Below are 57,671 nucleotides of genomic sequence, written 5' to 3'. Positions count from 1 at the left end.
GAACTGCTGATGCTGCTCGCCGGAGAGCATCCGCACTATCAACTGGTACCAAAGCTGAAAAAGTAAGGCGTTCATCCTCTGTTTTCTCTTAAGTAAAGTCATGTCGGGCCGATATAGAGAGCTAAGCGAGGCGCATTACCGCCTGTCTGATCTGCTCTGGCCAGATAATCCTGGGCGGTCCGCCGCACTCTCTCTGGCAGGCATAACGTGTTAACTGATGCCTCGCTGTCTGCGGTGTCAGCTTTATTGGACTCAGCGCGGCAACCTGTTGCTGCCGGGTTTACTGACGGGCCTTTCTTCCGGCAACGGATCGGCAGCGAACTCTGCGCGTTCTGTCTGATTGAACGTGTCCTCTTTATGCTGTGTCAGGCCAGCCACAGCAGATAACACCAGAGGAGAGTTACGCTGAAACGTCCAGTTTATCATGATGCCGAGGCGGCTCGCCTCGACGCACTTAAGCAGTATCATCTGATGGATTCACCGCCGACCGATGCGCTGGATCGCCTCACTACGCTTGCCGCGCGGCTGTTTCGGGTGCCGGTCGCTTTTGTCTCGCTTATCGACGAAAAGCGGCAGTTCTTCGCCTCCCGGTACGGTTTAAATATTTCAGGTACGGCACGCAACGTCGCCTTCTGCCACCATACGCTGGCGCAGGGCGATATCCTCTGCGTGCCCGATACGCTGAAAGATCCGCGCTTCCGCGACAGTCCGCTGGTTCACGGCTACCCCTTTATCCGCTTTTACGCGGGGATCCCGCTTTCGACCCCGGATGGGCATCATATTGGCACGGTCTGCCTGACCGACAGCCATCCGCGTGAGCCGTTAACTGCAGAGGATCGAAAGCATCTGAACGATATTGCTGCACTGGTGATGGATCGCATGGAGATGCATCGTCTGGAGTTATTGCGCTACACCAGCCAGCAGCGACTCGAGGCGATCTCATCTACTTCGCCTGACGCCATTGTCTGCACTGACCTTCGGCGTGGCATAACCTTCTGGAACCCGGCCGCCACCGTGCTGTTTGGCTACAGCGCAGAGGAGATGCGCGGCCAGTATATCAGCGAGCTGATCCCTGCTCGCTGCCAGGCTGACTACCGTAATGAACTGGTCCGGATTACCTCTGACGAAGCGGCTATCTCGCACCCTCGCTCTTTGCAGATATGGGGTGTCACGCGTGAAGGTCGTGAATTTCCGGCAGAGGTCTCTTTTTCGGGCTGGCGTGAAGAGGGCGAACGGCTGGTGGGCATGATCATCCGCGATGTCACGGCCCGCTATGAGAGTGAGGCGCGGCTCTGTGAGCTGGCCTCACTGGATATGCTGACACGTCTCGCCAGCCGCAGCGCGTTTATGGATCAGGTCGGCCAGCTGACCAGGGCGGGCGTCCCCTATACGTTACTGATGACCGATCTCGATGGTTTTAAAGAGGTTAACGATACGCTGGGGCATGCTGCAGGCGATGCGTTGTTGTGCCACGTTGCCGAACAGATTCGTGCGGTCTGCGCCAGTGCTGTGACGGCTGCGCGCCTGGGCGGTGATGAATTTGTGATCCTGTTAGCGGGCGGCAGCGCAGAGGCGGCGATCACGGCGGAGAAACTGATTGCGGCCGTTCAGACGCCGTTCCGCTATCACGACTCACCGGTGGTGGTCGGTGCCAGCACCGGCATCGCCTCCTATCCGGAGCACGGCAGGGATCCCTCTTCGGTTATGTCCGCCGCAGATCTGGCGCTCTATCGCGCCAAAGCGTCGGGTAAAGGCTGCAGCATGCTGTTTATGCCCGCGTTTCGTGAAGCGGAGCAGCAGCGGCGCCGTTTTGAGCGCGAACTGGAAACGGCGGTGCGGCAGCAGCAGTTCACTCTTTACTATCAGCCCCGCTACGACGTTGAAAGCGGAAAGCTTATTGGCTGCGAGACGCTGGTGCGCTGGCAGCATCCGACGCGCGGGCTGCTGTTGCCGGCTGAATTTATCGGCATGCTGGTTAAAAGTCCGCTTTCAGTCACGCTGGGTGAATGGATCATCCGCAGTGCTCTGGCACAGGTCCGGCAGTGGCAGGTTCGCTCTCCTCAGCTTCGCGTCAGCATTAACCTGTTTCCGCGCCAGCTGGCAGGGAACAGCCTGGAGACGGTAATACGTGAGAGTGCCGGAGGCGATGCCGGTTTTGTTGAGCTGGAAGTGGATGAGCCACTGCTGGCCGTGCTGATGCAGGATATGCCGGTTCAGGTTGACGCCGTACGCCGAACGGGAGCCTCGTTCGTTATCGATCATTACGGGCGTACGCTAGGGGCGATTAACCTGCTGCGCTATAGCGTTGTGACGGGTTTTAAAATCGATAAGTCGATGACGCACGAGCTGGGTTCCAGCATGCGGGTGCGTATGATGTTCCGGGCCATTACCGCGCTCGGCAAAAGCCTGGGTATCCGGGTGGCCGCCGAAGGGGTGGAAGACAAAGAGCAGATCGCTTTTGTTACGGCCGCCGGATGCGACATTATGCAGGGCAATGGCCTGTGCCAGCCACTGACGCCGGCGGACTTTGAGGCGATGCTGTGCGGAGAGGAGCACTGTGCGCCCGCTATCGCTATCGCCAGCGGTTATGACGTTACGCCACGCTAATCGGTCTTATTGTGGCGAGCGTAGCGGAGGATGCCCGACGCTGATAGTTTGCGCCTCAGGGTGAGTGTGCGGGCTGGTATTCCTGTTTCAGCAAGCCGAAGATCCAGTCATCCTGCCACTGGCCGTTGAGGAAGAAGTTCTGCCGCAACGTCCCCTCCTGCACAAAGCCCGCTGAAATCAGGGTCCGGCGTGAGGCCGCATTGCCTGCTGTCACCGTCGCGCTCAGTTTGCGGTATTCCTGTTGCTCAAAGCAGAACGTGATAATGGCATGCAGAGACTCGCTGCCGTAGCCTTTGCCCTGCGCATCTGCGGCCAGAATAAAGCCAAACTCCGCAATACCCTCTCCGCGATCGATAAACCCGCAAAAGCCAGCCGGAGCACCGGATGTTTTTTCTCCGATAACCAGACAGAGCCAGTGCCTGCAGCCCTTGTACCAGGCGGGCAGGCGGACATCAAATGAGTGGGTTCTGATCTCTTCAGCACTGCGGGGATCGCTGATGTACTGCATCACCGATCTATCCTGACTGACTGCCAGATAGAAGGGCCAGTCTTCCTGCCGAAGTGACCGATAAGTCAGACGCGGCGAGGTGACTTTCAGCGGTATTTCAGCCGGTACTTTAGCAGACTCTTCAGTTGTCATCGTGCAACTCCCTGCGGATCGGATCTCTGTGGCGATGGCGCAAAAATAACACAGAGTGGCTGACTGGCGGGACGCGCTTTTGCCGCTCTGCGAGGTATCCCGCAATCCCGACGCTATCTCAACAGCTCCTGCTCTCGTGCATTGTCCAGCTCCCGCTTGCCACATTTGCTCTTATCGCTGCGCTGTCAGGCCTTCTGTCCACTTCATTGCTACGCTTTTAGCCAGATGGCTGAAAATTGATCCTGATGAGAGTAATCCCCATGGAATTGAAAACGTTTGAAACTGGAGCCTGGGCTGCGCTGCAGGAATCTGCAACCGATCCACAGGGTGGATTTCGTTATCTGATGCTCTGTACGGTCGATGCTCTGCTACAACCTCAGGCGCGCACCGTGGTTCTGCGCAAGTGTGCCGATGACCGCAGGATGCTGACATTTCATACGGATGTTCGCAGCCCGAAGTGGCAGGAGATGGCGGCGAATCCGCAGGTCACCGTGCTGGGATATTGCCATCAGCGTCGCCTGCAGTTACGGCTGGCAGGGCGGGTTGCGTGTTATGCGGCGGGAAGTGATGTTGCCCGGGCAGCCTGGCGTGCGTTACCGCAGCACACGCGGCAGACTTACACCGGCGGACCTCCGGGGGAAGCACGGGCAACGGCTGATGAGACGCCTGACGCGGCAGCAACGGAAACCGGGGAATCCCGCTTTGGCGTGGTGATTTTGCAGGCCAGTGTGCTGGACGCCTATCAGCTTCAGCGAAACGAAAATCAGCGCGCCCTGTTTCGCTATTCGGCTAATGGCGAACTGCAGGAAAGCGAATGGCTTAACCCCTGACCCGATATGCCTGATTCACTTCGGGTCGGGTTAACGCCTGATTGATCCTCTTTCCGCACGCGATAAAAGAGATTTCACTGTCTGCCGCTTCGTTAGCTGTTTTTTATCTGCCGCACCGCTTAATCGATTTTAGCACCACGTTATCTTCATATAATGGCGTTTTTCTGCTTTTTCCTATCTTTTGTCATTGTTTGTGCCAGGCTTTAACTAACCGAAAAGCAGTGACTTATGCTCAAGGTAAAGAAAAGTACAAATGATCGCTCTGTATTACAGGCAGGTTAAACATGAACAATCAACCTCCTGAAAAACCAGGGTCAGAGGGTAGCGACCAGGTGATAAGCCTGGCGGAGGAAACCGTTGAGGTCTCAAAACAGCGGGTCATCGACGGTCATGTCAGGGTTACCCGACAGGTCACTGAGCATCAGCAGAAGATTGCGCTGATGCTCCGGCACCAGACGGCGGAAATAGAACGCATTCCTAAATCGGAACGGCTGGCTGAGATGCCGGAAATCCGTGAAGAAAATGGCGTTCTGATCATTCCTGTCGTTGAAGAGGAAGTCGAGATCGTTCGTCATCTGGTGCTGAAAGAGGAGTGGCATATCCGCAAAGTTGTCAGTGAAGAAGCGACAGAACAGGTTGTTTCCCTGCGCAAACAGCATGCTCACCTGACCCGAACACCCTATTCAGAGCCGTCCGAATCCATCACCGAGGAACACAACATGGCGCGTGAAACAATCGTAACAATGTTCAGCAATATCTCACTGGCAGAGGGTGCAAAGCGTAACCTGATCAAGGCCGGGTTCCTGGATGATGACATTGATATCATCTCCGGTGATCGTTTGCGTACCGAAGGTCAGGAGGCCCGTCACCCTGGCTTCTGGCAACGCCTGTTCGGCAATACGCTGGAGGAGGATCAGGCCGAAGTGTATGAAGACGCGATGCGAACCGGCGGAGTAGTGCTGTCGCTGCGGGCCGATGAAGATGAGTTACCTCGCGCCCTGGGCATCCTTGATGCACATGAAGAACTTACCGAGCGCAGTGCGGCGCTGCCCGATGATTACGCGCCCGGTTACGCGACCAGTGATGGTCTGACTGCACCTGCCAGTGGAACGCTTCAGGATAATGCCGCCGTCGATCCGCTCTCTACCGATCCTGCCCATCGTGGCGCTGCCCGTACTGCCCTGACCGGTGACGAAAGTGACGAGGATGTACTGCGTCTGGCCGAGGAGCGACTGGAAGTGGGTAAACGTCTGGTCAGTGAAGGTTCAACCCGCGTTCGTCGCTACACTGTCACCGATCAGGTCTCAGAAAATGTCTCGCTGCATGAGCAGCACGCCGCAATCTTCCGTCGTCCGGTGAATGAATCAGGTTCACCCACCCATGTTGACTGGTCTGAAAAAACTGTCGAAGTGGAAGAGACGCATGAGCAGCCCGTGATTAATAAGACCGCGGAGATCATTGAAGAGGTGGTGTTACGCAAAGAGACAAGCGATCGGGTTGAAACTATCAACGATTCGGTACGCCGTCAGGAAGTGGATATTGACCATGCCAGTACAGATCCTCTCGGCGCAGATCGGCTGACCGGGAATCGTACTGTGGCCGATCCGTTGCTTGAAAGCACGCGTCAGGCCCGCGCTGACCACGACACCCGTCCGGTAACGCCAGGCAGCGAGCCAGCGCATAAAGAGGGTTTCGCGGAAAAGGCCGGTGATAAAATCGCGGAAGCGAAAGAGAAAGTCGAAGACAAGTTTAAAAAGCCGTAATGCCGGATCGGTGATTGTCGCCTTCTATGCCTGAAAACCCGTCGCAGACGGGTTTTTTTCATAAATCACACTGAAATTCTGTAGGCAATTTAATGGCATCACTTAGACCTGACACCCGTTGACGGAGAATGGCCACATTGAAAGTTGTATAGAGCTCTCGTCTTAAGTGTGTGTACGTTATTCGTGACCTGCCCCTAGTATTAGATACAACGATCAGTTAGTAATGTCGGTTTGTTCACCTTCTGATTTTCCATTTCTCCAGCCTGCTGCAAATTCAGACGGCGTCTGGTAATTCAGCGATGAATGAGGTCTGGACTCGTTATAGTCCTGCCGCCAGTCATTAATGATTTTCCGGGCATGAACAATATCGCTGAACCAGTGTTCATTCAGGCATTCATCGCGAAAGCGTCCGTTAAAACTCTCAATAAATCCGTTCTGTGTCGGTTTACCGGGCTGAATAAGCCGCAGCTCCACGCAATGCTCAAAGGCCCATTGGTCAAGTGCTCTACAGTTAAACTCCGGCCCCTGGTCAGTTCTTATCGTAGCCGGATATCCGCGAAACAGCGCAATACTGTCCAGAATATGCGTGACCTGCACGCCTGAAATCCCAAAGGCAACAGTGACAGTCAGGCATTCCTTTGTGAAGTCATCGACGCAGTTAAGGCACTTGATCCTGCGACCGGTGGCCAGTTCATCCATGACGAAATCCATTGACCAGGTCAGATTGGGCGCATCCGGGCGAAGCAGCGGAAGCCGCTCAGTCGCCAGACCCTTACGACGTCGTCTGCGCTTCACACTCAGGCCGTTAAGGTGATAAATGCGGTATACCCGCTTGTGGTTGACGTGAAGGCCCTCACGACGCAATAACTGCCAGATCCGCCGGTAACCAAAGCGACGGCGTTCAGGTGCCAGCTCTGTGATGCGTAGAGATAGCTGCGCGTCAGCAGCCGGACGCTGAGCTGAATAACGGCAGGTTGAAAGAGACAGACCTGCCAGCCTGCAGGCACGACGTTGCGACAGACCCGTTGCATCACATATGACTTCCACGGCTTCCCGCTTCTGGTCTGTCGTCAGAACTTTCGACCCAAAGCCACCTGAAGCGCCTCCTTATCCAGCATGGCTTCGGCGAGCAGCTTCTTAAGGCGGACGTTCTCCTCTTCAAGTAACTTAAGCCGCTTTACCTCAGGGACTTCCATGCCGCCAAACTTCTTGCGCCAGGTGTAGAAAGTAGCGTCTGAAATAGCATACTTACGGCAGAGTTCCCGTGCAGAAACCCCGGCTTCGGCCTCGCGGAGGATACTGATGATCTGTTCGTAGGAAAACGCTTCTTCATGGGGATGCCCTCATGTGGCTTATGAAGACATTACTAACATCGGGGTGTACTAATCAACGGGGAGCAGGTCATATCAGTCATAGCACCATCGCCTGGCACGGGCTGACTCGATTACCATCCCGATAGTAAGAGGGATGGCCTCGCGCGGGTTTTTTGGATAGTAGAGGCTGAAAGTCACCAGATCAGAATCCATTCCAAACGCATCGAAGACGTTCTGAAGGCATTCCGCAGCGTCCTCCGGGTCAAGCTTCATGTCCTGATTAAGCGACATCTCTGGCGTGAGTGTTTTTTTCCGGAACGTAAGCAGCGATCGGCCGTTCCACGGCTCAATGAGTGCCATTACGCGTGCCTGTGTGTCATCTACCATAACTTATCCTCCCCGCGAGCGATGGCATTGTACAGTCTGACCGAATTGAAACTGATATCGGCAACGTCTCTTGCCAGAATCACCCAGCCCACGACGGGTATCGCCCGACCAACAAAGGTGCTGAGCTTATGCGTAAAAAGGATACGCGCGGTCCGGGGCGGGTATCCCCCTACGATGGTGGGGAGCTGTATGCCGAAAGGAAACTTGGCGTTAGGGAATACTCTGCGTGCTGCCCGTGAGGCATAGGAGGTACCTTTGAGAGCATCGCGCGGTTTGGTGCGGGTAGTCAGGACATTACGTCCAGACAGGATGGCCACGATCGCTCCGAAGTCATCAATGCCCAGCTGTTCAGCGACTTCTTCACAGAAAATCATGAAAAAGAGCTTACCAGCGGTGAGGTTCGGTCTACCTGCGTAGAAATAGGTGTTATTGAGTTCTTCAGTCGTATCCACTGCCAGCTCCCACAAGTTCACTTCATTCATCATCCTGATGCTTTTTAAACAATACCTCGCGCGTTCATGCTTGACAACCTGACGGTCTGGGACAGGATAATAAAAAACGGTAATTTCACCTCATCTCCCTACAGGCACTCGCGGCATCATTTCAGAAATGGGCATGGTTTCGCTATCCTTATGTCTTAAATGATTTTTTATGCCGTCAGCGCGCTGAATAACGGGAGCGGGGCGTCATCAGGCACTCTGGGGTGCATACCTGGCCATAGAGAGATAAAGGTTATAGAAAGGTTCCTGGGGTATTAAACATTTCCCATTGTCTATATCCATACCTTACATAGACCTGCATTTATCGATACCACAGGAATCTACATTAGAGTCACATAAGCGATTTGCTAGTGACGGCTTTGCCTTATTTAAGTTTGCTCCAGGGTTTTCTTAAGAGATAAGAAGGCTTCCTGTACATGCTGCTTACCAGTCTGTGCTGCCACGAAGCGATGAACCCCCCTCGCGTTGTGCAGACCGCGATCCCTGACTACCCTTGCTGTTGTTTCTATCCCCAAACGGGCCGGATAGCCTGAACGCCGGATTAGAATCTGCAATTTTTAGTCATTAACGGCAGGCGATCGTGAATCTGCCGTGCATTATCAATCAGGGAAATCATGACAGAACAACGCAACGCCGATCATTACCGCGCTGATGAGCACATTGATCCTTATATCTCGGTACAGGGTGCAAAAACACATAATCTCAAAGATGTTTCGCTGCGATTTCCCCGCAACGCCATGGTGGTGTTCACCGGGGTTTCAGGCTCCGGTAAATCGTCCCTCGCCTTTGATACCCTCTATGCGGAAGCCCAGCGCCGGTTTATCGAGTCGGTGTCGCCACATGCCCGTCGTCTGATCGATCAGGCTGCTGCGCCGGATGTGGATAATATTGACGGACTTCCACCCGCGGTGGCGCTTCAGCAGAGCCGGGCTGGCGCGCAGGAGCGTTCAACGGTGGGCAGCCTCACCCGAATTTCTGTCACACTGCGTCTGCTGTTTTCCCGTGCGGGCGTAAGGCCTGAAGGCGTTCCCTTTATGACCGCCGATTTTTTCTCGCCTAACAATCCTGAAGGTGCCTGTCCGCATTGCCAGGGACTGGGAAGAGTGCACACCGTTAAAACCGAGTCGATGGTGCCGGATAGCTCACTGAGCATCCGCCAGGGGGCTATCGCTTCCTGGCCCAGAGGCTGGCATAACAAAAATCTGCGCAGCATCCTTGAGACGCTCGGCTACGATGTCGATGCGCCCTGGAATACGCTTTCAGCCCGCGACCAGCAGTGGATACTGCTGACTGACGAACAGCCATCGGTGCCGATTTTTGTCGGTCTGAATGCTGAGCAGCGCGAAAACGCGCTGGCGGCGGGCGAAGAGCCGGCTTATACCGGCACGTACACCAGTGCAGCAAAAATCGTGCTGCAGAGTTATTCGGGTGGCAGCGAGACGACGAAGAAACGGCTGGCGCGCTTTGTGACGGTCACTCCCTGTTCTGAATGCCACGGTAAAAGGCTAAACCGGGATGCGCTGTCCGTGACCTTTGCCGGTCATGACATTGCCAGCCTGAGTGAGCTGTCGGTCTCTGAGCTCGCTGAACTGCTGAAGCCTTATGCGCGTGGCGCATCACCGGACCTGCCGGCAGAGGCGGCACTGCGTGAGGCGGTCATCCGGATGGCGTCGGATATCTGTATGCGGCTTGAGCAGCTGGAAACGCTGGGTCTTGGTCATCTGGCGCCGGGACGCCGCACCACCGTACTCTCATCCGGCGAGCTGCAGCGCGTACGTCTGGCCACCCAGCTGATATCGCGGCTGTTTGGCGTGCTTTATGTGCTGGATGAGCCGTCAGCCGGGCTGCATCCCGATGATGTCAAATCGCTGCTCGCATCCCTGAAGAACCTGGTGCGTGCCGGTAATTCGCTGGTGGTCGTCGAACATAATATTGACCTCATCGCCGAGGCGGACTGGCTCATTGAGGTCGGCCCCGGCCCGGGAACGCATGGCGGCGAGATCGTCTATAACGGCGAACCAGCAGGGCTTGAAGAAGTCAGTGCGTCACCCACCTCGGGCTATCTTTTCTCACGAAACTATACCGGGCTGCGCCAGCGCCGGCCCGCAGAGAGCTGGCTCTGCTTTGAACAGGTCTATTGCAACAATATTGCCGGAGTGGATATCGCCATCCCACTGGGGAGAATGACGGCCGTCACTGGCGTGTCCGGCTCCGGAAAATCGACGCTGCTGAATCGCGTGCTTCCGGAAATGCTCGGACGTTTTGACAAAACGCCTGACATCGAGGAGGGCGAGGAAGAGGATCTGGTGCCGGACGTTAAAGGTCAGGTTGTCAGCGGAAGTGACGCCATCGGCCGATTGGTCAGAATCGATCAGCGTCCTATCGGCCGGACACCACGCTCAAATCTGGCCACTTACACCGGATTTTTCGATATCGTCCGCAGGCTGTTTGCAGACACCGACGCGGCGAAAGCCAAAGGCTTCAGCGCCAGCCGGTTTTCCTTTAATCTGCCAGCCGGACGCTGTCCTGCCTGTGAAGGGCAGGGACAGATTTCGATTGAGCTGCTCTTCATGCCGAGCGCTACCGCAACCTGTTCCGTCTGCGCGGGAAGCCGTTATAACCCCGAAACGCTGGAGGTAAAGTGGAACAACCTGACGATAGCGGATGTGCTTGATCTGACCGTGGACGACGCCACTGAGGTGTTTCATGGGCATGACGGGATCCAGCGTTCGCTTAAGGCACTAACGTCGCTGGGGCTGGGATATCTGACGCTGGGTCAGCCCGCCACTGAACTCTCTGGCGGCGAGTGCCAGCGTATCAAGCTTGCCTGGGAGCTGCAGCGGGTCCAGCGTACGCCCACGCTTTATCTGCTTGATGAACCTTCAACAGGATTGCACCCGTCTGACATGGATAAGCTGCTGGTAGTGCTGGATGAACTGGTAAAGCGTGGTCATACCGTAATTATGGCGGAACACAACATGCGCATAGTGGCAGAGGCGGACTGGGTGATTGATCTGGGTCCCGGCTCGGGTCTTAAAGGAGGAAGGGTTGTCTCCTCCGGCTCACCGGAAGAGGTCAGCGCATCTGCAGAGAGTCTGACTGCGCCCTGGCTTTCCGCACAGCTGAAAAAGAGGGCGGGCGATCCGGATTGCGGTGGATGATTACGCCGCTGAAACTGGTGCATTGTAAGGGCTCAGGCGCAAGCTCCTGAGCCCGTCAGTAATGATAACGGCATGAGGCAATCAATAGAGCATCCCCGCTGACAGCGTACACCAGCCGATGTTCTGCCGTGATTCTGCGTGACCAGAAACCTGCAAGATTATGCTTTAACGGCTCGGGTTTTCCTTTGCCTTCAAAAGGCGTCCTGCTGGCATCTTTGAGCAGCTCGTTTATCTTTTTAACGGTTTTTTTATCGGCATCCTGCCAGTAGAGATAATCTTCCCAGGCTTCTGCGGACCAGGTTAGTTTCACTCAATAATATCCCTGTCAGTCCCGTTACCGCTTTGCAGGCTTTCGATAGAATCCATCAACCTGCGCGCATTTTTAGGTGACCGCAGCAGGTATGCCGTCTCTTCCAGTGAGTTATATTCCTCAAGCGACATCAGCACGCAGGATTCACCGTTCTGGCGAGTGATCAATACCGGCGCTTTATCTTCAACTGTCTGAACCATAGTGGCAGACAGATTCTGTCGGGCTTCGCTGTAACTGATTGCTCTCATAGTACCTCCGTAGTAAGTAATACAAATCATTGTACAATGATAAGCTATGACAAGGAAGCTTAAGTGAGAAGACTGGATATGAAATCGCGAAAGCGACAAAGTAACAGGCGCCTGACAAACCATAACCCTGAGTTTTCATCCGGTCACCATGCTGCTCGAATCAGTGAATACGGGTATTTTCTCATCAGCGCAGCGGCGCATTAACCTGTAACGCATCCAGCTCACGGGCGTCGTGACTGCAAAAAAAGGTGATTTCGCCGCCGCGCTGGCAGGAGAGCTCACGCAGTCGCTGCTGATTGTGTCGTCTGGCCACGTTATCCATGCCCATCATCCACTGGTAAAAGCGCAGTCCCGGCGTGCAGTGTCGCGTCTGCTGCCGCATTTCGCCGCGGTAAAACCAGGCATCGCCGCCGTGCAGCAGCCAGCCATCGGGTTGCTGAATCGCGATACCCGCGTGACCCGGCGTATGGCCCGCCAGCGGCACCAGTAAAATCTCCGGCGGTAAGTCACGCAGGCGATTAACCGCCTCAAAACCAAACCACTTTTCTCCCTGCGGCTGATAGGTCTCCCAGTTGCTGATCCCACCCCATTGTCCGGGCCGGTAACGTTCCCGTGACAGCCAGCTATGACGCTGATGCGCGGTATCAACCTCCTGCTGCAACAGATGGATTCGCGCCTGCGGAAAATCGGTCAGTCCGCCAGCATGATCAAAGTCGAGATGGGTCAGAATAATATGCCGCACATCCTCAGCCCGGAAACCCAGTGACGTAAACTGTGACAGTGCGGTCAGTTCATCGCGGCGCTGAATATTGTTTAATGCGCGGAAAAAGCCGGACAGGCGGCTGCCGGGCGCATGGATATCCTGACGACCAAAGCCGGTATCCACCAGCACCAGCCCGTCGCGATCCGTCTCAATCAACAGACAGTGACAGACCAGATGTGCTTTCAGGCCTTTACTGAATCCATCATAGAACGCGCCGCCCAGCGGACACATACAGCCACAGTTAAGGTGGTGAATTTTCATCGGGCCTCCATAGGGGCAATGGGGATATCTCTGAGAGGCTACGGCCTGTCCGGCGCGTAGCACATCAGCCTGGCTATAGAGTGTAGAGAGGGATGACGCAGTAGGCGGAGCGGTGAAGCGGATAACCGGGAAAAATTGCCGGTTATCCGCCATAAAGCAGAGGATTATCAGGTGTGGAACAGCGGGAAAGCACCGGTCAGCAGACCGCCCGCCATCAGCACCAGACTGACCAGAATCCCCCACTTAATTGCAAAGCGCTGGTGGTCGCCGATGTCGACTTTCGCCAGACCCACCAGCAGGTAGACTGACGGCACCAGCGGACTCAGCAGGTGGAATGGCTGGCCGACAATAGAAGCGCGGGCAATCTCTTCTGCGGTAATGCCGTAGCTGGCCGCCGTCTGGGCGATAACCGGCAGAATGCCGAAGTAAAAGGCATCATTCGACATAAAGAAGGTAAACGGCAGACTGACCAGCGCGGTGAACACCGCCAGGAAAGGGCCGAAGCTGGGCGGGATCACAGCCAGCAGGCTCTTCGCCATGGCGTCAACCATGCCGGTGCCGGAGAGGATGCCGGTGAAAATACCGGCGGCAAAAATTAATGCGGTCACCGCCAGCACGTTACCGGCATGGGAGCTGATGCGGGCTTTCTGCTCCTCCAGCGTGGGATAGTTGAGCATCACCGCAATCGCAAACGCCAGCATAAACAGGATCTGAATCGGCATTAAACCAATCACCAGCAGCACCAGCAGCACGGTGGTCAGGATGAAGTTAGGCCAGAACATTTTCGGACGGCGATTGGCTGCGCACTCTTCGGCATCGCCCAGCCCCAGCTCAATGTTGTCGAGATGATGATCTTTCATGGTCATCACGCCAAGGCGCTTACGCTCACGCAGGCCAAACAGCACCGCCATCGCCACCAGGCTGGCACAGGCCAGCAGCATGGCTGGCAGCATCGGAATAAAGATGTCGAGGGCGTCAATGCGCAGTGCCGCCGCGGCACGGGCTGTCGGGCCACCCCAGGGGGAGAGGTTCATGATGCCGCTGGCAAGGTTCACCAGACAGGTCATCATCAGCACGTTCATGCCCAGCCGGTGATAGAGCGGCAGGAATGCGGCAATGGCAATCATGTAAGTGGTAGAGCTGTCACCATCCAGAGAAACCAGCAGCGTTAGTACCGCCGTTCCGACCAGCACTTTCAGGGGGTCACCGCGCACCATCCGAAGAATAAAGCGCACCAGTGGGTCAAACAATCCGGCATCGATCATCAGACCGAAATAGAGAATGGAGAAGGTCAGCATCACGCCGGTAGGGGCCAGCTTTTTGACGCCGTCCAGCATCATGGCACCCAGACCTGCGTAAAAACCGCCAATCAGCGCAAATATGGTTGGTATCAGGATCAGCGCAATCAAGGCTGACATGCGTTTGGTCATGATCAGATACATGAAGCAAACAACCATGGAAAAACCCAGTATCGTCAGCAAATTAACAGCCCTCGCAATGGCGGAAAAGTAATGAAAAAGTTACATACCGGCAGGAGAATTCAGGTAATTACTTAGCGTGGTAATGATTAACCTGTTGTTTTAATTAACCCTGCATTCAAAGATGATAATAAATAGTTGTCAGTATTTAGCATTTCTTTAACAAAGAAGGGTGATCATGATCATCTTTAAACGGTTCTTAAACGAGATTGTGTGACTGAGATCAAAGGGTGTCGAAGTGTAACCGGGGTTTCGGGCCATCTGAGGCTGAATCAGGCGGGTAGTAGAGTGGTGGAGAAACAGGGTAACCGGCTGAGCCTTGATGCTCAGCCGGTTAACGTTATTAGCTGCCTAACAGCTGAATAATCATTTCAGGGGTTTTATTCGCCATTTTGCTGACGGCAGTCTGGCCCTGCTGAATAATCTGGCTGCGTGCCAGCTGGCTTGCTTCTTCAGCATAGTCCGCATCCTGTATGCGGCTGCGAGCCGCTGAGGTATCCACACCCTGCTGCGATAACACATTACGGTTGGACTCGTAACGGTTGATCTTTGCGCCATAGATCGACTGATAACCGCTGATCTTCTCGAGCGCGCTATCCAGTGCCTTCATGGTGGTTGAGATATCGCCCTCTGTAAGCAGCGTTGTGTTGTTCAGCCCCAGCGTTTTGGTATCCGATGGCGTTGCCGGAATAGTATCCGACTGGATCGGCTGACCGTAATCGGCGCTGGTGACCACCTCCATAGGTTCGCTCTTCTTCGGCGGCGTCGCAGGCACACCTTTGGGTTCCGGCAGATTTCCCCAGGTCAGATTACCGGTGAAGGAGCCATTGCCCACCACCACCACAATCAAATCCTCGCTGACGGTATCCAGCGTGATGCGCTCAAGCCGGTTACTGGTGATGGTGCCGTTGTTGAAATCGCCGCTGGCGACATCCTCATAGCGATCGCCGTCACCGCTGTAAGTGATGTTCATACCGTTGTAGGTGCTGCTGTTACTGCCCGCCAGCGTCCAGCTCGGGCCGCCCTCCAGCAACTGCGAGCTGTCATAAGCCGCACCGCTGGCAAATCCGTTACTGCTGGTCAGCAGGCGACTATCCGCGGTAGCCGAATTAGTGATGCTTTTGCTGGCCCAGGTGTAATCAGGCGCACTGCCGTCCAGTGGTGTACCGACCAGGTGTTTACCGTCGCGGGTAAAGAGCTGGAGATCGTCATCCATACCCAGTGAGTCGATGGTGATGCTTATCGCCGTCGAGCCTGCCGGGATATAGGCCAGCGGAATCACGCCCGAGGTGAAGGAGTAATTCTTGCCGGGCACCGGAAACTTCGTGTTGATAGGGTCAACGTTACCCAGTTTCGCAGGGGGAAGATCGGGATTATTCGTCGCCAGCGGATAGCGGCCAAAAATCTCGGTATGGTCTGCCACTTCATTGATGCCTGCCATAATCTGCTGATACTGGCCGTTGATGCTCTGTCGATCGGCGTCCGACAGCGTGCCGTTGGCTGCCTGGACCGACAGGGTGCGCGCCTGGATCAGCAGATCGACGATACTGCCAAGGCCGCCACTGGCGGTCTGGGAATAGCTGATGGCGTCATTGAGGCCACGCGCTACCACCGCATCGGCGTTGATATTGGCCGTCATGCGGTTGGCAATCGCCTGACCTGCCGCGTCATCTTTGGCACTGTTAATTCTCATCCCTGATGATAACCGTTCAACCGTTCGTCCCAGAACAGAGTCAGTGCTGTACCGCGTTTTGTTCGTAATCGCGGCGGTTTCGTTATGGTTGATCGTTAACATGGTCGCTTCGAACAGGGAGAGGAGTCTCTGTTTTATCGGCAGGGTGATAAGCAGCTTTAATCTCTGTGGCGACAAAAAGGCAGGAAATACGGGGCCAGACGGTCAAGAGGCTGATGGTTAACCGCTTTTCAGATAAAAAAAATTAACGGTTCAACCCGGTCAGGAAAAACGCCTGCCACGCGATAACGCAGCAGGCGAACGAAGATCAGTTAAACACCATGCCGCCATCAATCAACAGCGACTGACCGGTCATGTAATCGGAATCGGGACTGGCCAGGTAGGCGACGCAGGCAGCCACATCTTCCGGTTCAGAAAGACGTCCCAGCGTAATGCGTTTCGCAAATTCCTCGGTGCCGTAACCGACGGGCTTGCCGGCTGCTTCAGAGATCTGGCGGTCGATCTCTTCCCACATCGGTGTTCTGACAATGCCAGGGCAGAAGGCGTTAACCGTGATGCCGGCAGGTGCCAGATCGCGCGCAGCGGTCTGCGTCAGGCCGCGCACGGCAAACTTACTGGAGCTGTAAACCGCCAGCTCCGGATTACCGACATGACCCGCCTGAGAACAGGCGTTGATAATTTTGCCGCCGTGACCTTCTGCAGCAAACGCTTTAATCGCGGCCTGCATGCCCCAGATCACTCCTTTGACATTGACGTTGTAGACCTTGTCGACCACCGCTTCGGTGATCTCAGCAATCGGCGTGGAGGGCGCAATACCGGCATTATTGACGATGACGTCAAAGCCGCCCAGCGTGCGGCGCGCCTCTTCTACCGCTTCCATCACCTGATCACGCTGCGAGACATCGACTTTCAGCGCAATCGCTTTGCCACCCTGCTGGTTGATCTTCTCCGCGACCTGGCGTGCGGTCTCCTGATTAAAATCGGCTACTGCAACCGCCAGTCCATCTTTCGCCAGACGCAGGGCGATCGCTTCACCAATGCCCTGGCCTGCGCCGGTCACAAATGCCACTCTGTTTTTCATCATGATTTCCTTTTTGAGAAATTAAAGAAGCTGGCTCAGATGCAGCTGCCCCATCAGCAGCGGGTTGTCGGTGTAATCGACCGGCACCGCGACCACGGCGGGCCCCTGAACATCCATCGCTTTACGCAGCGTCGGCTCCAGCTCTGCCGCACTGGTCACCGCAAAGCCCGCTGCCCCAAACGCTTCGGCATAGGCTTTGAAATCGACCGGCCCAAAATTGACGCCCGAGACGCGGTGATATTTTTTCTCTTCCTGCATCGCCACCATGTTGTAGGCGTTATCGACCCAGACGATGTGCAGAATGTTGGCTTTTAAGCGGACGGCAGTTTCCAGCTCCATGCTGGATTGCAGGAAACCACCATCGCCGGAAACTGAAACCACTTTGCGCTGTGGCTCGACCAGCCAGGCACCAATCGCCCACGGCAGGGCCACACCCATCGTCTGCTGACCGTTGGAGATCATGATCTGACGGGCGCGGAAGCTGTAGAGATAGCGGGCGATCCAGATGTGGAAGCTGCCCATATCGACGGTAAGGCTGACGTCACTGTTAATAATGTCCTGCATGGCGCGGACAATGCGCAGCGGATGCAGAGCAAACTGATTGAGGCTGGCACCCTGCATCGCCAGCAATTTGCGCTGCTGCTGACGATCCTCAAGGATGGTGGCGGCTTCCGGGGTCAGCTGGAGTGGGGCAGTGATGCGCGCGGCGAGTTTACGCACCGTGGCCGCGATATCACCCACCAGTTCTGCGTCCGGCAGATAGCGGTTGTCGGTCTCAGCGGGTATTACGTCGATATGAATCAGTGTGGCGTTACCGCTGTTCCACATCGCCGGTTCATATTCCACCGGGCTGTAGCCGATGGTGACGATCAGGTCAGCCTGTTGCAGCAGTCGGTCGCCCGCCTGGTTGTTAAACAGCCCGACACGTCCGGCGAAGCGTGAGAAGTGATCCTGTCTGACCGCTCCTGCTGCCTGATAGGTGCTGGTGACCGGAATGTGACTGCGTGTCAGCAGCTCATGAATCGCTTCGCTGTTCTCTGTCTGGCTCGCCATTAATCCCAATAGGATGACCGGATTTTTAGCCCCGGCGATAGCTTCGCTGACGGCGTCGATCATTGAGTCAGGTGCGGCGCCCAGTACAGGGCGGCCTTTGCTGCTCAACGCTTTGCCGGTAACCGGCTGATCGACAATATCCTGTGGCAGGCTGATAAAGGCACCGCCGCCCCGGCCATGTTCGGCGTGGCGAAACGCATTCGACAGGCATTCAGAAAGTGCAGCGGGGTCGGTGACCTCAACCGCATATTTAGTGATTGGGCGAAACATTGAAACCGTGTCCATGCTCTGATGAACCTGCTTGGCGCTGTCGGAGCGCTTCACCTGACCGCCGATAGCCACCACCGGATCGCCTTCGCTGGTGGCGGTGGCCATGCCGGTGATCAGGTTGGAGCAGCCCGGCCCGGAGGTGACCAGCGCCACGCCCGCATTGCCGGTAAGGCGGCCCACTGCGGCGGCCATAAATGCAGCGTTAGCTTCGTGGCGAACCGGGATGGTCTGGATGGAGGAATCCAGCAGTGAGTCGAAGACTTTATCAATTTTTGCGCCAGGAATGCCAAAGACGTGGCGGACGCCCTGTGCCTCAAGTTGCGCCACCACCAGGTCAGCGCCACAGGTCCAGAGTGTGGTATCGGTTGGAGTTTTCATCGTCATTCCTCTGATTAGCTTTCTACCGCACGAATCGCGGCGTCAAGATTGGCGGGGTTCAGGTCGGCATTGAGAAAATCGCTATCCTGCGGCAAATCCACGACCAGCTTGCTGATGGCACCAAAGGTCAGGGTGCCCTGTTCCAGCGCATAATCGAGAATGTGGCCGCCGCCTTCGCGGTCGTCGGTAATAAAATGTTCGTGATAGCCCGCAACGTTAATGCCCTGCATATATTGCGGCGTACGGAATCCGATCAGTTCGCCCGCGCGCTGGCTGAAGGCAAAGGTCGGCTGATCGCCCAGCACTTCCGGCATTGAGCGATAGGGACGACACTGGCATGGCACGGTGCGGGTCTCGACGCGACTGAAACGACCGCTGATGCGCAGCGCGCAGAACTGGTTATCGGAGGTGATTTCGTTGTCGATCACCTGATGGATCGCCTCACGCGACATCGGCCGGTCAAATTCATACAGATGCTGCGGTTTAAAAAAGGTCATCACGGCGAACGGAGTTTTCTGCGCCGGATCGGCCGGGTGCGCGCTGCCGTCGGCGTGCAGCTGATAGACCTTGCTATCAAACGCGATCATTTCGCCATCCAGCCGGTTAAAGGTACCCAGGCCGAAATCCCCTTTACGCAGCAGGTCGGCAATACGGACATTGCCGTCGTAAACGCCGCTCAGCAGCGCACTCATTAAAGAGGTCTGATAGATAACGCTTTCTGGTGCATCCTGTGAAAGCGTCAGGACAGTATGTTTTAGTTGATCCTCACAGGAACAATCAGTTACACAATTGCTCATTTGATGCCTCATCGATTAACCGTTAAGCCGTGTTAACCTAATGGTGAACCGATTCAGTCGGTGGGTCCAATAGCGAAACCTGTTAACTTTGAGACGTTTTTGATATGGAACTTCGCCATCTGCGTTATTTTGTTGCCGTAGCCGAGACGCTTCACTTCACTCGTGCCGCCGAGATACTGGGCATATCGCAGCCGCCGCTGAGTCAGCAGATACTGCGGCTGGAGCAGGAAATTGGCACACCGTTGCTGAAGCGCCTGACGCGCGGAGTGGAACTCACCGAAGCGGGCGAAGCGTTTCTGGCGGATGCCCGGCAGATTGTGCAACTGGCCGATCAGGCGCTGGAGAACGCACGCGGTATTGCGCGGGGGATCAGTGGTCAGCTGTCGCTGGGCTTTGCCAGCTCGGTGGCGTTTAATCCACGCATCTTCACACTGATCCGCCAGTTTAAAGAACGTTATCCGGCGATGGAGCTGCTGACCCGCGAAGAGAATATGTCTTTGCTGATGCAGGATTTACAGGAAGGATTACTGGATGCCGCTTTTATCCGGCTGCCGTGTGAAAGCAGCAAGGCGTTTAATCTGCGTGTCATCTCCACCGAAAAGATGCTGATTGCGCTGCCGCGCTGCCATCCCCTCAGCGGCACACCCACCGTGGCACTATCCGCGCTGGCGGGAGAAACCCTGGTGATCTTCCCGCGCGACGTCTCGCCCAGCCTGTATGAGTTGATTGTCACTGCCTGTCTGCGGGCGGGCTTTTCGCGCCACACTTTTCAGCAGGCTCCGCAGATCACTACGTCGCTGGGCATGGTGGCGGCGGGCTGCGGGATTGCGCTGGTGCCGGAGTCGATGCGCTGCGTCGATAACCCCGGGGTCAGCTTCTGCGATATCGAAAACAACACGCTATTTACGGATGTTGCCTTTGCCTGGCGTCGGCTTCACCCGTCAAAAGCAGTACTGCACCTGCTGGCGCTGCTGGCAGAACAGCCTGCCGCACCAGGCGAAGCGGGTTGATAAGCGCCAGCTATTGAACTGAAAACAATAACCAACTGGCGGCCAGGGACCGGGATGCCAATAATCGGTGCATGACTACATACCGCGTAAGAGTCGGGTTTCACAACCCGTCAGCCCTGACATTCAGGCAACTGGATGAAATTCTGGAGCCGCAGCGATTCTGGAGAACAGATTCGGCGGGCGGCCAGTTCCGCTATTTCATGGAGTATGAGTACCAGTCTGACGTGCGCGATCTCTGCTCGGTCTGCTCGCTGGCCTACAGTCAGGCCTGCAAAGTCAGAAAGTGCCCGCTGATTCTGGTCGAGGTGATGAACTGATCCTTTCCGGCGATCCCGCCGTGCTCAGCACGGGATCGCCGGATGTTGTTTTAACGTGAACCGCGCTGCATCAACAGACTTAACGCGGCGGGCAGCACCGTGAGCGTCACCAGCGTACCGCTGACCAGACCGCCAATAATCGCCAGTGCCATTGGCCCCCAGAAAACCTGATTGGCGATGGGGATCATGCCGAGTATTGCCGCACAGGCGGTCAGCAGAATGGGACGCGCACGGTGATGGGCAGCCTGCCGGATTGCCTCACCCGCGGTCAGGCCGGCCCGGCTATTCGCATCGACTTCACTGATCATGATCACCGCGTTGCGGATGATGATCCCCGCCAGGGCAATAATCCCCAGCAGCGCCACGAACCCCAGCGGTGTGCCAGCCGGCAGCATCGCGGATACGATGCCGGGCAGGCCAAACGGTGCCATGCTCAGTGCCAGCAGCATGCCGGAGAAACGTTGCAGCTGAATCATCAGCAAGACCAGCATGACGCAGATCGTCACCGGCAGCAGAGCAAACACTGAACCGTTGCCTTTATCCGATTCGGCTGCCACGCCACCTTCTTCAATACCGTATCCGGCCGGCAGCGAGGCGCGCAGGGCGGCGACGGCTGGTGCGAGCTGCTGCGAGACCTGTTCAGCCCGCTGACCGGGCGCAATATCGGTCTGTACGGTGATGTAAGCCAGCCGCTGACGTCGCCATATCACCGGGTCATCCACTCCCCAGTTCAGCGTTGCTACCTGTCGCAGTGGGATTTTCTGTCCGCTGGCATTGGTGATCATTAATCCTGCCAGTGTGTCAGTGTCCTGCCGCTCCGGGTCATTGCTGCGCAGCACGACGTCGATCAGGCGGTTACGATCGCGCAGGGTGGTCACCACGCTGCCGGACATCAGAGTATTCAGTGCGGTGGCTATCGTTTCGGAAGAGAGTCCGGCTGCGCGGGCTGCAGTCTGGTTCACCGCCAGCGTCATGACCCGTTCTGGCTCTCCGGCGGTAAGATTGACCTCGCGAGTCAGCGGTGAGCGGGCGATCAGTGCCGCCAGCCGATCGGCCGCCTGCCGCACCCTGGCATTATCCGGGCCGGTGATGCGATATTTCAGCGGCCAGCCGACCGGTGGACCCAGCTCCAGCGGCGATACCCGGGTAGTGATATCACTGAAATCCACCGCCAGCTTCTGCTCCAGCCTGCTGCGCAGCCGATCGCGTGCCGCCAGATCTTTCGCCACCACCACCAGCTGCGCGATGTTTTCATTATCCAGCAGCACATCCATCGGCAGATAAAAGCGTATTGCGCCCGAGCCAACGTAGCTGGTGTAGTTCGCCACATCCCGATCGTTGCGCAGCATCTGTTCCAGCTGTGCGGTACGGCGGGTGGTTTCAGCCTGGGCTGCACTGGCGGGAAGCGTCAGGCTGACCAGCAGCTCGGGGCGATCCGATGCAGGGAAAAACTCACCCTGCATAAAAGTGGTGGCGTAAAGGCTGACCAGCAGCACCGCCATCGCTGTGCCAATCGTCACCAGCCGGTGACGCAGAATCACCTCCAGCAGCCGGTGATAGCTGCGCGTCAGCACGCCCGGCGGCTTATCGGCCTTGATGTGCCTGGCCGACAGCAGCCAGCAGCCGGTGAGCGGAGAGAAGATGACCGCGACGACCCACGAGCAGAGCAGCGCCAGGGTAATCACCACAAACAATGAGTAGCAATACTCTCCGGCACTGGAGGCGGCGAACCCGACCGGAATGAACCCGGCGATCATTACCAGCGTACCGGTCAGCATCGGAAAGGCGGTGGTTTTAAACGCATAGGTGGCGGCCTGCCATTTGCTGTCGCCCGCTTCCAGTCGCGCCACCATTGCCTCGACGGTGATCATGGCATCATCCACCAGCAGCCCCAGCGCGATGATTAGCGCGCCAAGCGAGATGCGCTGGAGTCCGATGCCTGCCATTAACATGCCGGTAAAGGTCATTGCCAGTACCAGCGGGATCGCCGCCGCAACGACCAGACCGGCACGCAGTCCCAGCGAGACAAAGGAGACGGCTAACACGATGACGACTGCTTCGCCCAGTATCCGGACAAAGCCGCTGACCGCGTTTTTCACCACGGAAGACTGGTCGGCCACGCGGGTCATAGTAATACCGTGCGGTAACTGACCGGCCAGCATCTGCATGCGCTGACTGAGCTGCTGACCGAAATCGAGCATGTTGCCGCTGCCGGCCATGGAGATCGCCAGCCCGATAGCCGGAACGCCGTTAACTCTAAACGTCGGCGCCGGAGGTTCGGCAGGTTGCAGGCTGATGGTGGCCAGATCGGTCAGCGGAATAAAACGCTCACCGATATGCAGGGTAATCGCCCGCAGATTTTCAACCGAAGTCAGGGTGCCGCTGACCCGCAGCGCAATATTCTCGCGGTCGGTACGCAGGCTGCCCGCCGGGACGACATCGTTCTGAGCTTTAATGGCGTCGCTGACCTGCTGTAAATCGAGCCCCATGCCGTTCAGCTTGCGCGGCGAAAAGGCGATAACCACCTGCTGCTCCTGTACACCTAACAGGCTGGTTTTACCGATGTCGGGCAGACTGGCCAGATTGCGACGCAGGTTATCGACCCGGTCGCGTAGCTCTCTGGCGGTAAAACCCTCCGCCGTGAAGCCATAAATGGTGCCGAAGGTGTCATCAAATTCGTCGTTAACGGCCGGACCCTGCACGCCCTGCGGCAGTGAAGGGGCAACATCCTGCATCTTTTTACGCAGCTGGTACCAGATGCCGGCCACCTGAGAGGGCGGCGTGTCATCGCGCAGGTTGACATAGATGACGGTTTGTCCGGCGCGGGTTTCGCTCTCAACCGCATCCAGCGACGGGATCTCCTGCACTTTCTGTTCCAGTACGTCAGTGAGCAGTTGCACCGTGGTGTTCACATTAGCGCCTGGCCATTGGGCTGATATTACGGCGGTTTTGATAGTAAACGCCGGGTCTTCATTGCGTGACAGATGTTCATAGCTCAGCACACCCGCCGCCATGACCAGCAGCATGAAAAAGATCACCAGTTGCTGATGCGCCAGCGCCCAGCCGGAGAGGTTAAAGCCAGACGTTTTTTTCATGGAGCCTCCTGCGAAAGCGCCACTTTTTCGCCAGGTTGCAGGGTGCTGACTCCGGCGGTGACGACGCGCTCTCCCGGCTTGATCCCGGCAGTGACGAAGATTTGCTGCGCGTTAAAGCGGGCCAGCACTACCGGACGAAGCTGCAGGCGTGACGCCGCATCAACGACCAGCAGCGCGGGTTTGTCTGCGGAGCGGGTCAGGGCGCTGGCGGGCAGGGCGATGACCGGCGGCTGCGCATCGGGAAGGGTGACAATGACTGTGGCACCGGGTGCCATCGCCTCAGGCGGCTGATTCAGTGAGATGCGCAGCCGCCATGTGCGGGTCTGTGGATCGGCCTGCGGGCTGATGTCACGCACTGTGCCACTGGCCTGCACGCCGGGATCGGCGAGCAGCGTTACTTTCAGCGGTGTCCGATCATCAGGATGCAGCAGCGCAGGCGTTGTCAGGTCAAACACCGCATCGCGTGCATCCCCTGCTGCCAGCGTCATCACATTTTGTCCGGCGCTGACCACCTGACCTGGCTGAACCGTGATGGCGGTGATCCGGCCTGCTGCAGGCGCAGTCAGCTGAGTCCAGCTGAGGTTATCCTGGGCATTTTTCAGAGCCGCTTCGCTGCTGAGACGGCGGGACTGTGCACTCTGCCAGTCCGCCTGGGCGCTGTCCAGCTGGCTGCGGGCGATGGCCCCTCCGGGCATCAGCAGCCGCATCCGATGCAGGTTAAGCGCGGCGACCCGTTCGGCGGCGCGTGCGCTGTCGAGATCGGCCCGTGCGCTGCTTAGCTGATTGCGTGACTGATCATTTTCCAGCGCTGCCAGCGATTGCCCGGCGCTGACGCGATCGCCCAGCTCAACCGCACGGCTCACCACCCGGCCATCCAGTCTGAAGGCTAGCGCGACCTCTTCATGAGCGCGGATTTCGCCAGTCAGCACCAGCGATGCATCACTGCTGAGCGGTGGAGCAATCACCGATTTAACCGGGCGGAGCGGGGCGGCAGGCGGAGCAGAACTATTGTCCCGGCAACCGGTCATGATGAATACCCCGAGCAGCACGAAGATGATCGGCGCAAAGATGTGAATACCGAAGAGATGACGCCACACCTGGCGGGCAGCATCCGATAAGAAGTCTGTCATAACCGGGTTCCTTTAATGAGTTGTGCTCATTGAACCCGGCATGTGTCCAGAAACGTTCCATGAACCATCAAGAAATGGTCAAGCCAGAACAATTTATCTCGTCGGCAGCGTTATCCCGATCAGCAGACCGCCGTCGGCGGGCAGTGTGGCGTGAAGCGACCCGCCGTGCGCCTCGACAATCGCTTTGGCAATCGACAGTCCCAGACCGCTGCCGCCGGAGTGGCGGGCGCGTGAGGAGTCAGCGCGGGTAAAGCGGTCAAACAATTGCGGCAGGAAGTCCGGCTCCACACCCTGACCATAATCGCGGAAGGTCATTATGATCGCCTGATCGTTCTGGCTGGCCGTGATCAGCAACGCGCCACCGTCGGCAGCGTAGCGCATTGCATTCTCACAGATGATGGTCACTACCTGGCCCAGCCGGAAGGTATCGGCATACAGCCGCAGATCGTTGGGTGATGTCACGCTGATGGCAATCCCCGCCTGTTCTGCCTGCGGCAGAAGCCAGCCGGAGCGCTCGCGCAGTAACTCGCTGAGATTAAACCACTCGCGGTTCAGGGTAAGCTGCCCGGCATCCGCCAGCGACAAGAGATGCAGTTCGTCTGTCAGGCGACTGAGCTGCGTCAGTTGCTTCATGATCATTGCCAGCTGTTGCGGTTCGGCAGGAAAGACGCCATCCAGAATCCCCTGCAGGCGGCCCATCGCCGCCGTAAGTGGCGAGCGAAGCTCATGCGCCATCGCCACATGCGAGGTGCGCAGCTCACGCTCGTAACGCGCCAGCTGCTGCGTCATCTGATTAAAATCTTCGGTAAAGCGCACCAGCTCCTGTGGGGCTTCTTTTACGATTACCGCCGATCGGCCAAATTCGCCTTTTGAAACCGCTCGCGCCGCGGTAGCCAGCTGGCTGAACTGCGCCGACAGCGGACGGGCGAAACGCAGCGCCATCAGCACCATAAACGGAATCGTTACCACGACCAGCACGATCACGGTAAGCCAGTCCGACGAGGCCAGCGACGGATCGGAGAAGTTGATGCCCCACCACTGGTCCATAATCTGATGAAAGCGTGCCGGATCGCTGGCAGGGTGGTGGCGCAACCGGGTGAACTCATCCAGCAGCGCGGGCGGCATCCGGTAATAGACCCAGTACGCTTGCACTGCGAAGCGCAGCCACATACAGATGGCAATGAGCACCACGCTGCCAATCGCCAGAAACAGCACCCGGATGCAGATCCAGCGCCACAATGAAGTATGCGTATCGTTCTTCATGGCTGTCTGAACCGGTAACCGACGCTGCGCACTGCCGGTAAGACATCAGAGATGCCCGCGGCTTCCAGTTTGCGACGCAGGTTATAGACGTGGGTATCGACCACCCGCTCAAGCGCATCGCTTTCCGGCAGACAGTGCTCCAACAGAAACAGGCGGGTAAACGGACGCGTCGGAGCGCGCATCAGGGTGACCAACAGGGAAAATTCGGTCGGTGTCAGATCGAGGCGGCGCGGTGAAGCACTGTCGCTATCGACCACTGCGGTGAGCGCCACCGGGTCCACCACTAAACCCGCCCAGCGCAGGGTTTCTGCAGCGGGTACCTGACTCTGCTGGCTACGGCGCAGTACTGCCTGAACGCGCGCCACCACTTCGCCCGGATGATAGGGTTTGACCACGTAGTCATCCGCGCCATAGCGCAGTGCGCCGATGCGGTCCGGCGCATCACCCATCGCGGTTACCATGATCACCGGGGTATCGTCACGACGTCGCAGCGCTGCCAGCACTTCAGTGCCGTTCATGCCGGGCAGCATGATATCCAGCAGGATCAGATCGGGCTGCCAGCGTCTGGCGGCATCCAGCCCGCCTGGCCCATCACCGGCAATCATGACCTCATAATTTTCACGTTTCAGGTAGGCCTCAAGTACGCCCGCCGCATCAGCATCATCTTCAATAATCAGTACACGTTTTGACTGCATTTTCGGATCACCTTGACTGTTTCTTCATAAATCCCTGGTCGTTAATTGACACTCGCCTCGCATACTCCGGCCATTGACGCGGCTCTGAACCCCTCAGCTCCGCACCTGATGTGATAATGAGGAAACGTGATGATAACCGGAAAAATAATGCTGCACATGGTCTGTTTTTCGCTGGGATTCAGTGCCGCGACTGCCATGGCTGATGAGACTACGCCGCCGCCAAGCGTCACGCTGGGCATTGCAGGTATCAATGCACCACGCTATAGCGGCGCCGATAAGCAGCACTGGCAGCTGATGCCGGTGATCCAGGCACGCGACGGGGCCTTCTTTTTAGACTCACAGAAAGGCATTGGCTATGACCTGCAGGCAGATAATGGACTGTATCTGGAACATACGCTGGGCTACGGGCTGGGCCGTTCTGACCAGAATTCATCCTGGCGAGATGGGGATGACCGGCTCAGAGGCATGGGGAACATCGACGCAACGATGAACACCGCGCTGGCGCTGGGATGGTCGGTAACGCCGTGGCTGGTGCTGGAGGGCAAAGCGACGCTGCCATTAAGTGATAGTCAGGGTGTGCAGTACCGGACTTCCGTAACCCTGATCCCCTGGCAGACCAGTGACGATACCGTGGCACTGCAGGTGGCGGGACTGTTTGGCGACGGGCGTTATATGAATACCTGGTATGGCGTTAACAGCAAGCAAAGTGCGCGCAGCGGATTTGAACGGTACGACGCCGCGGGTGGATTTTATGGCACCGATACCAGCCTGACCTGGAGCCATCAGTTCACGCCTGCCTGGGCTGCCAGTGTGATCGGTGACTACAGCTGGCTGGATAAGCATGCTTCAGATAGCCCCATCGTTGCACGGCACAACGGCGCATCGGCCACCCTGGCATTGAGCTACACCTTCTGAATGGCACCATGAAGAAAAGTGAGATGCGCAGCCACCGCCTTTTGCTTGCGGCACTGATTCTGTTGTATGTCGTGGTCTATACCCTGACAGGCGTGGCGCTTAGCCTGTTGGATGCGCCGGGACGGGGATAGGGAGCGAGCGGTATAAACAGCGTGATCGGGCTGGTTATGCCGTGACTTAAATAGAAAATTAACTTTTCGTAAAGCGGTTCAGACATTAATGGTCAGCGTTAGAAGTTTCGGGTACATCCGGATGTTTTAATTATCGCTATATAAATTGATTAAGGTGGTTAATTTAGATTGCGTCATAATGCATCTTGCTAATAAATTTTTTAAAAGAGCATTGGTGTAGTTAATCTATATGGATTGGGCAAGATTTAAATATTATAAATTAAAATGTGATCTATTAAGATAGCCTCTTCGCTGTGGTAGCAGCGCATGGAATTTACAGGGGCTGAACTGATGAAAAATAAAAATAGTGCTACACCTCATGATGCTACTTTTAGACAGTTTCTTACGCATCCGGATGTTGCCAGAGATTTTATGCAAATCCACCTTCCGGAGAAATTGCTTAAAATCTGCGATCTCACCACACTGAAGCTTGAGTCCGGATCATTTGTTGAAGACGATTTGCGTCAATACTTCAGTGACGTTTTGTACAGTCTCAGAACCTCAACCGGTGACGGATATATTCATGTTCTGATTGAACACCAATCCACCCCTGACAGGCATATGGCATTCCGCCTGATACGTTATGCGGTAGCCGCTATGCAGCGCCACCTTGAAGCTGGCCATAAAAAGCTGCCTTTAGTCATACCTGTACTGTTCTATACCGGTAAGCGCACTCCCTATCCGTGGTCGACCCGCTGGTTCGACGAATTTGATGATCCGGTAGTGGCGGAAAGCCTTTATAGAGGCGCCTTCCCGCTGGTGGACATTACGGTCATCCCGGATGATGAGATCATGACTCATCGCAGTATGGCCGCCCTGACGCTTTTGCAGAAACATATTCATCAACGCGACATTGCAAGCCTGACTGACCATCTGGTCACGCTACTCATGGCCGATTATCTTTCTTCACCCCAGGTGATGACGCTGATACACTATTTACTGCAGGCTGGTGAGTCAGCTGACTACGAAGCTTTCGTTCGCGAACTGGCACAGCGGGTGCCACAACACGGAGACGCACTGATGACCATCGCACAGCAGCTTGAACAAAAAGGGATCGAAAAAGGTCGCGCAGAAGGTATCGAGCTTGGTGAACGGCGTGGTATTGAGAAAGGTCGTACTGAAGGACAGCGTGAAGCTACCCTGAAAATTGCGCGCACTATGCTACAAAACGGCCTTGATCGTAAAACTGTCATAGAAATGACCGGCCTGACGTCAGACGATCTGGCGCAAATACGACACTAATATAAACAAGAGTAAACCCGGTCATGACCGGGTTATCGTTTTGAATACCGCACCAGATAAATCATCATAATTATCAGAAAGGTGTAACCTGCATACGTCCTGAACTACAAGCCATTATTTGTCTGGCTGACGCTGCAGGAAATTCCAGGTTGCGCCCAACATGCCGGAGTCGTTGCCGTAGGTCGCGGTATCAATGCGGATATCAAGATCATATTTTGCCAGTTGCTCTGCCAGTTCCTCGAGGAACGGTTCCCGCTCGGTAATTCCACCACCGATAAATATCATCTGCGGATCGAACACGCTGAAGAGGTTATATAAGCAGGCTGCAAGATCCTGGTAGAATTTATTCACCACCTGCTGCGCGGCTTCTTCTTTGCGATCGTATGCGTCAAAGACATCTTTACCCGTGACGTCGTCGGAAGATTTTTCGATGAGCTGGCTGTAATTCTCCCGAAGCGCCGTCATGGTACAACTCTGGCTCATGGTATGGCGTTCAATATTGCTGCTGGTGGGGCGCGAAGTCAGCAGACAGCCAAACTCGCCCGCGCGGTTACGACCGCCCCGGATCAGCGCGCCGTTGCAGAAGGCCGCTCCGCCTAATCCTGTGCCGATAGTTAACATCAGAAAATCACTGAGTTTTTTTGCTTTGCCCAGCCACTGTTCAGCCAGTAAGGCGCAGTGGGCGTCATTTTCGACCGTGGCAGGCAGTGAGGTTTTTTCCGTCAGCCACTGGCTCAGATGAAACTGGTCGAAGTCCCGAATGGTGCCACCCATGGCGATATATCCAGCTTCTGCATCAATATAACCGGGCGTGCTGACGGCGATGCCAGCACAGCCGGGATTTTTCTCCAGCCAGGCCAGGATCTCATCAAGTATTTTGTCGCGTGAATTATGGGAAATATCAGCACTCTCACTGGTCAGAATATTTCCCTGCTCATCAATCACGCCCATTTTTAAAGAGGTACCACCAATATCGAAAGCTGCAATCTTCATTAACGTTCTCTGAGGTTGTTTTCATCCGATTAATTGTAGTGCTGAAAGAAAAAGGGCAGGAGGGCTGGCGGAGGCAATTTTGTCAGGAAAGGTACAGATTTATAAAGCGAGTGTTGTACAGAGGGTGTTTTGATAAACCCCGGCACACAGGGAACAGCTGTGCATGATTTTTCAGGACGTCCGATGTATTACCCGCGCTAAGAGGGTGTCTGGCAGCGCGGGCTTAATCGTCACACTGCAGTCATTGCCACTTACGCAACAGGAGACTGGCGTTGACGCCGCCAAAACCAAAACCGTTCGACATGGCATAAGTCAGCGCCGTGGGACGTGCATTGAGCGCCACCAGGTCCAGATTGCCTGCGGCTTCATCGGGATGATGGAGGTTCAGCGTCGGCGGAATAAGCTGCTGCCGCAGCGCCATCAGGGTGAATATCGCCTCAACGCCGCCTGCCGCACCCAGCAGATGGCCGGTGGCGGATTTCGTTGAGGCGATCGCGACCTGCGAATCATCGCCAAACACTGCACGAATAGCCGCCAGCTCACCGTGATCGCCAACCTGAGTTGAGGTTGCGTGTGCGTTGATATGCTGCACGTCTTCCGGGCTAATGCCCGCCTGACGCAGGGCGGTTCTCATCGCCCGTGCAGCCCCGCTGCCATCCTCCGGACCCGCGGTTAAATGGTATGCATCGGCGCTGGTGCCATAGCCGACAATCTCCGCCAGCGGTGTCGCGCCGCGTGCTTCGGCATGGGCCAGTGACTCAATCACCAGCAGGCCTGCACCTTCGGCCATCACAAAGCCGTTTCTGTCACGATCAAACGGACGTGAGGCATGGTGCGGCTGATCTTCATAGCCCACACATAGCGCACGTGCAGCCGCGAAACAGCCCAGCGTGACGCGATCAAGCGCCGCTTCTGTGCCGCCACAAATAGCAATGTCCGCTTCACCGCTTCTGATCAACCTGGCTGCATCACCAATTGCCTGAACTCCCGCCGCACAGGCGGTAACGGGCGCACCCAGCGGGCCGGTGAAGCCGTGTTTGATCGAGACATGACCCGCGGCCATGTTGGCCAGAAACGAAGGTGCTGTAAAGGGTGAGAGCCTGCGCGGGCCGCGTGCATCGGTGGTGCGCACCGCGTCGGCAATGGCACCAAAGCCGCCGACGCCTGAAGCAATAATCGTCGCGGTACGTTCACGCGTCGCCTCATCTTCAGGATGCCAGGCTGCCTGATTCAGCGCTTCTTCTGCTGCCAGCAGCGCGAATTCTATAAAGCGCGACATCTTTTTACGCACTTTCGGCGCAATGAACGCTTCGGGGTCGTAACCTGCCAGCGGATCTTCATCGATGCCCGGCACGCTGCCACCTACTGAAATACCGGTGCCAGCAGTAAGCGTATCGGGAAGGGTACGTATACCTGATTCTCCAGCCGTTAATCGCCGCCAGACGGTTTCAACGCCACAACCCAGTGGCGAAACGATGCCCGCGCCGGTAATGACAATGCGTTGTGATGAGGCTAAGTGACTCATTGGATTACTCCCGTAGAGAGTCCGGACAGTGATTGAAATGCTGCCGCAGACAATGGATACACGCCTTGAGCGCGGAAGGTGAGACCCTGCGTAGAATGGTGCGATGGACGAACGCAGGGATGGAATAGAGCAGAGAGAGATAAGCTTAGCAGCATCAGAATCCTGAGCGATAACCAGACAGAGTGCTATCGTTGCTCTTGTGACTAAATAAGTCAATAGTCACTTCATGCGCATTGTTCAGGGCGCAAGGCTACGTAACACCAGCGCTGCCAGTTGTGCAGAGGCTTCTTCAGCGTCATCAAGGCTGTACTGCAGCAGTACCGGACTGGCGTAGGGTTTGATCACCCGATAGATTGCCTCCGCCGCTTCGTCAGCCGGGGTTTTACGCTCAAACTCACCTGCTTCACGCCCTCGGCGCAGGATCTGCTGAATCAGGCTGAGCAGTCGTTCTTCATGCGCCATCGCCGACGGCCAGCGGTCACGCGACGCGACGGCAGCAATATCATAGAGTTTACGTTCGTGAAAAAAGAGTTCAGTGCCGGTGACGGAAAGCGTGCGGAACAGTCGCCGCAGTTGTTCCGATGCTCCAGGCGCATCGGCGATAGCGACTTCGACGTGCTGCATAATCATCGCCAGCCGGGTGGAGCAGATCACTTCGCCAATCGCCTGTTTTGATTCAAAAAATTTGTAGATATACGCTTTGGAAAAGCCGATAGCACGGGCGAGATCGGAGACGGTGGTTTTTTCGTAACCATAATGCGCGAAGTGCTGCATGGCAGCATCGACAATCTGGTCACGCACATTGTGCCCGGCCGGGCCGCGTGTGCCATTTTCCGTTACGGATTGAGTCATTGTCAGAACCTGGCAGATCAAAGGTGGGTGAAAAAATTCAGTGACCACTGTTAAGGGTGGTCACATTTTAGGCCCTGTTGCGATCAAAAGCCATATTTTGAACGGGCTGAATGTATGCTGGTGTTGCTGAGTGCCACCAGCCGGTTATTGGCGCAGCGTATCTATAGAGATATTCCAGTGATTGAGCTTGTTATAGAGCGCCGTGCGAGAAATGCCCAGCAGCTTAGCGGACTGCCGCAGATTACCCCCCTGCGCGCGAAGGGTCTGCAGGATGCAGGCTCGTTCATTATCCTGCAACAGGCTGCTGGCCGCTGGTCTGTTTTCGGCTGCGCGCGTCACCATCGCTGGCGGCAAATCGGCAAGGTCGATGATGCTGCTCTGGCAAAGATTAACGATCCGCTCGACCAGATTTTCCAGCTCGCGCACGTTGCCGGGCCAGTGCCATGCCTGCAGGGCGTTCATTGCTTCAATGCTCACCTGCGGAGGCGTTTTATTCAGCCGCTGACACAGGGCGTGAATGAAGGTATTCACCAGATCAGGAATGTCGCTCTGGCGTTCACGCAGGGCAGGGATGGTCAGGGAGATAACATTGAGGCGATAGAACAGGTCACGGCGGAAAGCACCCTGTTCCACTGCACTGAGCAGATCGCAATGGGTTGCCGCCACGATGCGGACATCCACTTTCAGCGGATGCGCCGCTCCGATGCGCAGCACCTCACTCTCCTGCAGCACGCGCAGCAGGCTGGTCTGTGCCTCCAGTGGCATCTCGCCAATTTCATCCAGAAACAGCGTGCCACCGTCGGCCAGCTCAAATTTACCTGCCGAACCGCCGCGCCGTGAGCCGGTGAACGCGCCATCGACGTAGCCGAATAGCTCACTCTGCACCAGGTCACGCGGCAGTGCGCCGCAGTTAACCGCGACAAAGGACTCATGCGCCCGGCTGCTGGCATTGTGGATCGCCTGAGCAAACAGCTCTTTACCGGTTCCGCTTTCACCGGTCAGCAGAACGGTACTGTCACTGCGACTGCTGGCGCGGGCATCCTGAAGAGCCTTCTGCAGCGTGGGTGCCTGACCACGAATCATCTCAAAGGTATAGCTGGCGCTGACGCCAAGCACACGACGGGTAATGGCACGGATGCGCTGATTTTCCCGCAGCGACAGGATGCGACCGCCATCCGGTGCCGGCATCAGCGAGACCAGGCATGAAACACTGGGTCTGCCATCGGGGCGGAACACCATCTCGCGGTCATTACAGCAGGGTAGTGTGAGCAATGAACCGGACTGGGGCTGAAGCACCTGATCGATTAGGGCGTTGTCGGTATCAATACCGGCAAAGATCTGACGAGCGTAGCGATTCAGGGTTTTGATGCGTCCGTCGCGGTCGCAGACCACAACGCCCTCATTCAGGGTCTCCAGTATCGACTGCTGCTCGGCCAGCAGACGGCGTAAGGTGAGTTGCTGGCCAATTGCCTCTGCGGCAGCCTGCACGGTGCCCAGCGTATGGGCACTGAAATTGTCAGGCGTGGCGGTCAGCGTCAGTACGCCGGTCATACGACCGCTGGCATCACGGATAGGAGCTGCGGCGCACTGCCGGTTACGTTCACGCAGCGCGATTTTCCAGTTTTCTCCGCTGAGTACATAGACCAGCCGCTGCTCGCGCAGGCAGCGCGCGGTGCAGTTGGTGCCGAGTACCTCCTCACGCAGGATGCTGCCGACCGGGGTCAGGTCGCTGCCGCAAAAACTCAGTACGATGCCTTGCGCATCTGTGAGATTGATATGACCATCGGGATTGTAAGCCAGCAGGTTCTCCATCACGCTATGCGCCACAGTAATCAGCTCACTGTTATGACGCAGAACGGCGGCCAGCTCCGTTGGATCGGAGGCACTGTACTCAAAAGATACCGGATCGATGCCATGTTCGTGCGAGCGGTTCCATGACTGCAAAATACTGCGGCGGATCCAGCGCGGCTGTTCACCCTGGCTAAATGCCTGCCAGCCCCGGGCAAACCGAGCTTCCCACTGTGCCGCATCACCGCCTTCCGGCAGGCTGAATATGGCATCGCTCTCTTCTTTATTAGGCAGCAAATCATGCAGAGATTGCATTTCACTCTCCCGTGGTCGATGGAATGTCCATTTTAATGACATGTTAAGTTGACATGTAAATTTTATTTTCAATTCTGATGTGCCATCTGCGAGCGCGTTCACATAAAAGCCCGCTTTAAAACTGGCATCCACTTTGCAACGCTGACACTAACTCTCACCTGTCAAAAACAATGGGAAAGTTAAGGTGTTATGCGTAAACATAATCTGAAGTTGTTGCTGTTCATCTGTTCCATCGCCTCATTGAGCGGGGTGATCCTCGGTTATGACGCCTCAGTGATTTCCGGCGTTATTGAGCCATTAACGGAACACCTTGCGCTAACGCCGTGGCAAAGTGGATGGGCTGTTTCAAATGTCATCCTCGGCTGTATCATCGGCGCTGGCTGTGTCGGCGCGATCTCAGATCGGATCGGGCGTAAACCTACACTGGTGATCACCGCGCTGTTGTTTGCCGTGTCTGCGGTGGGTTCTGCGCTGGCAGATTCACTAACCGGGTTTGTGATTTACCGATTGGTGGGTGGCCTGGCGGTCGGGATGGCGTCGGCAATTACGCCGCTCTATATCGCAGAGGTCTCACCTAAGGACTGGCGAGGGCGCATGCTTGGGCTGCAGCAGATGCTGATGGTTGGCGGTCAGGTCACGGTCTATGTGGTGAACTACCTGATTGCACGCGGTATGCCCCATGCCTGGATAGTCAGTGAAGGCTGGCGCTGGATGCTGGCGTCGGGTGTGGTGCCTTGCCTGCTGTTTCTGGCACTGGTGCCCTTTATGCCGGAATCACCACGCTGGCTGGCGTTAAACGGCAAGCGTGAACGCGCGCTGGCAGTGCTGACCCGGCTTTCGACGCCTGAACATGCGCGGCGTTTGCTGGCAGAAATCAGTGCGCCGGACGCGGATTCTGTTACCCGTCAGCAGGGAACCCGTCTGCTCCGCGACGCCAGAATGCGTTACATCCTGCTGATCGGCTGCGCGATTGCGATTCTGCAGCAGGTTTCGGGCATCAACATCCTGCTGTATTACGCACCGTCGCTGCTGCAGAACATCTCACCGGATACACAGACCTCCCTCTATCACAGCATTTTCCTCGGACTGGCGCTGCTGGTCGGAGTAGCGTTTTGTCTGAACGCAGTGGATCGCTGGGGACGGACGCGTCTGCTGCGCTGGGGAGCGCTGGGTTGCGCTGTCAGCCTGGTGATTACCGCCTGGGCCTTTATAGCGCAGATCGGTGGCCTGCTGCCGGTTGTGGGCCTGGTGGCGTTCGTACTGATTTTTGGTATGTCATGGAGTCTGGGTGCCTGGCTACTGATCTCTGAAATATTTCCCAACCGGATTCGTGCCGTCGCGATGGGCTACGCCTTTTCTTCGATGTATCTCGCCAATTTCATCGTTACTCAGACTTTCCCGATGATGAACCGTAGCCGTTTGCTGATGGATCACTTCCATGGTGCTTTTCCACTGATGCTCTGCGCCGCTGGCTGCCTGGTGGCCTTCTGGTTTGTAAAACGTTTTCTGCCCGAAACCCGAGGCATCTCACTGGAGCACATCGAGCCGCTGATGCTTTCAAAATCCCGTCGTTTTGCCGCCAAAGCGCAGGCGACATCCGGACACCCTATTCAGCCTGACTGGGCTGACAACAAAAAACAGGAGCAGTTATGAACCTTAAAACAGTACGAGTGGGATTGATCGGTGCTGGCCGCATGGGCAGTTTTCATGCAGAGAATCTGGCGCTGCGGGTGCCTGGGGCACGGCTGACAGCGGTCGCCGACCTGCAACCCGGCGCAGCGCAGAAACTGGCAGACCGGCTGGGGGTGGAGAAAGCCTATACCGATATCCAGGCGTTACTCAATGACAGCGAAATCGATGCCGTTGCTATTGCTACGCCGGCTCGCACTCACGCCGAACTGGTGATCGCTGCAGCCCGGGCTGGCAAGCACGTGTTCTGCGAAAAACCGATGGCGGTAACGCTGGATGAGGCAGATCGGGCTATTGCCTCCGCACAGGATGCGGGCGTTGTGTTGCAGGTCGGCTTCAATCGTCGATTCAATGCAGGCTTCGCCGCAGCTATTGAAGCTGTCAGAGCAGGCACCAATGGCACCACCCAGCTAAGCCGTTCGGTGACACGCGACCCTGGCCTGCGCGATCCGGCCCCGATCCCGCTGTGGACCATCTTCCTTGAAACCTTAATCCATGACTTCGACACCCTGCTGCACTTCAATCCGGGTTCCCGGCCGGTTGAGGTCTATGCGCTGGCTGATGCGCTGGTGCGTCCCGATTTTAAAGATAAGGGATTACTTGATACCGCGGTGGTGACCATCCGCTTTGATAACGGTGCCATTGCCACTGCGGAAGCCAACTTCCAGGCAGTTTACGGTTATGACGTTCGCGGTGAGGTCTTTGGCAGTAAAGGTATGCTGCAGGCGGGCAACATCAATCAGGACAACTGTGTGCGCTATCACGCCGAGGGTATTGCCATCGCAACGTCTCGAATGGATACCGATCTGCTGCGTGAGGCCTATGTTGCTGAAATGGCAGAATTCGCCCGCGCGATTCTGCACGGTGACACGCCGCGCGCTACTGGCACTGATGCGCGTAACGCGCTGGAAATTGCGCTGGCCTGTATTGAATCGGTGCAGCAACGCAAACCCATTCTGTTGGGAGAACGCTAATGGCCGGTTATCAGCTTTCAGTCTGTGCGGAGATGGTGTTTCTCGAACTGCCTTTTATCGCGCGTGTTGAGCGGATTCATGCGCTGGGATTTGGCGTGGAGATCTGGAACTGGGCCAACAAAGATATCGACGCGTTGGTGGCGACAGGTGCGCGTTTTACCTCCATGACCGGCTACCTCAACGGTAACCTGACTGATGATGATGAGATTGCAGAGTTGCTGCATAGCGCAGAAACCTCACTGGCGATTGCAGATCGTCTGAACTGCCCGAGCCTGAATCTGCATGGCACCGGGCTGGATGCTCACGGCCAGGCGGTTCGTCCGGTTGAGGTGGTCACTGGTGAGATGTGGCTTAAAGCGGCCGACACCCTGCGGCATGTCGCTGCGCTCGGCGAGCAGGCCGGGCGGGTATTTACTCTCGAAAACCTGAATCTGGCGGTTGATCATCCGGGTACGCCGTTCGCACGGGCTGCCGATACGCTGGCGCTGGTCGAAGCGGTCAACAGCCCGGCACTGAAGATGAATCTGGACCTCTATCACGCCCAGATTGGAGAGGGCAACCTGATAGAGCTGATACGACGCTGCGGCCCCGCTATCGGTGAAATCCAGGTGGCTGATGTGCCGGGGCGCATGCAGCCTGGCACCGGGGAAATTAACTATCGCGCCATTGCCCGTGCGCTGGAGCAGGTCGGCTATTGCGGCGTCGTTGCGCTGGAGGGCTGGGCCGAAGGCGACAGCGAAACAGCCCTGGCACAGTTCCGCGATCACTTTACGTTGTGAGCTCTGCCGCCGGGTATTTGCCTGTTGCCCGGCGGTTCTATCAATAATAAACCCTACAGGATTACGCGATGAAAACCAAAATGTTAGCACTGCTGCTCAGCCTGATGATCAGCGTTACCGCCTGGGCTAAAACACCTAAAATCGGTGTCGCACTGGCTAATTTCGATCTTAACTTCGTATCGATTCTGCGGACGCAGATGGTGGGTGAGATAAAAGCGCTGAAAATGGATGGGCAGTTCGTCGATGCCAAAGGGGATGTAGCTCTTCAGGTACAGCAGGTTGAAGATTTTATCAATCAGGGCGTGGATGCCATTATTCTCAACCCGGTCGATACACAGGGCGTACTGCCGATGGTGAAAGCGGCAGAAGCGGCGGGCATTCCGCTGGTGTTTGTTAACCGTAAACCGGAAGTGAAATTACCGTCCAGTATGGCCTATGTCGGTTCTGACTCTGCCCTGGGGGGTGAGATGCAGATGGAAGCGCTGGCAAAACAGATGAACTATCGGGGCAATGTCGCCATTTTAATGGGCGCATTATCAAATGAAGAAGCGCGGGAACGGACGCGTGCTGTTGAAGCGGTGATCGCTAAATATAAGCAAATGGCGGTAATCGAAAAACAGACTGCACGCTGGCAGCGTAATGAAGCGGTAGACGTAGTTTCGGGCTGGCTGCTTAATCAGCGACCAATCGATGCAATCGCCGCCAATAATGATGAAATGGCTATCGGGGCGATTATGGCGCTGAATCAGGCGAAAAACAGCCACATTCTGGTTGCCGGGATCGATGGCACGCCAGATGGCCAGCAGTTCGTCAAAAATGGAAAGATGACGCTGACTATTTTCCAGGATGCGAGAGGGCAGGCGACGGGCGCTGTGAAAGTCGTGAAAGCGTTACTGGATAAACAGAAAGTCGAATCACTGAACTGGATCCCCTATAAAACCATTACACAAAGTAATTATGCGGAGTTTGCTGCCGCTAATCAGCCATAAAAATTGCCGCTAACTTTATGATTCTTCGTCGTTTCTTAAATTATTAGCCAGCTGCCGGGCAGTGACGCACTCTGCCCGGCCTGTTTTGCTGGCTAATCTGTAAAAATTTCCTTAATCGCCTGATTAACGCGTCTGTAGTGCTTCTTCATATAAGCTGAATTATACTGTCGATAAATGAGCGGAAATTCAGTGATTTCTTAATGATTTACATAATCGATGATCAGGTTTCTTACAATTCTGATGACTGCACGCTTAGCCACATTCCCACTCAGGAGTCGCTGAGCCTCAGTATTTCTTCAGGTCGGCTTTTTGAGCAGTTACTGAATTCCGGGGGAGAAATACTGGCGCGTGATACGTTGCTGACCGAGGTCTGGGATAAATATGGCCTGCGTGGATCGAATAGTAATCTGAATCAATATCTGAGTATTGTGCGCAGGGCACTCGCGGCTTATGGCTGTGAAAATCTGATTATCACCATCCCGAAAATTGGTATACGCCTGAATACCGATATTAAAATTGAACGTCAATCAGCCCCGGTCATGGGGGTGACGGAAGTTTTAACTGATGACATATCGGAAGGAAGTATAACTGAAGGGTCTGCTGAAAACGTTGTCCTGCCTGCCACTCCGCCCGGTAATCAGCTGCCAGCTACGTCCGTTAACGTCACCCGGCGATACTGGTTTGCTTCTGTTGCTCTGATAGTGCTGGGCATGGTGCTCTGGTATTTCACGGTATCGCGTCCTGACGAGCAAATTATTCCAATGAGTCCAATAAAACTTGAAGGTGGCTGCGAAGCAGTATTATTGCAGGGTCTGGATGAGGTTGAACGACAGGCATTGGGTAAGCAAATAGTGCAAATTCTAAGGGAAAATAATCAAACCTGCGATGCGGGTCACCGGATTATTTTTGATAAAAACACCTCTTTTACTACTAAGAATTTCGGAAGAACAATTCTTTCATCGTGTAAAATTAATAGCGATGGTCATATCATCTCATGCGACAATTTTTATTATCTTGACTGGAGAATGGGATGAAGCGGAGCATTGGTATTAATATTATCTTCATGCTGGCTGCGCTATTAATGGTGACTTTTGCAGGGGTTTATTACTTAACACATCAGGCCAAAGATTTTCCTTTTCGCTGCTCAGCATTTAGCCGTTACGATCTCAGTCGTAATGACGATAAACGAATTGAGTTCGCTGTTGCCCAGGATTTACGTTTTGATCAAAAGGATTCAGGCTATCTGTTGCTGAATGGGCAGGCAACGAGCAATGACGGTGTTACTATTCTTAACAGAAGGGTTGCATTAATCAATGGCGCTAAAATTTCCGATGATACTTACCAGTATCAGATCAGCAAAGTTGTCACTTCGAATACTGATACTACCCCTGATGTCATCTTTAATAAGTTGTTAGCAGAGATCACGCTGGATCCAACGCATCTGCAGTTGGATGTCGATAAGATTGATAAAAATACCTATATTATCGGTGGGCCGATCTCCTATCTCTATACCTGCCAGCGTTACTAAGCTCTGTAAACGGCTAATTTAGCGGTGTTCAGAATGCATGAAACCGGGAAGGGTTTATCCTGCCCGGTTTTTCTTTTAACGTTATGTCGTCAGGCTTTGCTGAGGAAAAGTATCAGGGCCAGCTCTGGAAACTCTTCAGGATATTATTAAACAGCTGAATTTCTTCATCGGTCAGGGGGGCAGCCTTTGACAAAGAGAAAATTAATACATCCTCCAGGTTTAAGGTGAAAATCGCCTGCTTTTGATAAAGCCGGATATTATCCGGGCGCAGAAAATCATAAGTAATCATGATGCCTGTGCTCAGATTATTGCCCAACACCACGGGTTGATTTGCCTGCTGTTGCCAGTCTTTCATTTGTCTCTGCAGAATAGCAAGCTGGCTGCTGATATATTCTTCTGGATTGTTGTGATTGGCCAGTTTATCACGAGAAATAGTGACGGGTGGCATCGCTGAACGGGGATCCGCCAGCGTGTTCAGGGTTCGCTCGCAGTAGCCTTCCGGTAAAGTAATCATACCTTCGCTAAACCGACAAATATTTTTATCCATGTGTAATCTCCATTTCTTTAGTTTTTTCTGTCTGGCCAAATAACTGCTCTGCGGTAACTTCACTGAGTGTACAGTTATTTAACAGGACGATTTTATCTGCACTTCTTATGGTTTCCGGGCGATGTGCAATCATGATTCGGGTGATTTTCATTTGCTTTATTGCATTGTTGATCTGTGCTTCGTTATAGATATCCAGATGACTGGTTGCTTCGTCCAGTACCAGTATTTTTGGTTCGCGGTAGAGGGCGCGAGCTAGCAGAATACGCTGCAGCTGCCCGCCAGAGAGAAACGATCCCATATCACCGACAAGGCTTTGATAGTTCATCGGCATTTTCATGATATCGCCGTGAATTTGCGCCAGGCGTGCTACACGGGTAATTTTTGCGTGGTCAGGATTATTATCAAAGAAGCTAATATTTTCACTGATCGAGCCTGAGAACAGGATGTCATCCTGCATAACACAGCCGATGCGGTTACGATGGTGTTCAAGTCCTGTCTGGGTAATGTCCATTCCGCCCACGGTGATTGTTCCACCTTCCGGGTGCAGCAGACCCAGAATGATTTTGGCCATGGTGGTCTTTCCCTGACCTGAAGGGCCGACAATCGCAACGCTTTCGCCAGCCTTAATTTCCAGACTGGCACCATTTACTACCCAGGGTTCGGTAGGTGCATAGCGGAAGCGGATATCCGTTAGTTTGATATCCTGCGGCGTTTCTGTCTCATCATGCGTATCTTTACTCACCAGTACCGGACTGGCTTCTGAGCTGACTTCAGTTTCTGACAACACGATATCGGCCAGTCGTTCACCATGCATACGCAGCATTCTGAAGTCGATTACGGCGTTGATCAGACCTGCACCGCGGCTCATAAACTGATCGGAGAAGCTAATAAAGGCGGTAAGCATACCTGCAGAGAAGTTGCCATCCAGTACTTGCAGCGCAGCCAGCCAGACCAGTACGACCCTGCCTACAGAAGTGAGCAATCCCTGGGCGGAACCAAACAAAATGTTAAGCTTCTGAATCACAATGCCTTTGTTGGTCGTATCCACCAGGAAATTCATGTAGGCGGAGAGACGAGGCACCTGCTTGTTATTGGTTTTTACCGCCTGGATACCGCGAAGCGTTTCCAGTAATGAAGATTGCGTGCGGGCTGAACTGATGATTTGCTCTTCGTTGGCGCGGCGAACAGGATCATAAGCCATGAAGCGTAACAGTGCATAGGCGACAAAAAGGCCAATTACCAGCCAGGCAAGCTTAGCGTTATAGATAAACAGCATCACTACTGTCACGATCGACATTACCCCATCCAGCACAGTACTAATGAAGCGGCTGGTCAGCGTACTTTGGATGGTGTTCAGCGAGCCATAGCGGGACAGAATGTCACCAACGTGACGGGATTCGAACCATTCAAGTGGCAGCTTTAACATATGGTGACAGACATTGACCGTCCACTGCACGCTGAGCTGGCTTGAGAACCAGCTCATCACCCATGAGCGCAGCGCTGTAATCATGGTCTGAAACAACGCAATCATGATAAAGCCGATCCCGAGCAAGGAGAGTAGTGAGTAATCTGCGGAGACCAGCACCATATCCATCACCCACTGCATAAAGAAGGGGGAGAGTACGCCGAAAAGCTCCAGAGCGATGGACAGGATAAGCACCTGGGCAAAGGCAGATTTCACCCCTGTCACACTGCCCACCAGCTTCATCATCGAGATGCTTTCTTTTTCTTTTTTGACCTCAAAAGTGGAGGAGGGAACCAGCTCCAGTGCAACGCCGGTGAACGCCGGTGATGCTTCTTTAAATGTCAGTTCCCGAATGCCGCGTGCAGGATCGTGAAGCGTGATCTTATTGCCGCGCACTTTTTTTAGCACAACGAAATGGTTCAATTCCCAGTGCAGAATGCAGGGCATGCGTAATTTAGACAGCTCTTCCATATCAACGCGTAACGCACGGGAACTCATATTGAGTTGTTGTGCCATGGCAATGACATCACTAAGTGTTGCACCCTTAAGCGACGTTGCGAACCTGCGACGCAGGGTGATCATGTCGATTTCATGACCGTGATAATTGGCAATCATCCCCAGACAAGCAAGACCACATTCCGTCGCCTGTGACTGACGAATCATCGGCAGGCGGTTAAACCATTTAAAATTGAGTTTCTCTAATAACAACACAGAACAGACCTTTTAATCAGAGAGAGATTTTGTGTCCAAGCGCAAAAATTGGCTCCAGCACCCATTCATAAAGACGACGTTTGTCGACGATAAAATCGGCATCCAGCGCCATACCCGGCTTGAGTTTTTCATTCTGCGCATAAGCAGTAATTGATTGTTTGTCCAGGGAGACCAGCACGCGGTACTGCTGTTCCTGAATATTGTTTTTGCCGGTTAACGTAGTGACTTCCTGAGGAGACAGAGCGGTGCGTGAAACCTCGATAACTTTTCCATACTGTTGACCAAACTTTTGATAAGGAAACGCTTTATAGCGCAGCACCACCCGCTGTCCCGGTTGGATAAAACCAATGGACTGCGTGTTTACCATGATGCGGGCGACCAGTTCAGTATTGCTTGGCAAAACTGCTATGGCTGACTGACCGGCGGTGAGCATCTGTCCATTTTTGACCATAATCATGCCGACATACCCGCTTTTAGGCGCACGTAATTCAAACGAGCGGCGCGCTTCATTTTCAGCCATCGACTGACGGTTATCAGCCAGTTGGCGCTCGATATCGTTACGCTTTTTCTCGTCATCCAGCGGTTTTTCATGCAGCTGTTGCTCGGTCTGAACAATTTTTTGCGAGATGTCCAACAGCTGACGTTGATATTCCTGGTAGCGCGCCTGGCTATCGAGCAGATTAGACTCCTGCTCTTCCATCTGACGGCTTGAGGCATACCCTTCGTTGTGCATGGCTTCCAGCTTGTCCAACTGCATTTTCGCCAGGGAAACCTGTTTCCGACGGTGTGTCAGTTGCAGCTTCAACTGCTCCTGCTGCAGTTTCAGACTGGCGATAGCGTCGGTCAGGCCCTTCATTTCAACCTGATGAAGCTTTTCAAGCGTCACCAGATCCTGCTGAAGCCTTTCACGCTGGCCTTTCAGATTCTCGGCAATAACCTGACGAGTCTGACCTAACTGTGTTGAAACCTCTGATGACAACACCATAAGCACATCGTCTTTTTCAACATGCTGGCCCTCTTTTACCGGAATATCGACCACCGTAGCGCTTACGGGGGGCGGAATGATCAGCATGCCATTTTTAGGCAGCAGTTCTCCGGTAGAGGATTCATATTTTGTATAGCTGCCAAATATAAAAAAAAGCGCTGTCGCGGCAGTGATCAGCACTACAACGGAAATAACTAACCAGCGATAAGGTGGGCAATAGAGCGCCACAATACCCAGGTTTCCACGGTTGGCTGCATCAAGTGCCTCCTGACGGAATAGTGACTGTTCCATTTATATAATCATCATGAGTAAGGGATTAACGGCACTGAAAAAAATTCAGCATGTCGATTGATAGTGATCCGGTACTTTGTGCCAGATTAATGAGGGCGTTCAGGTAATTGAAGCGAGCTTCAGCCTGATCTTTAAGTGCGCTAAAATATTTTTGCTGAGCATCAAGCTCATCATTTACCGTACGGAAACCCATTTCCCGGCCATATTGAACAGACACCACTTTTTCGCGTGAAGACTCGACGGCATTTTTCTGCGCGTTGATTAACGCTTTTCCATTCGTAAGACTAAGCCATGCTGAACGTGTATCTGTAGCCGCTTTGCGTTGTGCTTCCATGGTGGAATATTTCGCTGCCTGACGGCGATAGGCTGCTTCATAAGATTGTGAAATCTGGCTGCCACCCGCGAATAATGGAATAGAAACGTTAACGCCATACTGCAGATTATTACTTTTAGAGTTAGTGCCAAAAATAGCATCATAAAGTAAATTATCGTCGTTATCGTTACGGCTCCAGTTTTTGCCATATCTGGCGTAAAGTGACACGACAGGCATATGTGCGCCATCTGCAGCCAATACATCAGCATCGGCCTGATCATTCTGAAACAGGGCAATTTTGATTTCAGTGTTACGTTGCTGGCTGGCATTAATCGCATCAGTTAAAGAAGCGTAGGGCGAAGCGTTAAGGCACTGAAAGTTTACCGGCTCGACAGTGTCCGGGCTGACACCCGATAAGCGACGAAATGCTTCTCCAGCCAGCAATAACTGACTACTCGCCTCTATTTCTTTGGCCTGAGCAAGAGCGTAATTGGCCTTAGCTTCATCCAGCTCTGTACGAGTGTTTTGTCCATTCAGAATACCGGCCTGCAGTTTTTGCTGCTGTTGTTTGAAGTTGTGACTGGCAGCTTTCGCAGCCTGTAAAACTTCCTGCTGATAGAGCACCGAAAAGTAGGCATTACTGATCGCATTTAATAACTTTTCTTCAGCTTTTTTTGACTGGGCTTCAGCGGTATTGGCAATAGCAACGCCTTTACGCCAGCCAGCATATTTACTCATATCAAACAGGGGTTGTCTGACACTGAGATCGTAACTGTGATTTGTTACACCACTTTGATATTTTTTATCCGGCTGTTCCTGACGATCCCAGTTTCCTTCGAGCGTCAATGTGGGCAACATTCCGGCCATACCCTGCCAGTATTTTTGCTGATCGGCTTCACTGGTCATCTGGCTGGATTGCAATGCAGAGTCATAGGTTAATGCGGCTCGGGCAGCCTGCTGTAAGCTGGTCGCATAAGATCCAAATGGCACGCAGGACAGTACAATAAATGCAATTTTAAAATTATAAAATTTCATGATGCTCGCTGTTTCTTAAAAATTAAGCCCGAAATTAAATGAGTTGCTGGGCAAAGACATATTTAATCAAATCAGTATTAGACTGCAGCTGAAGTTTACGCATGGCGTTATATTTCTGCGTTGCAACCGTACTGATACTACGTTTACGTGCTTTAGCTATCTCCATTAAACTGTACCCGATAGCAAAAAGTCTGATTACTTCAACTTCTGCGGGTGATAAAAGAGTCTGTGCGGGCTCCTCTGAAGCAGAATGCGCCAGATCTTTCATCTTTTCTGAATAAAATATTTCAGAATTCGATGAGCAAACCCAGTGCAAAGCTTCTACCAGATCCCGTATATCATCACGTTTGCTCACTATTGCATTTACCGGAATTTGCAATATTCTTTTCAAAATGGCCGGGCTATTCTGTGCCGTAAAGATAATGATTTTAAGGTTAGCATTATGGTTGTAAATTTCTTCTAGCTTTCTAACGCCGTTCAAATCATTACGTTCAAAGTTAAAGCAAAAATCAGTAATTAATATATCAGGAGGATCGCTATTCAGTTTTACAAAAAGATTTTCTGCTTCTACCGGGTATGCTGCAATGTCCAGGTTGTGAAATCCGGTTGAGAGTATTTTTTGTATTGAATAAAAAATAAAAGGACTCTCATCAGAGACACCAACTTTAAACCTCCTTCCTTTTAATGGCCTATCCACTGATAAAATCCTTTCTCAGTTTATAAAGTCTGGTAAAGGGCTCCGAAGAGCCCATATGGTTACTGATAACTAATGGTATAGGTAGCAACTGCGTTAGCACTACCAGGGGTTATTGTGGCAGCAGTCTGGTAATAACGTGCATATAAGGGCACTGTTATCAATGCTGACGACAGTGGATAAGCTGCAACTCTGTATGGTGCTGCCAGTGCAACAGGTTGCTGACTTTCATTCAGAATCTGAACACCCACTCCGCTGGCAGTTGAGGTCGAGTTCAGAGAAACTACGCCGACATCCGATAGCCCATCAGCCGCATCCCCATCCAACTGCATCATAACGTCAAAGGTACCTGAAAGAAGTGCCTCACAGTTAAGCTGAAGATTAAAAGCGGTAGATGGGCTGGTTTGTCCAATACCGGAACCCAACCCACTGCTGGTATTCGCTGTGTAACTCCCTAATGACACCCTCGGGTTAACATCGCCTGCTGCTGAGCAGGTTTGATCCCTCACAGTGATGCCGCTTTTAATATATCTGACATAAAGTTTCAGGTCATTTCCTGGTACCAATGAGCCTACATCAAATACGTTGACATAGTCCGGAAGCAAATTGGGGCCAGCCATCGAGTTTGACGTCCGCACAATCTGAAAAGGCACATTCAATGTGACATCAGTATAAGCACCGACTGTACCGCCACTGGTTAACGCGTAAGTAGCGATCTTGTTGCCGGTAGGAATATTGGCAGCGTCGGTGGACATTTCACCACCGTAACCGGTATAAATGGTTAAGCCATAACCGAGTGCATCTTCAGCAATTGTTTTACGCTTTAAGTACACTTCTCCCGTTAAACCATCAAAAAACTGTTGCAGATTATCCAGGGCACATTTGAACGTGACTGTTAAATTGCCACTATAAACGACCGTGCCCACCGGAACAGCTGCCGAAATATTTATCCCCAGTGAGCGGAAATCTAATACCGCATCAGAAAGAGATTTTTTGCACGTCAGTGTGACATCATCTGCCGCGTTCGCATTAATTGGTGCTAGCATGACGAAACCAGATACCATAATCATGATGCTGACTATTCTGGTCAGTGTCCTTCTAAAGTTAATAAACATCATAATGTCACCCGATTAACCCTGATTATCTTTGTTCATTTCGCCGTTAGACACGTAGCGAACAGGTTTTGATTGATCGCTGCTGCATGTTGTTGTGAGCCTTGCAAGGGTGTTGTTTTCACTGGAATTAACAATACCGGACTCCAGGTTAACCAGACACTTATCACTGGCTGCTTTACCCCAGGAAATATGCAGGCGGCTGACATCTTTATTTAACCTCACATAAATCTGACCACCCTGTGAAACAGTGGTGATAAGGTTACCGTCTTCATCATTAACCGTTGCACCAAATGGCAAGGCATTTCCGTTCGGCTGATTAGCCCGAATTAACAGTGGCTTTCCTTTGCTGGTTTTATAATCAAGTCTGACGACTGCACCCTCAACAGGAATAACGCGCTGCTGAGTTGATTCAAGCTCAACATCCAGTGGAATTCCTTTTGGGTCGATGGCCAGTTCGTTTATCCGGTACGGGTTAAGGTTTGGCACAATAGCTTTGCCGCTGCCGTTTAACACAATATTGGGATAGCCGAGTACACGCGCGCCCTCTGCATCTTCTGCGGTAACAACAGCATAAGTCGTAGACTGATAAGCGCTGAAATTAATGCTATCAGGTAAAGCGACTACCGCACCGCTGATACCACCCGAGGCAGAATAATAGTTTTCCCCTTTAGTATAAGACGCCGTCAGCATACTGTAGGGCGAACGGTACTGCCCACTAACTGAACCGGACTTCTCATTATCAGTATCGCGCGCTATTCCAACGTTATAGTTATATTGGTCATGTTCACCCAGAACACCATTAACTGCTGTTTGTGCATTCACACCTTGTTTATTATGTGTCGCACTTCCGGTTACATAACTTTGACTATCGCTGCCAATTGGCACCGAGAAGTCGAGTGACAGTTGAGTGTCATGCCCGCCGGTTGAATATAATAATCGGTTTGCTGATAAAGTATAGGAGACCCGACCAATTGTATTATTGTAACCCAGCTGAAATTGCGTATTTGTTCCGGCAGAATCCCAGTAATTCTGAACAAAACCAGTAAGATAGATATTCCCATATGACTCCCCAAAATTTTGGCTTGCCGTCATAGAAAAACGTTGTTTGGGGCGCGAAAGATAATTTGACGAACTGTTTTTATGATTTTTTTTATAATAGTTATTGATTTGTAATGCATTATCAAAGCTGTAATAACCGGATGATGAGAAGCGGTAAGCCGCCAGAGTAAAATTCGTGTTAGTCTGAGAAACCTTCTTACTATAAGTTGCCCGATAACTTACACCTTGCTTTTTCTCATCACCATATTTTGTCTGAGCCCCAGTAATATCCAGTGAGATCGCACCAACAGGTAAACCAAATGCACCTCCCAACAGCACAGAGGTGTAGTTATCTGATCCCAGAATACCTGAGTAACCGGTCAGACTATTGCTAAAACCATGCTGAATAGTGCCCTGATAGACCGAAGGTGTATAAACCATATTGTCTTTTCGGGATACACCACCGGTCAGACTATAAAAAGTCATGCCCGGACGTTTCAGACGCGTCATCGCTGCGTAAGGAACTGAGAAACGGGTCTCACCGCCGTCAGCTTCTTTCACGGTCACGTCTAAATCACCACCGTAGCCTGTAGGATAAAGATCGGTGATATTAAAAGGGCCTGGTGAAACCGTCGTTTCATAAATTTTGTTGCCATTTTGCGATACAGTTACCTGAGCGTTGGTTCGGGCTACGCCGCGGATTTCTGGTGCATAGCCTCGCTGAGAGTCTGGCCACATCTGGTCAACTGTAGATATTTGCGCACCACGAAAAGAAAGCGTATCGAAAATTTCGCCACTGGTATTGCCTTCACCTAATAACAGCCGTGATTTTATTTGCGGAATATCACGCTGGACATAGGTATTAATTGCATCGTAATGATGATACTCGTTGTTTTTTTGACGTTGCCAGCTGAGAGAACCATCGTGACGGAACATCCATCCGCCAAGGTTAAAACCCGCCAGTGCACGGCCATAAAATGAGTCATATGGCTGACCGTGATTTACAGAGCGATAATAGTTGGTGTTATAGGTTAGCGTAAGTGCTGTTTCACCCTTATCCCAGAATTCTGGCGCAACGTAGCCGCGCGCAGATCGCAACAGATAAATTTGCGGAATTGAGATATCCATCTGCAGATCGGCAGAATTGATAGCTGCATGACTCTCTTTAACTACCTCCTCCAGCGCCATACACTGTTTACCAGAGCGCAAATCTTCAGCTTGTCCCGGGCTAAAAACTGTGTCCTTAAGTGACAAGCTTTTGACCAGATCATAGGAAAGGCACGCTTTGGTACCCGCCCCTTCACGAATGACCTGAACATTTTCCCGACCAATCTGACGACCATTCAGGAAAATATCCAGCGTATAAGTACCAGGATCAATAGGGTTACCGGTTGCATAGCGGGCCACATCAACTTTAACGCCCGGTAAATTCTTCACAAATGATTCGTCAAAATCATACGAATTTTCTGCAAATGCGGCGCCTGTTGATGCAGTTAAAAAAAGCGCCAGAAAAGATCGGTAAAATATTTTTGCCGTTGGTTTATTATTTTTAATCATCCTTGCCATCATTATTACCCCTGATGAGTTACCAAAGTTACTGACTAATTTTGGCGTCTACATTGCGTGCAGCGCCATAATCATCCAGATATTGATAATGAAAGTTTGTTTTTATTTGATTTGCGTTCAATCCTTTTAGGGAGAAGCTTTTTGTTTCGCCTGGTGCAAGCATATCTCCCTTTTCACTGACTACTTTTCGCCCCGCGTTATCCTCGGCATTGATCTGTGAAACGTTGACGTAAAACGAAGAGGTATTGGTTGCTGTCAGCTGATTCGCTTTCTCCCCTTGATGCCAGATAAGACCCGACGCTGCTTCTGTTGCTTGCATCGCATCGAACCGGGCTGGGCGAAAGAAAATTTTGATGCGGCTACGAATAGCCATTTGCAACTGATTTTGATTCGCAAGGCTTTTATCGCGAGGAGGGATGTCGAGTACGTTAAGCCAGAATACCGACTCTTTATCTTTGGGCAGGTTTGAACCGGTATAAACGATACGTAATGTCTGTCCTTTGTTAGCCTCCATACGGAAAACAGGCGGTAGCAAGACAAACGGTACGTTTATTTTATCCAGTGCTTCATCAGGATTTCCATTGTCAATCCAGGCCTGTACCAGCGCAGGTTGATTGCCATGGTTATCTAAGCGGACTGTGACTTCTTTTTCTGTTGCGGGGTAGATTACCCGGGTGCCGATAATCGTCACGCTGGCAAAAGCCGATGAGGTCACCGTAAAAGCCAGCAGACAGGAGATCAAAAATTTAAAACTTTTTTTTTTCATGATTTTGACAGAAATGATGATAGAGGAAGGGAGGTGGGAACAGATGCTCCCACCATAATCAATTACAGGTAATTGATTGAATAGTTCACAGCTGATAAGACGGTACCAGCAGTAGCTGCACCAGTTGCATAGTACTGAGCAGAATAGGTCAGAGTACCTGCACCAGCAGTCAGAGCGACAGTTTTTGGAGAGGTGGTCTGCTCAGTGCTACCCGCGTTCAACACGCCATTTCCGCTATCCAGCAGCTGCAGGTCAACATTCGTTGCAGTACCAGTATTGGTCAAACGACCATCAGCATTGACGTTGGCACCTTGTTCAAAGTAAGCGTACACGTCACCAGTCGTAGCTGAGCAATTGCTCAGCGCCATAGTGAAGCGAGTGTTACCTGCAGTCTGACCAGATGTGCTTAAAATACTACTTGCTACTTTAGGCAGTGTAACGGTTGCAGTGCTGCCGCCGCCGTTTACGCTTACAGTACAAGTCTGAGACGCAATATTTCCTGTGAAGTTAATGGTGCCATCTGAAGCTTCAGCAGCATTAACGTGAGCAGCAGCCAGCATCAGACCAAGAGCAACCATAGATAACTTTTTCATATACTTTCCTTTGTATAAAATAATTAATAACATCAATTAATGAACGATTTAATAATCGTTCACTTCCCTGGAGGATTCATTCCTCACAAGAGAATTAGAAAATCAGCAATCCAAATACGACTGCTGCTGCGACACCAACAATACCCATGCCAAAGGCAGACCCACTAACCGGGTTCGCTGCTGGAATTGAGTCTGGGCGCGTCCATTCAGTTTTCTCTTCTGAGCTTGCGCCTAGCTGCTTAAAGAAATCCAGGATCACCGAAGTTAATGAACCACCGCTAACGCCTTCGATTTCTTTATTGTTCAATTCACGCATGTTGTTTCCTTAAGCTGTAATTACAGATGCATTAGGATCAAACTGGTTTTCAACGACCGCGTTAAACCAGCCTGCCGTGCTATCCCAGCCATTCATAGCACCATATAAAGCACCATCAACAAGACCAAGGACTGCGCCGACAATCAGACCTACACCGGCAGAGACAATACCAACGCCTAACACGCCACCGGTGCTTCCGCCACTCATTCCCCATTTAAGACCAAAAGAACTAATACCCGTAACGGCACCGACAACTACAGCGCCAATAAAGTCAAAAAAACCTGCTCCTGAAACGTTTTGCATTTCAAAAGATGTTAACTCTCTCATCGATATCTCCATGTATCATTTTTTCAATATTATTATTTATGCCGCTTCTAGCGAACGGCGCTATTAGAATGGGTGGTCATAAAAAATGAAATAGTAAAACATCCATAATTCTTCTTTTGTTATCGTAAGCAAGGATATGGCTATTATATTTTTACATAATATTAACTGCTGTTGGTATTCTGGAATTTTTTGAGCGTACATTATTCTTATGCGTGATTTAACCATTAACAGCACTGCTTATGCCTGATGCTTAAAATTATCTGGCATCCGGGAAGCGCATGCCATGAACGCGGTTCAGTGAAACTGATTTATCTATGAATAAGCTTGTGCATAAAGTCATGAGTTAATGATTTCACTTGCCTGAATGTGATGTCATTTGAGAAGTGGAATTAAAAAGGGAAAAATCCCATTTGCCAGTTTCTGGTGATTTAATCTAATTAAATCATATATGTCAGGATAAAAAACTAAATATTTAAAGATAATCAATTTAAGTATCTGTTCGATGGGTGCCGTGGTTTAATTCCTTCCATGCAATGCTGCCTGACAGCGTAACTTTAGTAAGGAGCATTAACATTGATGCCAATTTGATTTGTTTCTTTTCAGCCATGCTGGAAAATTGAGAGAGGTGTTTAAATGCGTGCTTTTAAAATAGCATGCTCATAACATCATCTTTCAAATGGTAATGGGAAATTCTTTTTTTAGGAAAAAAGTTATAACACTGCCCGTAAGGTGCTACAAAGTAGATTTATGTGCTAACTAAACAGCATTTTAATGGTGTAAGATCTGGTTATTCTTTCTTTTATTAGCCTGAATGTCTTTATTTATTTGTATTTGCGGTTTTGAATTTTGTTGGGTCGGTTTTATTATAGTGGAACCGATAAAGACTATTTTTAACTGCCCGAGTTATGGAGGCGAGCTCAGGTAAGCGAGTACACCAGGCGAAAGAGAAAGAGACTATAAAAACTGATTTTACGAATTGTTGCTAATCACTGACCAATGCGTCAGTTAGATTGAGTTAATTAATATGTATAGAGTGACTGAAAATCATGAACGGATCATCGATGCATTAGCAGGATTTACGCAGATTGCTAATCCAGATGAAATTTCAAGAGGCAAGCGCCGTTATCATTTGACTAAAGATCATGTACGTCGCGTTATGTTCATTCTTGACGGCGATTTTTTACTTAAACTTAAAGGCGAGAATAAGGTTTTGAATATCTTATCCGCTCCGTTTGTTGTCGGCGTCACTCCAGCTTTAGACGAGCCGCCAGTCTATCTGGAACGAGTCGATTATGGAAAAGTCAGTTTCATTGACTATGACGTGTTCTGGCGATTGGTTTTTGAGAAAGATCTTTTTAATGACGCAATGTCTATTTTATCAGGACAGTATTCTGATCTGATGAATTACATTCAGTTACCAAAAAGTAACTCATATGATGAAGTTATTTCTTTGATTGAAAGATGGAAAAAACTGCCGACTCATTTAAAGAAACGATTTTCAGCACTATATCTTATTGAAAATAGTTCTCATTTATCAAAAAGTTCCATTTGCAGAGTGCTCAAGGAACTAAAAGAGAAAGGCGAATTGGTACTGATTAACGGTAAGTTCACCTGAATATAATATTTGTCATCGTGAATTTTGTGATGCTGAAGGGAAAAAATGGATGTTAATGTGGTTTGTACGGATGACAATTACTTCTTCAGACTGGGCATATCAAAGGTAATTGAGGAGGCACTGCTGTCTGATGCAGAAGTAAAATTTTTATCAGGTTTTGATAGTCATAACCTGCGGCAGGCTGACTTCATCCTGATCAATGTTTCGCAATGGCGTCTTTATATGTGTCAACCCGCTTATCGCGAGCGAAAGCCTGGCAGTATCATATTGGTATTTACCGATGATTTCGGAGAGAAAATTAAAAACCCGTTACCATTTTGTTATCAATCTTTGCTTGAAGTGTCAAAAAGGGATTCGGTACGTTTAATAACTGAGAAAATAACCAAGGCCTGGTTAAACACTCAGGGAAGAGTTATGGGATATCTGCCTTCAGACTGTTTACGGTGCGAATTTGCACGTATCACCGTGGTGCAACTTCAGGTGCTTAGTTTTTTGAAGAAAGGATACAGTGTAATCCAGACAGCAAAAAGGTTAGATTTGTCAGTTAAAACAATCTATGCACATAAATATAATGTGATGAGAAAGTTCGCTCTGAAAGGAGATAAAGAATTTAATGCATTTATCAATGATGTCTCGTTGCTTGAACTTTACAAAGGAGTTATCAATGTAAATGAGATTTAACGTTATCCAGAGGCGTAGGCTCACCCTTCTGCGCTGTTTAAATTTCCCATTTTTTATTTTTTAAGGAGTTGTCAGTTCCTGTTCAACATCGGATATAAGGTGTTTTAAATATAAAGGTTAAGCACCTTAAGGAGAGTTATATGGAAAATAATTCACGTTTAACATGCAAAGCATCGAATAATCCCTTTAAATTTATGCAGGGAGCAATGCTGAGTATGGTTTTATTACTTACAGGCTACCTGTACTGCAATTATGTTGAGGCGGCGCCATCGCAGAACGTTCCTGCGCCATCGTTGTTTAAAGAGGTCAACAATGACAAGGCGCCGGAGCAGATACGCGACCCGCGTGCGCACATTATTGTCTACCGTATTGATGAAAAAAATCCTGCCGCATCAAAACGCGTCGTTAACGTATTTGTTAATAATCAATACTATACGAGCGTAATGTCAGGTGATAGAGGGACTGAAATTAGTGTGTGTCCTGGCCAGAAAAAACTGGACGTTATGTTCAGCCAGCATGATTTTGTCCAGCCAGCAAAAATTGAAGTATCCACACCAGAGCTGAAATCAGGTGAGCGCTATTACTATCAGTTAGCGGTAAATGATCAGCAGAAAATCACGGCGCGTCTGGTGCCTGCAAAGGAAGCTGAATCTGTTTTAACCAGTCTCAAAGCACAATCACGTACGTTATCGCGTGTAGTAAATGAACGTTCTTGTTCTGAAGCGGGCGAGTCAAAACTGTTGAATCACCCGGTGGCTTCTTCACTATTAAATTCTGACAGTAGTCATGCTCAGAGCAATGCTATGAAGATAGCTGATAAAAGCAGTAACGCTCAGGGCGCTGCATACTCACTGCATTGATGCAATCTGGCACCATATTTTTTATTAATCAGTTCTGATAATGCCGTTCACTGACTCCAGAATCAAGAGTTGTGCTGGAAGCAATGTCAGGATTGCAGATTATCTCGTCATAAAATCACGGTTATTCTAAGTATATGAATATAGAGATTAAGGGTTTGTGAAAGCCTTATTTCTATTGAATTTAATCAATCCTCGTTAATTAAGAAGGTTGTTATGTTGAAAGTGAACTTGCGTGGTGTGAAGGGTATTATCTCTTCATACACTGTTGATACAAAATCTGAAAATCCTACAACGATCAAAGTTCCGCATCAGGGTGCATTAAATATAGAACTGATCGATAGCGCTACAGGACATGCTCCGCAAATGGTTGTAACCAGGCGCGTTGGCAATAATCTGCAGCTTTTCTTTAGCCAGGATGATTCTCAGCATCCTGATATTGTGCTGGAAGATTATTATGATAATGAAAACGTTCATCTGATTGGGCTGGGCGAAAACGGTCAATTTTATGAATATGTGCCGACTTCCGGCGATGTCGCTGAATATCCGCCAGCTTTAACTGAAGGTCAGAGCGGTGAACAGGTATTAGGCGGTGAAGGATATGCCAGTGCCGATCCGCTGACTGCCAGTGACAACAATTTTGGTTGGTTGCCCTTTATGCTGCTGGGCGGCGCGGCAGGCGGCGTTGCTATTGGTGCGTCCGGGCGTGGTAGCAGTGGCCATGACTCTTCCGCTAAGAGTGTATCGGTGACACTTGATCCTGTTGCGGACAGTGATAATGATGGTCGTCCAGAGTTTTCCGGAACATCGAATAGCCCTGACTCACAGGTTGTCATTCAACTGCCTGATGGCACCCAGATCACGACCCAGACGGACAGTGAAGGTAACTGGTATGTGGAAGCACCGACTTCACAACCAAATGGCACCGTCACTGTTACGGTAACTGATAGTGCGGGCAATAGCGGTAGCCTGACTGAAGAGTTTACTGACACCTCTTCGCCAGAAGCGGCGGTTATAAATAGCAATGATGATGAACAAATCTCAGGTAAAGCAGAACCTGGTTCAACTGTGGTTATTTCCGATGGCAGTACCGGTGAAACCACCACGGTTGTAGTTGATGAAAATGGTGACTGGAGTATCCAGCCTAACCCTGTCCATGAAGGGGATACCGACGTAACTATCGTGGTTGTCGATCCTGCGGGTAATGTCTCTCCGCCGTCCAACGGTTCCCGACCGGACATAACTCCTCCAGATAACATCAACTCCGGCATTGTCAGTGACTCAGTCACCCTGACGGACGACGTCGGTGCGATCACCGGCGAGATTGCCAGCGGCTCGGTCACCGACGACGCGCGGCCGACCCTTTCCGGCGACGCAACCGCCGACATCGATCACGTCAATATCTATGACAACGGCGAGCTCGTCGGCAGCGCAGCGGTGGACGCGGACGGCAAGTGGAGCTGGACGCCGGAGCAGGATATGGCGGACGGCACCTCTCACGACCTGACGGTTGCGGCGGTGGACGCGGCGGGCAACGAAGGCCCGCAGGCAGACGGCGACTGGAGCTTTACCGTTGACACCAGCACGGCGGCTCCGGAAATCACGAACAACACCGAGGACGAGCTGGCCGGTAACGCCGAGCCGGGCGCGGTGATCGTGATCACCGATCCGGTCAGCGACAGCGTGACCAGCACGGTGGCGGACGCGGATGGTCACTGGAGCATCCAGCCGAATCCGGCGGGCGTGGACGCCAAAGACGTCGTGGTGGAAGCCACCGACGAGGCGGGCAACAGCAACAGCGTTGTGATCGACGGCCCCGGCGACAGCACGCCGCCGGATAACCAGACCTCAGGCCTGGTCATCGACAGCATCACCCTGACCGACGACGTCGGTGCGATTACCGGCGAGATTGCCAGCGGCTCGGTCACCGACGACGCGCGGCCGACCCTTTCCG

Annotated in this window: 51 protein-coding genes (1 of these 51 running past the window's edge); 20 read left to right on the top strand and 31 right to left on the bottom strand. The window is 52.7% G+C overall.

The annotated features are described in order from the left end of the window. On the top strand, positions 1-66 hold the 3' portion of the coding sequence (locus ACK13D_RS17265) for a hypothetical protein (protein WP_010256895.1). 174 nt of this gene lie to the left of the window's left edge; only the last 66 of its 240 coding nucleotides appear in the window; the start codon falls outside the window, past its left edge; the stop codon is at positions 64-66. A gap of 405 nt (positions 67-471) precedes the next feature. Further along, entirely contained in the window at positions 472-2,607 is a 2,136-nt protein-coding gene (locus ACK13D_RS17260; RefSeq protein WP_022624219.1) for a putative bifunctional diguanylate cyclase/phosphodiesterase, read from the top strand. A gap of 55 nt (positions 2,608-2,662) precedes the next feature. Here ACK13D_RS17260 and ACK13D_RS17255 read toward each other — a convergent pair whose 3' ends face one another. Further along, entirely contained in the window at positions 2,663-3,247 is a 585-nt protein-coding gene (locus ACK13D_RS17255; protein WP_022624218.1) for a GNAT family N-acetyltransferase, read from the bottom strand. Positions 3,248-3,507: 260 nt separating this feature from the next. Between ACK13D_RS17255 and ACK13D_RS17250 the strand changes: the two genes are divergently transcribed. Next, on the top strand, positions 3,508-4,077 hold the full coding sequence (locus tag ACK13D_RS17250; RefSeq protein WP_010671973.1) for a pyridoxamine 5'-phosphate oxidase family protein: 570 nt from the start codon (positions 3,508-3,510) through the stop codon (positions 4,075-4,077). Between the two features lie 284 nt (positions 4,078-4,361). Next, positions 4,362-5,840 (top strand): YsnF/AvaK domain-containing protein, encoded by a 1,479-nt coding sequence (locus ACK13D_RS17245; RefSeq protein WP_022624217.1) that lies wholly within the window; start codon positions 4,362-4,364, stop codon positions 5,838-5,840. A gap of 213 nt (positions 5,841-6,053) precedes the next feature. On the opposite strand, the gene ACK13D_RS17240 is transcribed toward ACK13D_RS17245, so the two are convergent. From ACK13D_RS17240 to ACK13D_RS17230, 3 genes are all read right to left on the bottom strand, one after another. Then, positions 6,054-7,147 (bottom strand): IS3 family transposase gene (locus tag ACK13D_RS17240; RefSeq protein WP_132499675.1). Its coding sequence is split into 2 segments (ribosomal slippage): positions 6,054-6,916 and positions 6,916-7,147, totalling 1,095 coding nucleotides; the frame shifts between segments, so codons are not numbered across the junction. A 99-nt stretch (positions 7,148-7,246) separates the two neighbouring features. Continuing rightward, entirely contained in the window at positions 7,247-7,540 is a 294-nt protein-coding gene (locus tag ACK13D_RS17235) for a DUF1493 family protein (protein WP_022624214.1), read from the bottom strand. Continuing rightward, positions 7,534-7,992, bottom strand: a complete 459-nt coding sequence (locus tag ACK13D_RS17230) for an STM2901 family protein (protein WP_418796966.1) — start codon at positions 7,990-7,992, stop codon at positions 7,534-7,536. Before ACK13D_RS17230 ends, ACK13D_RS17235 begins: the two co-directional genes overlap by 7 nt. Positions 7,993-8,654: 662 nt before the next feature. Here ACK13D_RS17230 and ACK13D_RS17225 point away from each other — a divergent pair. Then, positions 8,655-11,201, top strand: coding sequence for an excinuclease ABC subunit A (locus ACK13D_RS17225; protein WP_418796941.1), 2,547 nt, complete (start codon positions 8,655-8,657; stop codon positions 11,199-11,201). 55 nt (positions 11,202-11,256) lie between these two features. Here the strand turns inward: ACK13D_RS17225 and ACK13D_RS17220 are convergent, their stop codons facing one another. The 8 genes from ACK13D_RS17220 to budA all read right to left on the bottom strand — a co-directional run bounded on the left by ACK13D_RS17220 (position 11,257) and on the right by budA (position 19,533). Continuing rightward, entirely contained in the window at positions 11,257-11,511 is a 255-nt protein-coding gene (locus ACK13D_RS17220) for a Txe/YoeB family addiction module toxin (RefSeq protein ID WP_010256862.1), read from the bottom strand. Next, positions 11,508-11,759, bottom strand: a complete 252-nt coding sequence (gene yefM, locus ACK13D_RS17215) for a YoeB-YefM toxin-antitoxin system antitoxin YefM (RefSeq protein WP_010256861.1) — start codon at positions 11,757-11,759, stop codon at positions 11,508-11,510. The genes ACK13D_RS17220 and yefM overlap by 4 nt, the downstream gene beginning before the upstream one ends. A 184-nt stretch (positions 11,760-11,943) precedes the next feature. Beyond that, positions 11,944-12,783, bottom strand: a complete 840-nt coding sequence (locus tag ACK13D_RS17210) for an MBL fold metallo-hydrolase (protein ID WP_045139830.1) — start codon at positions 12,781-12,783, stop codon at positions 11,944-11,946. Positions 12,784-12,950: 167 nt separating this feature from the next. Then, entirely contained in the window at positions 12,951-14,264 is a 1,314-nt protein-coding gene (locus ACK13D_RS17205) for a CitMHS family transporter (RefSeq protein ID WP_031292261.1), read from the bottom strand. A 340-nt stretch (positions 14,265-14,604) separates the two neighbouring features. Further along, positions 14,605-16,056, bottom strand: coding sequence for a flagellin N-terminal helical domain-containing protein (locus tag ACK13D_RS17200; RefSeq protein WP_072000552.1), 1,452 nt, complete (start codon positions 16,054-16,056; stop codon positions 14,605-14,607). A 205-nt stretch (positions 16,057-16,261) separates the two neighbouring features. Beyond that, entirely contained in the window at positions 16,262-17,035 is a 774-nt protein-coding gene (locus ACK13D_RS17195; RefSeq protein WP_022624207.1) for a (S)-acetoin forming diacetyl reductase, read from the bottom strand. A gap of 21 nt (positions 17,036-17,056) precedes the next feature. Then, positions 17,057-18,736, bottom strand: a complete 1,680-nt coding sequence (gene alsS, locus ACK13D_RS17190) for an acetolactate synthase AlsS (protein WP_010256852.1) — start codon at positions 18,734-18,736, stop codon at positions 17,057-17,059. Between the two features lie 14 nt (positions 18,737-18,750). After that, entirely contained in the window at positions 18,751-19,533 is a 783-nt protein-coding gene (gene budA / locus ACK13D_RS17185; protein WP_033781025.1) for an acetolactate decarboxylase, read from the bottom strand. A gap of 104 nt (positions 19,534-19,637) precedes the next feature. Here budA and ACK13D_RS17180 point away from each other — a divergent pair, with 104 nt between their 5' ends. Both ACK13D_RS17180 and ACK13D_RS17175 read left to right on the top strand, forming a co-directional pair. Continuing rightward, positions 19,638-20,543, top strand: a complete 906-nt coding sequence (locus tag ACK13D_RS17180; RefSeq protein WP_022624205.1) for a LysR family transcriptional regulator — start codon at positions 19,638-19,640, stop codon at positions 20,541-20,543. Between the two features lie 71 nt (positions 20,544-20,614). Beyond that, positions 20,615-20,860, top strand: a complete 246-nt coding sequence (locus ACK13D_RS17175) for a hypothetical protein (protein ID WP_010256845.1) — start codon at positions 20,615-20,617, stop codon at positions 20,858-20,860. 50 nt (positions 20,861-20,910) lie between these two features. Here ACK13D_RS17175 and ACK13D_RS17170 read toward each other — a convergent pair whose 3' ends face one another. The 4 genes from ACK13D_RS17170 to ACK13D_RS17155 form a co-directional block, all read right to left on the bottom strand. Beyond that, complete coding sequence (locus tag ACK13D_RS17170) at positions 20,911-23,955, bottom strand: efflux RND transporter permease subunit (RefSeq protein ID WP_236352569.1); 3,045 nt, start codon at positions 23,953-23,955, stop codon at positions 20,911-20,913. Continuing rightward, on the bottom strand, positions 23,952-25,085 hold the full coding sequence (locus tag ACK13D_RS17165; protein WP_010256842.1) for an efflux RND transporter periplasmic adaptor subunit: 1,134 nt from the start codon (positions 25,083-25,085) through the stop codon (positions 23,952-23,954). Before ACK13D_RS17165 ends, ACK13D_RS17170 begins: the two co-directional genes overlap by 4 nt. A 93-nt stretch (positions 25,086-25,178) precedes the next feature. Beyond that, positions 25,179-26,348: a sensor histidine kinase gene (locus ACK13D_RS17160; protein WP_158132438.1), complete on the bottom strand. Its 1,170-nt coding sequence runs from the start codon at positions 26,346-26,348 to the stop codon at positions 25,179-25,181. Then, positions 26,345-27,043, bottom strand: coding sequence for a response regulator (locus ACK13D_RS17155; protein WP_010256840.1), 699 nt, complete (start codon positions 27,041-27,043; stop codon positions 26,345-26,347). Before ACK13D_RS17155 ends, ACK13D_RS17160 begins: the two co-directional genes overlap by 4 nt. Before the next feature lie 129 nt (positions 27,044-27,172). Between ACK13D_RS17155 and ACK13D_RS17150 the strand changes: the two genes are divergently transcribed. The 3 genes from ACK13D_RS17150 to ACK13D_RS17140 all read left to right on the top strand — a co-directional run bounded on the left by ACK13D_RS17150 (position 27,173) and on the right by ACK13D_RS17140 (position 29,370). Next, the gene (locus ACK13D_RS17150; RefSeq protein ID WP_418796936.1) at positions 27,173-27,958 is read left to right on the top strand and encodes a MipA/OmpV family protein; all 786 of its coding nucleotides are present in this window, start codon (positions 27,173-27,175) and stop codon (positions 27,956-27,958) included. An 8-nt stretch (positions 27,959-27,966) separates the two neighbouring features. Beyond that, entirely contained in the window at positions 27,967-28,089 is a 123-nt protein-coding gene (locus ACK13D_RS17145) for a hypothetical protein (protein ID WP_254920079.1), read from the top strand. Positions 28,090-28,419: 330 nt separating this feature from the next. Next, positions 28,420-29,370 (top strand): Rpn family recombination-promoting nuclease/putative transposase, encoded by a 951-nt coding sequence (locus ACK13D_RS17140; protein ID WP_029519683.1) that lies wholly within the window; start codon positions 28,420-28,422, stop codon positions 29,368-29,370. Between the two features lie 114 nt (positions 29,371-29,484). On the opposite strand, the gene ACK13D_RS17135 is transcribed toward ACK13D_RS17140, so the two are convergent. The 4 genes from ACK13D_RS17135 to ACK13D_RS17120 form a co-directional block, all read right to left on the bottom strand. Next, a complete protein-coding gene (locus tag ACK13D_RS17135) occupies positions 29,485-30,363 on the bottom strand; it encodes an ROK family protein (protein ID WP_010256830.1) in 879 nt (292 codons plus the stop codon). Between the two features lie 241 nt (positions 30,364-30,604). After that, positions 30,605-31,888, bottom strand: a complete 1,284-nt coding sequence (gene fabF, locus ACK13D_RS17130; protein ID WP_418796933.1) for a beta-ketoacyl-ACP synthase II — start codon at positions 31,886-31,888, stop codon at positions 30,605-30,607. 237 nt (positions 31,889-32,125) lie between these two features. Continuing rightward, positions 32,126-32,740, bottom strand: a complete 615-nt coding sequence (locus ACK13D_RS17125; protein WP_010671991.1) for a TetR/AcrR family transcriptional regulator — start codon at positions 32,738-32,740, stop codon at positions 32,126-32,128. A gap of 144 nt (positions 32,741-32,884) precedes the next feature. After that, positions 32,885-34,843, bottom strand: coding sequence for a sigma-54-dependent Fis family transcriptional regulator (locus tag ACK13D_RS17120; protein WP_033786420.1), 1,959 nt, complete (start codon positions 34,841-34,843; stop codon positions 32,885-32,887). 189 nt (positions 34,844-35,032) lie between these two features. On the opposite strand from ACK13D_RS17120, the gene ACK13D_RS17115 reads away from it, so the two are divergent. The 6 genes from ACK13D_RS17115 (at position 35,033) to ACK13D_RS17090 (ending at position 40,802) form a co-directional block, all read left to right on the top strand. Further along, the gene (locus ACK13D_RS17115; protein ID WP_022624199.1) at positions 35,033-36,496 is read left to right on the top strand and encodes a sugar porter family MFS transporter; all 1,464 of its coding nucleotides are present in this window, start codon (positions 35,033-35,035) and stop codon (positions 36,494-36,496) included. Next, positions 36,493-37,506, top strand: coding sequence for a Gfo/Idh/MocA family oxidoreductase (locus ACK13D_RS17110; protein ID WP_418796931.1), 1,014 nt, complete (start codon positions 36,493-36,495; stop codon positions 37,504-37,506). Before ACK13D_RS17115 ends, ACK13D_RS17110 begins: the two co-directional genes overlap by 4 nt. Continuing rightward, entirely contained in the window at positions 37,506-38,285 is a 780-nt protein-coding gene (locus ACK13D_RS17105) for a TIM barrel protein (RefSeq protein WP_061703027.1), read from the top strand. Before ACK13D_RS17110 ends, ACK13D_RS17105 begins: the two co-directional genes overlap by 1 nt. Positions 38,286-38,353: 68 nt before the next feature. Next, complete coding sequence (locus ACK13D_RS17100; protein WP_418796929.1) at positions 38,354-39,274, top strand: substrate-binding domain-containing protein; 921 nt, start codon at positions 38,354-38,356, stop codon at positions 39,272-39,274. A gap of 200 nt (positions 39,275-39,474) precedes the next feature. Beyond that, positions 39,475-40,308 carry a winged helix-turn-helix domain-containing protein gene (locus ACK13D_RS17095; RefSeq protein WP_418796927.1) on the top strand — a complete coding sequence of 278 codons (834 nt, stop codon included), beginning with the start codon at positions 39,475-39,477 and terminating at the stop codon, positions 40,306-40,308. Continuing rightward, on the top strand, positions 40,305-40,802 hold the full coding sequence (locus tag ACK13D_RS17090; RefSeq protein ID WP_418796926.1) for a FidL-like protein: 498 nt from the start codon (positions 40,305-40,307) through the stop codon (positions 40,800-40,802). Before ACK13D_RS17095 ends, ACK13D_RS17090 begins: the two co-directional genes overlap by 4 nt. Positions 40,803-40,914: 112 nt before the next feature. On the opposite strand, the gene ACK13D_RS17085 is transcribed toward ACK13D_RS17090, so the two are convergent. From ACK13D_RS17085 to ACK13D_RS17035, 11 genes are all read right to left on the bottom strand, one after another. Next, complete coding sequence (locus ACK13D_RS17085) at positions 40,915-41,349, bottom strand: DUF1795 domain-containing protein (protein WP_264367552.1); 435 nt, start codon at positions 41,347-41,349, stop codon at positions 40,915-40,917. After that, entirely contained in the window at positions 41,342-43,525 is a 2,184-nt protein-coding gene (locus ACK13D_RS17080) for a peptidase domain-containing ABC transporter (protein WP_418796925.1), read from the bottom strand. Before ACK13D_RS17080 ends, ACK13D_RS17085 begins: the two co-directional genes overlap by 8 nt. Positions 43,526-43,541: 16 nt before the next feature. Further along, positions 43,542-44,801 (bottom strand): HlyD family secretion protein, encoded by a 1,260-nt coding sequence (locus tag ACK13D_RS17075; RefSeq protein WP_010256789.1) that lies wholly within the window; start codon positions 44,799-44,801, stop codon positions 43,542-43,544. A 25-nt stretch (positions 44,802-44,826) separates the two neighbouring features. Next, on the bottom strand, positions 44,827-46,149 hold the full coding sequence (locus tag ACK13D_RS17070; protein WP_010256785.1) for a TolC family outer membrane protein: 1,323 nt from the start codon (positions 46,147-46,149) through the stop codon (positions 44,827-44,829). Positions 46,150-46,183: 34 nt separating this feature from the next. Further along, a complete protein-coding gene (locus tag ACK13D_RS17065) occupies positions 46,184-46,846 on the bottom strand; it encodes a response regulator transcription factor (protein ID WP_010256781.1) in 663 nt (220 codons plus the stop codon). A 59-nt stretch (positions 46,847-46,905) separates the two neighbouring features. After that, a complete protein-coding gene (locus tag ACK13D_RS17060) occupies positions 46,906-47,961 on the bottom strand; it encodes a fimbrial protein (RefSeq protein WP_010256778.1) in 1,056 nt (351 codons plus the stop codon). Positions 47,962-47,973: 12 nt separating this feature from the next. Continuing rightward, positions 47,974-50,565: a fimbria/pilus outer membrane usher protein gene (locus tag ACK13D_RS17055; protein ID WP_236352542.1), complete on the bottom strand. Its 2,592-nt coding sequence runs from the start codon at positions 50,563-50,565 to the stop codon at positions 47,974-47,976. A gap of 25 nt (positions 50,566-50,590) precedes the next feature. Next, positions 50,591-51,328 carry a fimbrial biogenesis chaperone gene (locus tag ACK13D_RS17050; protein WP_236352543.1) on the bottom strand — a complete coding sequence of 246 codons (738 nt, stop codon included), beginning with the start codon at positions 51,326-51,328 and terminating at the stop codon, positions 50,591-50,593. A 62-nt stretch (positions 51,329-51,390) separates the two neighbouring features. Continuing rightward, entirely contained in the window at positions 51,391-51,921 is a 531-nt protein-coding gene (locus ACK13D_RS17045) for a fimbrial protein (RefSeq protein WP_010256772.1), read from the bottom strand. Between the two features lie 94 nt (positions 51,922-52,015). Further along, complete coding sequence (locus ACK13D_RS17040) at positions 52,016-52,237, bottom strand: hypothetical protein (RefSeq protein ID WP_010256766.1); 222 nt, start codon at positions 52,235-52,237, stop codon at positions 52,016-52,018. A 9-nt stretch (positions 52,238-52,246) separates the two neighbouring features. Further along, positions 52,247-52,564, bottom strand: a complete 318-nt coding sequence (locus ACK13D_RS17035; protein ID WP_010256762.1) for a hypothetical protein — start codon at positions 52,562-52,564, stop codon at positions 52,247-52,249. A gap of 1,024 nt (positions 52,565-53,588) precedes the next feature. Between ACK13D_RS17035 and ACK13D_RS17030 the strand changes: the two genes are divergently transcribed. From ACK13D_RS17030 to ACK13D_RS17015, 4 genes are all read left to right on the top strand, one after another. After that, entirely contained in the window at positions 53,589-54,179 is a 591-nt protein-coding gene (locus ACK13D_RS17030; RefSeq protein WP_061703032.1) for a helix-turn-helix domain-containing protein, read from the top strand. A gap of 45 nt (positions 54,180-54,224) precedes the next feature. Beyond that, entirely contained in the window at positions 54,225-54,860 is a 636-nt protein-coding gene (locus tag ACK13D_RS17025; protein WP_010256756.1) for a helix-turn-helix transcriptional regulator, read from the top strand. A 140-nt stretch (positions 54,861-55,000) separates the two neighbouring features. Continuing rightward, positions 55,001-55,720 carry a hypothetical protein gene (locus ACK13D_RS17020; RefSeq protein ID WP_163641623.1) on the top strand — a complete coding sequence of 240 codons (720 nt, stop codon included), beginning with the start codon at positions 55,001-55,003 and terminating at the stop codon, positions 55,718-55,720. A gap of 363 nt (positions 55,721-56,083) precedes the next feature. Beyond that, positions 56,084-57,671, top strand: a 1,588-nt coding sequence (locus ACK13D_RS17015) for an Ig-like domain-containing protein (protein WP_418796921.1), incomplete at its 3' end; no start/stop codon positions are given.

The organism is Pantoea sp. K16, from assembly GCF_048452805.1.
In the GTDB taxonomy this organism is placed as follows: domain Bacteria; phylum Pseudomonadota; class Gammaproteobacteria; order Enterobacterales; family Enterobacteriaceae; genus Pantoea; species Pantoea agglomerans.
Note: the sequence above shows the minus strand (reverse complement) of the source record. Positions and strands in the feature narration are given on the sequence as shown.

What these genes read in the sequence shown, in the direction of transcription:
- ACK13D_RS17260 (WP_022624219.1), top strand. Translation starts at nt 472, where the DNA reads ATGGATTCACCGCCGACCGATGCGCTGGATCGCCTCACTACGCTTGCC.
- ACK13D_RS17255 (WP_022624218.1), bottom strand. Translation starts at nt 3,247, where the DNA reads ATGACAACTGAAGAGTCTGCTAAAGTACCGGCTGAAATACCGCTGAAA.
- ACK13D_RS17250 (WP_010671973.1), top strand. Translation starts at nt 3,508, where the DNA reads ATGGAATTGAAAACGTTTGAAACTGGAGCCTGGGCTGCGCTGCAGGAA.
- ACK13D_RS17245 (WP_022624217.1), top strand. Translation starts at nt 4,362, where the DNA reads ATGAACAATCAACCTCCTGAAAAACCAGGGTCAGAGGGTAGCGACCAG.
- ACK13D_RS17235 (WP_022624214.1), bottom strand. Translation starts at nt 7,540, where the DNA reads ATGGTAGATGACACACAGGCACGCGTAATGGCACTCATTGAGCCGTGG.
- ACK13D_RS17225 (WP_418796941.1), top strand. Translation starts at nt 8,655, where the DNA reads ATGACAGAACAACGCAACGCCGATCATTACCGCGCTGATGAGCACATT.
- yefM (WP_010256861.1), bottom strand. Translation starts at nt 11,759, where the DNA reads ATGAGAGCAATCAGTTACAGCGAAGCCCGACAGAATCTGTCTGCCACT.
- ACK13D_RS17210 (WP_045139830.1), bottom strand. Translation starts at nt 12,783, where the DNA reads ATGAAAATTCACCACCTTAACTGTGGCTGTATGTGTCCGCTGGGCGGC.
- ACK13D_RS17200 (WP_072000552.1), bottom strand. Translation starts at nt 16,056, where the DNA reads ATGTTAACGATCAACCATAACGAAACCGCCGCGATTACGAACAAAACG.
- ACK13D_RS17195 (WP_022624207.1), bottom strand. Translation starts at nt 17,035, where the DNA reads ATGAAAAACAGAGTGGCATTTGTGACCGGCGCAGGCCAGGGCATTGGT.
- alsS (WP_010256852.1), bottom strand. Translation starts at nt 18,736, where the DNA reads ATGAAAACTCCAACCGATACCACACTCTGGACCTGTGGCGCTGACCTG.
- budA (WP_033781025.1), bottom strand. Translation starts at nt 19,533, where the DNA reads ATGAGCAATTGTGTAACTGATTGTTCCTGTGAGGATCAACTAAAACAT.
- ACK13D_RS17180 (WP_022624205.1), top strand. Translation starts at nt 19,638, where the DNA reads ATGGAACTTCGCCATCTGCGTTATTTTGTTGCCGTAGCCGAGACGCTT.
- ACK13D_RS17175 (WP_010256845.1), top strand. Translation starts at nt 20,615, where the DNA reads ATGACTACATACCGCGTAAGAGTCGGGTTTCACAACCCGTCAGCCCTG.
- ACK13D_RS17170 (WP_236352569.1), bottom strand. Translation starts at nt 23,955, where the DNA reads ATGAAAAAAACGTCTGGCTTTAACCTCTCCGGCTGGGCGCTGGCGCAT.
- ACK13D_RS17165 (WP_010256842.1), bottom strand. Translation starts at nt 25,085, where the DNA reads ATGACAGACTTCTTATCGGATGCTGCCCGCCAGGTGTGGCGTCATCTC.
- ACK13D_RS17160 (WP_158132438.1), bottom strand. Translation starts at nt 26,348, where the DNA reads ATGAAGAACGATACGCATACTTCATTGTGGCGCTGGATCTGCATCCGG.
- ACK13D_RS17155 (WP_010256840.1), bottom strand. Translation starts at nt 27,043, where the DNA reads ATGCAGTCAAAACGTGTACTGATTATTGAAGATGATGCTGATGCGGCG.
- ACK13D_RS17150 (WP_418796936.1), top strand. Translation starts at nt 27,173, where the DNA reads ATGATAACCGGAAAAATAATGCTGCACATGGTCTGTTTTTCGCTGGGA.
- ACK13D_RS17145 (WP_254920079.1), top strand. Translation starts at nt 27,967, where the DNA reads ATGAAGAAAAGTGAGATGCGCAGCCACCGCCTTTTGCTTGCGGCACTG.
- ACK13D_RS17140 (WP_029519683.1), top strand. Translation starts at nt 28,420, where the DNA reads ATGAAAAATAAAAATAGTGCTACACCTCATGATGCTACTTTTAGACAG.
- ACK13D_RS17135 (WP_010256830.1), bottom strand. Translation starts at nt 30,363, where the DNA reads ATGAAGATTGCAGCTTTCGATATTGGTGGTACCTCTTTAAAAATGGGC.
- fabF (WP_418796933.1), bottom strand. Translation starts at nt 31,888, where the DNA reads ATGAGTCACTTAGCCTCATCACAACGCATTGTCATTACCGGCGCGGGC.
- ACK13D_RS17125 (WP_010671991.1), bottom strand. Translation starts at nt 32,740, where the DNA reads ATGACTCAATCCGTAACGGAAAATGGCACACGCGGCCCGGCCGGGCAC.
- ACK13D_RS17120 (WP_033786420.1), bottom strand. Translation starts at nt 34,843, where the DNA reads ATGCAATCTCTGCATGATTTGCTGCCTAATAAAGAAGAGAGCGATGCC.
- ACK13D_RS17115 (WP_022624199.1), top strand. Translation starts at nt 35,033, where the DNA reads ATGCGTAAACATAATCTGAAGTTGTTGCTGTTCATCTGTTCCATCGCC.
- ACK13D_RS17110 (WP_418796931.1), top strand. Translation starts at nt 36,493, where the DNA reads ATGAACCTTAAAACAGTACGAGTGGGATTGATCGGTGCTGGCCGCATG.
- ACK13D_RS17105 (WP_061703027.1), top strand. Translation starts at nt 37,506, where the DNA reads ATGGCCGGTTATCAGCTTTCAGTCTGTGCGGAGATGGTGTTTCTCGAA.
- ACK13D_RS17100 (WP_418796929.1), top strand. Translation starts at nt 38,354, where the DNA reads ATGAAAACCAAAATGTTAGCACTGCTGCTCAGCCTGATGATCAGCGTT.
- ACK13D_RS17095 (WP_418796927.1), top strand. Translation starts at nt 39,475, where the DNA reads ATGATTTACATAATCGATGATCAGGTTTCTTACAATTCTGATGACTGC.
- ACK13D_RS17090 (WP_418796926.1), top strand. Translation starts at nt 40,305, where the DNA reads ATGAAGCGGAGCATTGGTATTAATATTATCTTCATGCTGGCTGCGCTA.
- ACK13D_RS17085 (WP_264367552.1), bottom strand. Translation starts at nt 41,349, where the DNA reads ATGGATAAAAATATTTGTCGGTTTAGCGAAGGTATGATTACTTTACCG.
- ACK13D_RS17075 (WP_010256789.1), bottom strand. Translation starts at nt 44,801, where the DNA reads ATGGAACAGTCACTATTCCGTCAGGAGGCACTTGATGCAGCCAACCGT.
- ACK13D_RS17070 (WP_010256785.1), bottom strand. Translation starts at nt 46,149, where the DNA reads ATGAAATTTTATAATTTTAAAATTGCATTTATTGTACTGTCCTGCGTG.
- ACK13D_RS17060 (WP_010256778.1), bottom strand. Translation starts at nt 47,961, where the DNA reads ATGATGTTTATTAACTTTAGAAGGACACTGACCAGAATAGTCAGCATC.
- ACK13D_RS17055 (WP_236352542.1), bottom strand. Translation starts at nt 50,565, where the DNA reads ATGATGGCAAGGATGATTAAAAATAATAAACCAACGGCAAAAATATTT.
- ACK13D_RS17050 (WP_236352543.1), bottom strand. Translation starts at nt 51,328, where the DNA reads ATGAAAAAAAAAAGTTTTAAATTTTTGATCTCCTGTCTGCTGGCTTTT.
- ACK13D_RS17045 (WP_010256772.1), bottom strand. Translation starts at nt 51,921, where the DNA reads ATGAAAAAGTTATCTATGGTTGCTCTTGGTCTGATGCTGGCTGCTGCT.
- ACK13D_RS17040 (WP_010256766.1), bottom strand. Translation starts at nt 52,237, where the DNA reads ATGCGTGAATTGAACAATAAAGAAATCGAAGGCGTTAGCGGTGGTTCA.
- ACK13D_RS17035 (WP_010256762.1), bottom strand. Translation starts at nt 52,564, where the DNA reads ATGAGAGAGTTAACATCTTTTGAAATGCAAAACGTTTCAGGAGCAGGT.
- ACK13D_RS17030 (WP_061703032.1), top strand. Translation starts at nt 53,589, where the DNA reads ATGTATAGAGTGACTGAAAATCATGAACGGATCATCGATGCATTAGCA.
- ACK13D_RS17025 (WP_010256756.1), top strand. Translation starts at nt 54,225, where the DNA reads ATGGATGTTAATGTGGTTTGTACGGATGACAATTACTTCTTCAGACTG.
- ACK13D_RS17020 (WP_163641623.1), top strand. Translation starts at nt 55,001, where the DNA reads ATGGAAAATAATTCACGTTTAACATGCAAAGCATCGAATAATCCCTTT.